Genomic DNA, 57671 nt, shown 5'->3' with positions numbered 1-57671 from the left:
AAGATGAGGTACTCATGGGCATAGGGCATAGGCCTCCGTGGGCATAGGCCTCCGTGGGCATAGGGCATACCTCACTTTTTTGAGAACCGCTATAAGTAGTCAGGGTTCTTCCGTACATAATGGGCTAAAATGTTACAATAATGTCAAATTTTAGCCGACTAAGTACGGAAGAACCATAAACATTAACTGAAACTATTCCATAATGCCATTCAAGATTTTAAGTTCAGCCGTGCTCCGGCAAGGGGAACTTCAATTTCCGTTTAAAACTTGAACAATTGAATCAGTAAGTTCGTGAAAGCTTGCCCTCCCCAGCCGCCCGACAGCAGCAAGGGCTAGGTTCTCTTCTATATGTTTTGGCGTTTTCATCCCTACAAGGGCACTCAGGAGGCCAGGGGCGCTCCGGGTATATTGGAGCGCCCGCTGGCAGTCTGTTCGCAAGCTTTTGCCAAAGGCAGAAGCAATTTTTTCTGGAATCTGACCGATAACCTGCGCTTGACACAGCGACATACTGGCGATCGCTCAAATGCCTAAGCGATCGGCAGCTTCCAATACTGAAACTTGTTCTCCTTCGATTGTTTGAGTTGGAGTTAGCACCGCTTCCGGCATCCCCATATTCAAAGGAAGCTGGATAAACCGAAACCCATCCTCTTTGTTCCCAGCTACTTCCCGAGCAATTGACTTCGCACGCGCCAGATCGATATGGTACCTTTCAGTTGGAGGTACGCGAAAAGCATTCCAAGTTGCCACACCGTAATTAGCAATTTTTCCAGCTAAAACCGCACCTTCAAGTACCTCAAAAACCTCTCGCAACCGATTATAAAAAGTATCGGGTTCAACTTGAGAAAGTAGCTTTTCTGGATTGTGAAGATAGTAGACATCGATTGTCTCAATGCCGAGGTTGGCGAGGCTCCAATTAAGCTGATCTCGAATGTATTCTGGGTGCATGCAGTAACGCTCCTGGGCCAAATCTGCCATGCTGATAGTAGAGTTGTTTGGCTCGACGTACTGCTGATAAAACCACTCTACATGGTTGGGAGTTGGATGCGGAACAACGCCGCCTTTCGTGCAGATAATTAGTTCATCTCTTGAAGCCTCTCCCGATTCCAGGAGACGCCGGATACCCTTTCCGACACTCCGCTCTCCGTACTGGTAGCGGTAGTTGATTGCTGAGTCAATTACGTTGGCACCCCGCTGAACCGATTCAACTACAGCGGACGCCACAAGAGTGTCAGTATACTCATCTGGTTCGCCAAGGTAAGTGCCAATTCCAATCGAGCTGGCAACGAACGAACCTGTTTCTCGGAAGTGATCGGCTGCACAATTTTTGTTGTGCCGTTCCCTGTAACGCCGCGTTCCTTCTGCGGTAGCTCTGCCTGCGATCGCGATCGCATTACTACTTCCTAACATAAAAATCTTTTGCCTTCTCTTAAATAAACTAATCAGGACTTCCGCAAGTCTAAGTGATGCTTGATTTAAAGTTCTCCTCAAAGTGAGCAAGGTAGAAACGCGATCGCTCGCGCCTCTACATTTTTAGACCAGATGTTTGGGAGCCTCTATTAACTGGCGATCGACGAGATAGGAAAAATAAGTCCGAAACAAACTCGCATCCGCTTGCGGGCAGATAATGTCCGTTCCAGAAAGTCCCTTCAACGCATTCTGGCAATCGAATTGAAGCGTGGCAGATTGAGGCATTTCTGCGTCCGAAACTTTTTCGGAAAAAAGACCGACAAGCGGATACAACGCATTTTCAGGAGAATATCCAGCGCGATTGATTATTTCTGCTTGCCAAGCCTCAGAAGAAACTCGTTTGATTGGATAACCCATTGAGCAAATCCAGCCAAGCAATTCACTCATCTGAAAAGACTGAGGGTTGACTAAATGAAAAGTCTTTCCGAGCAATTCTTTTTGCCTCGAAAGATGAACGATCGCTCGGCTCACATAGTCAACAGGCGCTACATTCATCAGCTTATCACCATCGGGCGCACATCCAAGTTGCACGCAACCAGCGATTAACCTGTACAGTAAATCGCTGGGATTGCAGGCCCCTGTTTTGCTGTCCCCAGAAATGCGACCTGGCCTGTAAATGCTAACAGGAATTCCGCGATCGCGCGCGACCTCTACTAACTTTTCTGCCACCCATTTAGTCTGAGTGTAAGCGCCTTTTAGACCCTCTCCCGGAGTGAGTTCGTCATCCTCTCGCACCACCTTAATCCCAGATTCTCCAATTGCCGAGAAAACGGAAATCGTAGAAATTAAATGCACTGGTTTTAGCTTACTTTGACTCGCCAATCTCAGAACTTCCTGCGTCCCCAAAATGTTAGCGGGTTTGAGAACCGAGTAGGGATAAGTAAACTTGACAAACGCGCCATTGTGGTAAATGACATCAATTTTACTGCCTAAAACTCGGAACTGATCCTCGGAAAGCCCCAAAAGTGGTTGAGACAAATCTCCAGTAATTGGGATAATGCGATCGCTGCTGCTTTCATCCCAAATTAAATAGGATTCGAGGCTGCTTTGAATCCGCTTTTTGCCTGATTCTCCATCGGCAGAACGGACTAGGCAATAAATTTCTGCTTGAGTTTGTTGCAAGAGGTCGCGGAGTAAAAAGGCTCCCAAAAAGCCCGTCGCCCCTGTTAAGAGAATGCAAGCTGGTTCAGTTTTTGGCTCGCTCAATGGAGTTGCAGGGCGAATTGCCGGATCTAAAACAACTTCAGCGTTAATATCGAAACTTGCAGTGCGATCGCCCGCCGAATCCGCCCCATGCTTCACCTCAATATTCTTTGCTAAAGCAGCGATGGTAGGCGCTTCAAAGAAACGGCGCAAGGGCAATTCCTTTTGGAAAGAATCTCTTACCTTTGCTAGCAACTGAGTAATCAGTAATGAATGTCCGCCCAAATCAAAGAAACTGTCATAAATTCCCACTTTTTCCAACCCTAGGAGCTGGGCCCAAATCTCAGCCAGCATTTTCTCAATGGGAGTGCTAGGAGCGACAAAAGTATCTGCTAAATCGGCTCTCGTTGCCTCCGGCGCTGGCAGCGCCCGCCGGTCTATTTTGCCATTAGCCGTGAGGGGCAATGCTTTCAGTACGACAAAAGCAGAAGGAACCATGTAGTCGGGCAGTTTTTCTTTTAAAAATGACCGCAGCTCGTTAATAGCGATCGCTGATTCCCTCGCGGGTACAACATAGGCCACTAAGCGCTGATTCCCCGGTTCATTTTCCAGTAGCAAAACTACTGCTTCGCGCACAGCGGAATGTTGAGATAGCGCTGCTTCTATTTCCCCCAATTCAATGCGGAACCCTCGCAGTTTAACTTGGCTGTCGATCCGCCCTAAAAACTCAATATTTCCGTCCGGCAAATACCGAGCCAAATCTCCGGTTTTATACAGACGCGCTCCTGGTTCGGCGTCGAAGGGGTTGAGGATGAATTTTTCTTCTGTTAAGTGGGGTTGGTTTAGATAGCCGCGAGCTAAAGAAAGACCGCCGATGTATAACTCGCCGGACATGCCAATGGCAACTGGCTGCAAGTGCGAATCAAGTAAATAAATCTGCGCGTTATTGATAGGGCGACCGAGAGGAACTGTCTCAGAAATGCAATTTTCTCGGTCTTCGATCGGATAAGCCAGCACGCCTACGGTTGCTTCTGTTGGCCCGTAATGGTTGAATACTGAACAGTCTGGGGCGTATTTCTGAATAGTTTCGAGCAAATTCCAACTTAAGGCTTCGCCGCCAAGGATTAATCGCTTTTTCGGCAAAACCTGCGCCGGATCGGAAGCAGTTAATAAAGCTTTTAGATGGGAGGGAACGATTTTGAGACAGTCAATGGAATGCTGCTGAAAGTAAGCAGCGATCGCCTCTGGATCGGTGGCGCGTTCCTGGGAAATTATGTGAAGGCTTCCTCCCGTACATAAAGCTGGAAAAATTACTGTATTTCCTAAGTCGGCTGCCAAGGTAGAAACGGTTGCGAAACTGGCACCTGATGGCAGGTTTAGCCGTTCCTGAATGCTGTAGAGGTAATTGACGAGCGATCGGTGTTCAATTGCCACTCCCTTTGGCGTGCCAGTGGAACCGGAAGTGTAAATGACATAAGCTAAATTTTCAGGAGAGAGAGGTGGAGAGGGAGAGGGGGAGACAGAGGGAATTTCTGCGTCTAAGCAAAGGATTTTTGCCTGAGTTTTGGGCAAGTTTTCGATTAGCTGTTGTTGCGTTAATAGCACTGCCACTCCTGCATCCTGCAACATCAAGGCGAGGCGCTCTTTTGGCATGGCCGGATCGAGTGCCAAGTACGCGCCGCCTGCTTTGAGAATGCCGAGCAGTCCGGCGATCGCATCCACAGATCGCTCTGCACAAATTCCCACTAATCCTTCGGATTTAACTCCTAATTGTTGTAGGTAATGAGCGATTTGGTTGGCGCGGTCGTTGAGTTCCCGGTAAGTGAGTTGCTGATTTTCACAGACAACCGCAAGGCGATCTGGTACGCGCTCCACTTGTTGCTCAAATAGCTGGTGAATGCACTTGTCTTTTGGGTAATCTTTCTGTGTTTTGTTGAACTCAAATAAGACTTGGTGGCGGGCGATCTCGCTCAGAATTTCCAACTCGCCGAGAGCGGTTTCTGGGTGATTAGCTGCACTTTTTATTAAGGTGTAGAATTGCTCTGCTAAACATTGGATCGCTGGTTCCCCTATCAAGGTTGGATCGTAGTGAAACTCAGCGATGAGAGCATCCTCTCGGCGCGCGCAGGAGAGTTTAACTTTGAAGCGATCGCCGCAGACATATTGCTGGTAAATTGAAAAATCTACGCCAGCCGCCGCATACTTTTCTAGTTGTTCCTCAAACTCAAAACAAAATGGAAATCCAGGCGACCCGTTTATATCTTCCCGGTTGAAATATTCCTGCCATTTATAAGCCTCGCTTTGGGATTGCTGGATTTCCTGCCATAATTCCTGAAAGGTAAAATTTTCTTGCAGTTGGCTGCGAAGCGGTAAAAACTTGGCAAATAGACCGAGTGCTGGCTCTAATTCTTCATATTTGCGATTGTCGAAGGCGGTGCCAATAATGATTTCTGCCTTTCCCAACCGCCGCCAGAGCAAGGTTTTCCAGCAAGCTAGAAAGAAAGCAGATATTGAGGTCTTGTAGCGGCGGGCGATCGCTTCTATTTCTTCTAGTAAACTCAGTTCTATTTTAACCTCAAAAAATTTCGGTTCAAATGGATCGGACGCGCTGCTATTTTTATTTTCAAAAGGCAATTTTAAACTCGCTAGGGCCGAGTAATCTCGATCGGTCCAATATTTTTTGCCCTCTGCCGCCTCTTCATCCTCAATCAATTCATTCTGCCATTCCGAATATTGGACATATTGCACCACTTCGTCGGCCAGTTCCTCACCTTGCAAGCACGCTGCATAACACTGGCTAATTTCTCGAATTAGATTTTTGATGGTGCGGGAATCGGCGCACAGGGAAGGCAAGCTGACAAGCAAAATGTGCCTGTTTGCTGATAGAGAAATTAAGGATAAGCGCCAAATTGGATTTTGCTCAAAGTTGAAATCTGACCGCTTTTCGTTTTGAAAAATTTCATGGAGTTTAGCCGCTTGTTCTGGCGGGGTCAAGCATTCGAGATTAACACTCTGCCAGGAAATTAAACTGCGATCGCCGATGACTTGAATCGGAAATTTAATCCCAGAACGTCGCTGAAAGCTCGTCCGCAGAATTTCGTGGCGATCGCTGACTTTTTGCAGCGCTTTTTTTAAGGCATTTGCTTGGAGATTGCCCTCGATTAAAATCGCACATTGAGCGCGATAAGCGGGACTATCTTGTTGCAACAGCCACAGATATTTTTGTTGAGGAGAAAGCCGAAATCCATTAATGGTTTGCATTGGTTATATTGCTTTATGTTTTAGGATCGCCAGGGACTTAAGTCCAAAGCTTATAGCTCAAGTCTGTTAAAACTCAGATCTTGTACCATTGTCAAGAACAGGCTTTTCGGCCTGTTCCACAATAAAATTTTTCTCTTGTGGAACAGGCCGAAAAGCCTGTTCCTAAACAAGTAATTGAGAATGGTGCAACATCTCATTTAAAACAGACTATGGGGAAGGCGTTGAAGTGGCGGCTACTGGCAATTATAAATTCATACCAGAGTCAGATTTAGCCGAATTTTCGAGAGAAAAATCAGCTTTTAAATCTCTGCTTCACGGATCATTTCGCCCATCGCTACCACAATTTTGCGCGACCCGACAAATGGATTGCGGCTGTGAGCTGCCAACATATTATCTAACATTAATATGTCGCCAGCTTCCCAAGGAAAACTAACGGTTGCCTGCTGATAGACTGCCTGAATTTCTCCGATTACCGAGTCTTCAATAGGAGTGCCGTCGCCGTAATAGACATTGCGGGGGAGGTTCTCTTCTCCAAAAACAGAGAGCAAGGAAGCGCGGGTTGCCGCATCTAAGCAGGAAATGTGGTGCAAGGGAAGTTGATTGAAAAATACCATCTCTTTGGTTTTTGGGTGCTTGGCAATTGCGGGGCGAATTTTGCGGGTTCTCAAATTATTTCCTGCTTTCCACTCAAATTCCATCCCAGCTTGCCGACAGTATTCCTCAACCAGGGATTTGTCTTCTGTTTGGAAAAAATCTTTCCAGCTTACATCCAGTCCGTCTGTGTAGTTGCGGACGTACATAATTTGCTTTTGGGCAAATTTTTCTCTGAGTTTCGGGTCTAGCAACTGGTAAATTTTACGGCAGTCAACAATCGGCGTTTCTCCGCCTTGTTGCGCTGGCTGAACGCAGAAAAACCAGATTTTCATCGGCCAGCGGTGCAGGTGCGAACTCTCGCTGTGAAATAAGATAGCTTTATCTGCTGGGTAAGGAGTTGAACCGTAAACTTTTCCGCTAACTCCTTCGCGTGGCAAATCCCCGTACTCCCCAAATAATTCCGAACAAATTGAGAGTGCAAACTGCTCGAATGCGGAAACCACAGGGCCGATGAACCCTCGAAAAAGAATCCCTCCATGCTGCAGCAATTTTGCCTCTATAAATTCGCGGTTATTTTTCGCCCAGTCTGCGAGATCGACATCGGCTACTGCGGGTTTTGCCACTAAAGGAAAGAGTTCGTCGGGCTGCAGGTACTCGGTTTTTATCAATTCGCCTTGCGGTAATGCCACTGGCTTCGGCTTGACGCTTTTGAACTTACTAAAATTGCTTTTTTCACGCTTTAATTCTTGCATGGCTTGTTTCTGCTTCTGGGCTTCTGTGAGAATTTCTAAAGTGTTCAAACGACTGTCAGGCTGCGCCACAATGCTGCCGAGGAGGGTTTCAAAGCGATTTGACATTTGAGCGATCGTCTCTCTGTCAAATAGGTCGGAATTATACTTCCAACTGCCGACAATTCCTGTCTCTGTTTCCGACACAAATAGCGCCAAATCAAATTTAGCCGTGCCGCTATCAATTTCAACCGGGATTAAAGTTAAACCCGCCATTTCTAAATTCGGCATAGGCGCATTTTGCATGACGAATAAAACTTGAAAGAGCGGTGTTTGGCTCAGAATGCGATCGGGACGCAGTTCTTCTACCAGTTTGTCGAAGGGCAAATCTTGGTGAGTGTAAGCTTTTAATGTCACCTCGCGGACTCGATCGAGCAATTGACGGAATGTAGGATTGCCGCGCATATCGGTTCGCAAGACGAGGATATTGACAAAGAAACCAATTAAAGCTTCAGTCTCAACTTGTGTGCGGTTTGCCAGGTCAGTACCGACGACAATATCTTCTTGATTTGTGTAGCGATAAAGCAGCGTTTGAAGTGCTGCCAACAAGGTCATAAATAAGGTGACATTTTGTTGCCTACTGAGTGCGTTTAGGGCTTCTGAAACTTGCCGATCGAGCTGGAAATTTTGAATTTCAGCTCGATCGCTAGAAACAGCAGAACGCGGTTGTTTTGCTGGCAATTGCAGCGGGGGCAAAATTTGACCCAACTGCTGCTTCCAGTCAGCGAGTTTTGCTTCCAGAACTTCGCCATGCAGCCAGTTTATTTGCCAAACAGCATAGTCTGCGTACTGTACAGAAAGTTCGGGTAGGGGAGAAGGTTTGCCACTGCTGAAAGCTTCATAAAGCGCCGCCACTTCCCGCACAAGTACCCCCATCGACCAGCCATCAGCTACGATGTGGTGTACTGTCACTAACAGCAGGTATTCTGTCTCGTCAAGATGTAACAATGTGACGCGCAGTAACGGCCATTTTGTTAGGTCAAAAGGCTGTCGCGCTTCTTCAGCGGCAAGTCGCATTGCCTCGGCTTCTCGTTCAGCTTGCGATAACTCTCTTAAGTTTACGATCGGCAATGTGAATTTAAAAGATGAAATAATAACCTGAGCGGGTCGTCCTTCCACCGAATTAAAAGTTGTCCGCAATGCTTCGTGTCGCTTGATAATCTCCTGAAAAGTTTGCTCTAGAACGGCTACATTGAGCGCCCCCTTCAAGCGCACGGCTGCTGGGATATTATAGGCAGGATTCCCCGGCTGCAATTGGTCGAGAAACCACAGTCTTTGTTGTGCAAAAGAAAGGGGTAATTCTTCCTGCCTTGACGCCCGCTTGATGGGGGGTGCTTTCAGTTTTTGCTCGGCGCGATATTGCAAGAGGCTTTCGGTGAAAGTTGCGACGGTAGGCGATTCAAAAAGAGAGCGCAAGGGTACTTCAACTTGAAAAGCTTCTCGCAGGCGAGAAATCGCCTGAGTAGCCAGCAATGAATGCCCTCCCAATTCAAAGAAGTTATCGTGAATTCCCACTCGCTCTAAACCGAGAACTTCAGCCCAAATTTCTGCTATTAATTGCTCGTCGGGAGTTCGAGGCTCGGCATAATTGCTCTCGAATTCCGCTGTGTTTGTGTCAGGTGCTCTTAGCGATCGCCGATCAATTTTTCCGTTAGGCGTTAAAGGCATTGCTTCCAGCAGCACAAACGCTGACGGCATCATGTACTGCGGCAGTTTTTGTTTGAGAAAGACGCGCAAGTGATTAATAAATTCTGAATGCGTAGGATCGGTGTCCCCGTGTCCGCCCCGGAGTTCTGAGTTAGCAACGATATAAGCTACTAAACGCTTGTCGCCCGGATTGTCCTCTCGAACCAGTGCGATCGCTTCTCGCACGGCTGGGTATTGGCTGAGTACCGCTTCAATTTCGCCTAATTCGATGCGAAATCCGCGAACTTTCACCTGGTGGTCGCTGCGCCCCATAAATTCAATGTTTCCATCTGGGAGATAGCGAGCCAAGTCTCCGGTTTTATAGAGGCGTTCTGAAAGAATAAACGATGAAGAATTAAGGATGAATGAAGCATGAATTGGGTCTTCTACAAAGGGGTTAGGAATAAACTTCTCTGCGGTCAGTTCCGGTCGGTTTAGGTAGCCTCTAGATAAGCCGGCACCGCCGATGTGCAGTTCGCCAAATACGCCAACGGGAACCGGCATTAAATAGCGGTCTAATATGAAAATTTGAGTGTTAGCGATCGGGCGACCGATGGAAACTGATTCATCTTTGCGATCGACCTGATAGAGAGTAGACCAGATCGTGGTTTCTGTAGGGCCGTATAAATTCCATACAGAAGCGCCGCGCAAAAGCAACTGATTGGCGAGGTGTCGGGGTAAAGCTTCTCCCCCGCACAGTATTTTTAATTGATTGTTTCCCTGCCATCCTGCTGCTAAAAGCATTTTCCAACTGGCTGGAGTAGCTTGCATAATGGTTGCGCCAGAATTTGTTAATGTTTCTAAAAGCTTTTCGCCGTTAGATGCCACTTCTCGGCTGGCTACAACAACGCGAGAACCTGTTGTAATAGGCAGGAACAGTTCCAGCGCTGCAATGTCAAAAGATAAGGATGTTACTGCTAGCCAAACATCGCCGTCTGCGATCGCCAGTTGTTGGCGCATAGAACTCAAGAAGTTAACGACAGAGGCGTGGGAAATTTGCACTCCTTTGGGTTTACCTGTTGAGCCTGAAGTATAGATGACATAGGCTAAACTGGACGAATTTTGTAAACCCACGACTGGCTCGTCGCAGCTCGATATGCCTTCCCTATCTGCATCCAGAAACACGAGGGAGGCGCTATTTTTGGGTAGGGTTTCTAATAGCTTTTTCTGAGTGAGTAACACTGAAATTTTCGCGTCTTCCAGCATGAATCCTAGGCGCTCTGGTGGATACGCTGGATCGAGGGGAACATAAGCGCCACCAGCCTTGAGAATGCCGAGAAACCCTACCATCATTTCTAGGGAGCGATCGACATAAATTCCCACCAAAACTTCTGGGTTAACACCGATTTTTTGCAAGTAACTTGCGAGGTTATTTGCTTTTTTGTTCAGTTCCCGGTAAGTCAGATATTCATTTTTAAAGACGACAGCGATCGCATCGGGCGTCCGCTCTGCCTGCGCTTCAAATAGTTCATGTATGCACTTATCTTGCGGAAAACTCGATTGAGTATTGTTCCACTCAAACAGCAGTTGCTGCTGTTCAGGTTTCGTCAATATTTGCAAATTTGAAATGCGCTGTTCGGGATTGGCAGCTATACTTTCTAGTAAGGTTAGAAAATGTCCGGCTATCCGTCGTGCAGTGCTAGCGTCAAACAAATCTTCGCTATACTCAAGCGTTCCATTAATACCCTCTAATCCTTCCTCCAGGTCAAGCGCTAAATCTAATCTCGCCGTTTTCTGTTCTATTTCCAAACTGCTCAACGTCACTCCTGGCAATTTTATCTGCGGCGTCCGAACATTTCGCAGAGAAAACAACACCTGAAATAGCGGATTATGACTTAAATCTCGTTCGGGCTGTAGGATTTCTACCAGTTTCTCGAAGGGCAAATCCTGGTGGTTATACGCGCCGAGAGCTACTTCTCGCACGCTCCCCAGTAACTCTTTAAAAGTCGGGTTGCTCGACAGATTGGTGCGGAAAACTAAGGTGTTAGCAAATAAGCCAATTACTTCCTCGATTTCGCGTCGGTTGCGGTTAGCAATGGGGGAGCCTACTAAAATATCTTCTTGCCCGGTGTAGCGATAGAGCAATGTCTTAAACGCTGCCAGTAGGGTCATAAATAAAGTAGCTTTTTCCCGCTGACTTAATTGGGCGATTTCCTCTGCGAGTGCCTTGGGAATGGTGAATTTATGCACCGCACCTCGGAAGGTTTGTACTGCTGAGCGGGGGCGATCGGTTGGCAAATTTAGTACCGGGAGATTGCCTCCAAGCTGTTTTTTCCAGTAAGCAAGCTGCGTCTCTAAAACTTCTCCCTGCAACCACTGGCGCTGCCAACTTGCAAAGTCTGCGTACTGTACCGACAGTTCGGGAAGGGGAGAAGGTTCGCCAGTGCAAAAAACTTGATAAAACGTGGCGAGTTCCTGGATGAATATTCCCATTGACCAGGCATCGGAAATGATGTGGTGCGTACTCAATAGCAGCACCCAGTTTGAATCGCTCAAGTGCAGCAATTGGGCACGCAATAAGGGTGCTTGTGACAGGTCGAAAGCTTGCTCAGCTTCTGCGGCGATTAACCGTTCAACTTCGCGAGATCGTTCAGTTTCAGGAAGACCTCGCAAATCTCTTTCTAAAATTTTCAATTCCAAATTTGAAGCGATCGCCTGAACGGGTTGCCCGTTTATTGTCTTAAAAGCCGTTCGCAAAACTTCATGACGCTTGACAAGTTCGTTGAGACTGCGATCGAGGGCGATCACGTCGAGTGTTCCCGTCAAACGCACGCCGGCGACGATGTGGTAGGTAAAGTTGCCTGGAGTTAGTTGCTCAAAAAACCACAACCGCTGTTGAGCAAACGACAGAGGAAAAGTGTTAGACTCTCGGCTTTGAGGCAGAATTTTTTGTAGCGAAACGTTTTCTTTTTTATGGTTGATCCGCTGCAACAGCAACTCGCGCTTTTGGGGAGAAAGAGCCGCGATGCGTTCGATTAAATCACTCATTTGCTGACTCCTTGTTGGGCGAGAATTTCCTGAATTTCTGCTTCTGACAGTTGATCGAGGTCTGCTAACACCCTCGCTAGCATTTCACTGTCTGTTTGTTCGGCTTGCTTTTGCGCGATCGCTACTGCAAAGTCGGCGACAGTGGCCGACTCAAATAAACGGTGCAAAGGCAACTCGACCTGAAATGCTTGGCGCACTCGGGAAATTACTTGAGTTGCTAATAGGGAATGCCCTCCTAATTCAAAAAAGTTGTCGTAAATGCCGACTTTTTCAATTTTGAGAACTTCTGCCCAGATAGCGGCTAAAACTTCCTCGATATTTGTGCGAGGCGCGACAAAGTTTCCTGTCAACTCTGGTCGCATTGCATCAGGTGCGGGCAGTGCTCGTCGGTCTACTTTTCCGTTAGAAGTTAAAGGAAAACTTTTGAGTATCACAAAAGCAGAAGGCACCATGTACTCCGGCAATTTTGACGTTAAAAAATTGCGAATTTCCTTGTGGGTAGGTGCTTGTTTCTGCTCGGAAATCAAATAAGCCACGAGGCGCTTTTGTGCCATCTCGTCTTCTGGCGCCACAACTACAGCCTGCGCGATATCTGGATGTTGCCCCAGCACCGCCTCAATTTCTCCCAATTCAATGCGGAAACCGCGAATTTTTACTTGGCCGTCAATTCGCCCAATAAATTCGATGTTTCCGTCTGGCAAATAGCGAGCCAAGTCGCCGGTTTTGTACAGTCGCGTCTTTGCTTGCGTGTCAAATGGATTGGGAATAAATTTTTCTGCGGTTAATTCAGGGCGGTTAAGATATCCGCGTGCCAAATTATCACCGCCGATGTACAGTTCACCAGGTACGCCTATCGGCACCGACTGCAAGTAAGAATCCAAGATATAAATCTGAGTGTTGGCAATCGGAACACCGAGTGGAACTGTGTCAAAATCGCACCCAATTTTATCAAATTCGACTTGATAAGTCAGGACACCTACAGTTGTTTCTGTTGGTCCGTAGTGATTGAATACTGAGCAACTGGGAGCAAGATTGCGAAGTGTTTTAATTAAGCTCCAGTTGGCAGATTCACCTCCTAAAATAAGCCGTTTACCAGGCAAAATTGACTGGGGTTGAGAGGAATTTAAAAGGGCGGCTAGGTGAGAGGGAACTATTTTGAGGCAGTCGATGGGATTGCGGCAGAAATATTCACCCAGTGCCTCTGGATCGGTGGCGCGTTCTTGGGAGATAATATGCAGGCAACCGCCGAAACAAAGGGCGGGGAAAATCGCTGTGTTTCCTAAGTCGGCGGCGAAGGTGGAAACGGTAGCAAAACTGGCATCGGCTGGTAGGTTTAATTTTTCCTGAATGCTGTGCAGGTAATTGAGCAGTTGCCGGTGCTCGATCGCGACTCCTTTGGGGATGCCAGTGGAACCGGAAGTATAGATGACGTAAGCTAAATTGTCAGAAGAGGCGCGATCGGTGTAAGATGCAGAAACAGTGGGAATGTCTGTATCGATGCAAACAATATTTGCCTGAGTTTTCGGCAAGCTTTCGATGAGCCGCTGTTGTACGAGCAAAACCTTCACCTGAGCGTCTTCTAGCATTAGCGCTTTGCGCTCTATTGGGGTCGTTGGATCGATGGGTAAATAGGCGCCACCGGCTTTGAGTACGCCCAGCATTCCTACGATTGTTTCTAAGGAGCGATCGAGGCAAATGCCAACAACGACCTCTGGCTCAACTCCCAAGTTTTGCAGGTGATGGGCGAGTTGATTGGCGCGATCGTTGAGTTCTCGGTAGGTGATTTTTTCACTTTCAAAGATGACGGCAATGTTGTCTGGGTTGCGTTCTGCTTGTTCTTCAAAAAGCTGATGAACGCATTTATTTTTCGGGTAATTTTTTTGAGTTTGGTTAAAGTCAATGAGAAATTGCAGCCGATCGCGATCGCTCAGTATATCTACCTGACTGATAGCGACTTCGGGATTTTTGACTATGCTTTCTAAGAGCGCCTGAAAGTGTTCTGACAAGCGCTTTATATCTGCCGCAGCAAATAAAGCGGAATCATAGTGAAATTCAGCGCTTATGGAATTGCACAGGCGAAGGCAGGAGAGCTTGAGTTTGAATGGCTCTAGGCAGGCATCTTGCCGAACAAGGGAAAATGAAACGCCTGAATTATCATAGTTCTTAGGCTCTCCTTGGAACTCAAAGCAGACGGGCCAAAAGCTGCTGCTTTTTTCGTTTTCTAAGATTTCTTCCCAGCTAAAATATTCTTGCCAGTTGTACATCTCGTTGAGATTAAGCTCAACTTGCTGCCTCACTTGTGAGAAATTTAACTCGTCTTGCACTGGGCATCGTAGGGGTAAGTATTTGCACAGCAGCCCCAGAGAGTGTTCTAATTCTTCATATTTTCTGCCGTCAATCGCTACGCCGATTATCGCGTTTGGCTCTCTGGTAAGCCGCCAAATGAGAATTTGCCAGCAAGTCAGCAGGAAGGCAGAAATATCGCTTTTGTGCTTTGGGGCGATCGCTTCCAGGCTGTTCAACAAATCACCACGAATTTCCACCCTTTCTACTAGCGGCTTAAATTCCGCTTCTGAATTCTTCTTTTCCCAAGGAAGCGTTAATAAATCCAAAGATTCAATGTTCAGCTTTCGCCAGTATTCTTTGCCGATTGCCATTTCTTCTGATTCGAGTAACTCATTTTGCCACTCAGCAATATCGGCATATTGCATTGACTCATCAGAGAACTCTTCCCCGCACGCGCAGGCTGAGTAGGAAAGACTGAGTTCGCGGGTAAAATTTTTCAGGGTGACGCTATCTGCAATTAAGGCAGAGAAGTTCGCCAGCAATAGGTGCTTGTTTTGCGCCAGAGTGACTAAAGAGAGATGCCAAAGTGGGCCGCGCTCAAAATCAAAAGGAAGCAGACTTAGTTGCTGAAAAAGCGCTGCGATTTTAGCTTCTTGTTCTTCTGGAGACAAACCCCTCAGATTGTGTTCCGAGATAGGAACTTCACCAGTGCTGGCGATCGCTTGCAGGGGCAGTGTCATCCCAGGCAAGCAGTGAAAGCTAGTACGCAGGATTTCGTGCCGATTTACGACATTTTGCAGCGCCTTTTTAAGCATCTCTTTGTCGAGATTTCCGGTAATTAAAATTGCACCTCGAACGCGATAAGTCTGTTGGCTTTTATTTTGCTGTAACCCCCACAGATGCCGTTGCTGTGGAGAGAGTCTAAACCCTTCGATTGTTTCGTTTTGCATTTCTAAAGTTCCTTTAATAAGCCTAAATATCTTGACAGCTAAACGCTTCTGCCATCCCGACAACAACCCGACGCGAACCAGAAAATGGGGTGCGTCCGTGCGCGGCTAGCATATTATCTAACAGCAAGACATCTCCTTCTTCCCAAGGGAAAACAATCGTTTCTTGCTGATAGCAGCGACGAATTTCGTCTAATATAAAATCTTCAATGGGCGAGCCATCGCCGTAATAAGCATTGCGGGGTAAATCTTCCTGCTTAAAAGAAGTTAAAAGCTGTTTGCGAACGGCGGGTTCGAGATGGGAAATGTGGAAGAGGTGAGCTTGATTAAACCACACCATTTCCTGCGTTTGTGGGTGCTGGGCGACAGCTTGACATATTTGCCGAGTTCTCAAGCGCTCGCCACCTTTCCATTCTAACTCAATTCCCGCTTTTTGGCAATACTCTTCTACCTCAATTTTGCTATCAGTATTGAAGACATTTTGCCAGGGTAAATCTACGCCACCGCCGTAATTTCGCACATACATAACCTTTTTTTGGGCAAACTTTTCTTTAATCTTTGAATCCAGGCTTTCAAACACTTTGCGGCTGTTAGCAATTGGAGTTTCTCCTCCCTGTTCGGCTTTCTTGACGCAGAAAAAAGCGATTTTCAGCGGCCAATTTCGAGAATAAGCCATTTCATTGTGCAGGGGGATGAATTGCTCGGCAGGATACTCGGTGGAAGTGTAAATATTTCCGCTTACCAGGCTGCGCGGAGTCGAGCGAAAAGAATATTCCAACAAGTCGCCAGCAAGAGTTTGAATAAACTGCTCGAAACCATTCACCCCGCCGACTTCAAAGCCTCGAAAAAGTATTCCTCCGTGCTTCCATAACTGCGTTTGAATTGATGAGCGATTGTTCTGTGCCCAACCTGCGAGATTTAATTTTTCTACTGTTGGCTGAACAACTAGAGGTAGAAGGTTTTCGGGCTGGAGGTAGGCGGTTTTGACTAATTCCTCTGAGGACAGGCTGACGGCTTTTCGCCTAGCCGATCCTAACTTTTGGGAATTGAGATTCTTTGTTTCTGTATTTGTCATAGTTTTTGCTTTGGTGAGGATTTTATCCCTTTTTCCCGTAGCACCGGCATAGTAAAATTCAGTCAACAGTCAACAATCACAGATGGTGCAACCGGAATCCATCTAATTCATCTGCGTTAATCTGTGTTAATCTGCCTGTATCTGCGGTCAAAAAAAGAGAACTTCTTCACCGCAGATGACAAGGGATTGACGCTGATTCACGCAGATGTCGAGAAGAGAGATAGGAATAATTCCGATGCTAACAGATTTGATATGAGCCATCATTTTAAACTTTTCATAACTTGGCGTTTAGCCATTTTTAATTTTTGAATTCCCGAAAGATGAATTTGTTTGTGCTGCTCGATTTGGTGCTGCTTTTCTGCTTCAGCAAGAATTTTTGCCAAGTCGTCGATCTTGATATCGGGCTGGATGACTACCTGGTTGAGGAGGGTTTGGAAACCTCTCACCATTCGGGCAATGGTCGCAGCCTCAAATAAGTCTGTTTTGTACTCAAATAAGCCTTGAATCCCTTCTGAAATCTCCCAGAGAGTGAGGCTTAAGTCGTGTCTCGACATACCGACATCGAATTCCAGAATGCTCAAGGTCAAACCAGCTAACTCCAGGGGTGGCATGGGTGCATTCTGGAGTACAAACCACACTTGAAACAGCGGGTTGTAGCTGAGATTTCGCTCCGGCTGCAATTCCTCCACAAGCTTTTCAAAAGGGACATCCGGGTGAGCGTAAGCTCCTAAAGCTGCCTCGCGTGTTCGATCGAGTAGTTCGCGGAAAGTTGGATTGCCTGCGGTGTCAATTCGCAGCACTAAAGTATTGACAAAAAATCCAATCAGTTGCTCTAATTCAATGCGGGTGCGATTGGCAATGGGAGAGCCAATAGCGAGGTTATCCTGCTGAATTTGGCAGGATAGCAAGGATTGAAATGCTGCCAACAACGTCATAAATAGGGTGACATCTTGTTGCTGGGCGAGCGTTTTCAGCCTTTGGGTTAAAAAAGCAGAAATCACAAAAGATTGCTGCGACCCTCGGAAAGTTTGCACGGGAAAGCGCGGCCTATCTGTTGGCAGCACAGCTAAACCGCCTCCCAATTGCTGTTTCCAATAAGCGAGCTGTTTTTCTAATTTCTCTCCGTGGAAATGCTGCCGCTGCCAACTGGCGAAGTCGGCATACTGTACGGCAAGTTCGGGCAGCCCAGAGGGTTTGTCAGTCGAAAAAGCTTCATAAAGTGCGGCTACTTCTCGCACCAACACGCCCATAGACCAACCATCAGAAATAATGTGGTGTATCGTCAGCAGCAACACATATTCTGCCGGACCAAGTTGCAGCAAAGTGCCCCGCAGTAAGGGCGATCGCGTTAAGTCAAAGGGGCGTTGGGTTTCTTCAAGAGTACGCTGCTCAATTTCAGCTTGCTGCTCCGTTTCTGGTAAATGTTGCAAGTTTACCACCGACAAAGCGAAATCCAAGGAAGGAGAAATCAGTTGAACAGGTTCCCCGTCTACTTCTCCAAAAGCAGTCCGTAAAACTTCGTGACGCCTGACAATCTCATTGAGTGTTTGTTGCAGTGCTGACAAATTCAATTGCCCTTGCAAACGCACAGCAGCAGGAAGGTTGTAGGCAGGGTTTTCGGGAGACAATCGATCGAGAAACCACAGCCGTTGCTGGGCAAAAGAAAGGGGAGCAGAATGTTGCTGCGATCGCCTGGGAATGCGCTTAGATTGCTCAGCTTGTACTGCCTCTTTGCCCAATGCTTTGAGGAGGAGCGCTCGCTTCTGGGGCGAGAGGTTTTTCAGTCGTTCTGAACGATTAGTAGACATCATAATTCACCTCCTCGCAGTGGTTGCTGTTTGTGATAGTTAAGGAAAGCTTTGCTGCTATTTTTAGCTGGTCGTTTAAAACAACATTGATATCTGCTTCAGTGGTGAGGGGGTTGGCAAGGACGACTCGAAAAGCAACAATGGGAATGGTTTTGCCATAACAGGTGGTTTGCAGGGTTGTTCGCGATACGAAGGTGTAACCGGCTCGCCGCTGGGCCTCCTGAAGGCGCTCGTTAAATTGATTGATGAAGTGGTTGTCTGCTTCGGTTAGTTGTTTTTTGGCTGCTTTTTCCCTGAAGGTTTCTGGAATGTAGCGGTATAAAAGAATATTAATTTCTGGTTCGAGCAGCAATTCAAATGCTGGATTTTCCCGAATTAAATTGGCCAAGTGCTGGGTTTTATGGATGCCTGCATCTATCAAAAACTCATAGCCTTGATGGCCGATGATATTCAACGCGGCTTGCAAGAACAAACTCGCACCTGGTCGAGAGCCTTCGAGAGAGCGCTTGCCTAGATCGATGGAGTCTTTTCGCACCGTGTAGGGCGCGTGTTTTTCAATAACTTTGGCGGTTTGGGGATTGCGGAATAAAACCAGACCGATTCCCATTGGCAAATACATTTGTTTGTGTCCATCTATGGTGACGGAATCTGCTAGTTCAATGCCTGCGAATTTGTGCCGGTGACGTTCGGAAAAAAGCACGGGGCCACCCCAAGCGGCATCGACGTGAAAGTGAGCGTTTGCTTCTTGCGCGATCGCGGCTATTTCTGGAAGCGGATCGATACTTCCCGAATCGGTGCTGCCTGCAATACCGATAATTGCCAGTATGTGCAGGTTGCGATCGCGACATTCGGCTACAGTTTGGCGCAGCGCTGCCAAATCCATGCGGTGATTGGAATCGGTGGGGACTTTTAGGAGATTGCGATCGCCAATGCCTAATAAACCAGCAGCCTTTTCAAAAGAATAGTGCATCAAATTGGAGCCGATTATCACCATTCCCTTGTAGCCGTAAAACTCTAAAGCTGCGTACAAGCCTTCTTTTTCAATGCCACTAAAGTTATTTTTTTGCCCTAAAGAAGCGTTGCGAGCGCACCACAAAGCTGTGATATTAGCTAGGGTGCCGCCCGTTACCATGATACCGAGCGTGCTCTCATTTTTTTGAATGTGCTGGTTATAAAAATCCTCAGAAAAATCGTAAATTAATCGGTGCATCATTGCCAAAGTCTGGCGCTCGCAGGGGCTTAAAACTTTGGCTGTTTCCATCTTGACTAAATTTTGATTCATCGCGGTTAACAGCTTCGCGATCGGGCGCACAAAATAGGGAAGTGCGCTCGTCATGTGACCGATATATCGGGGGGAAGAGGTGTGAATGGAATGGGCAACGAGGGTTTGGGCCAAATCATCGATATAATTCCCAACATCTGTAGGAAGGGCGGGAATTTTGTTTTCCGTAAACTCCTGAATAATTAACTCTAAGTCAATATCTGTACTAGCGGTTTTTGCGTACAAAAAGTCTTGAACTAGGGCCGAAATTCGCTCCTCCATTGCTTCTTCTGCCAAAAATGACTTTTCTGAGGCACTGAATAGCTCCATTAACTTTTCTTCAAGTGGGGTAACAGAGGCTTTTAATGGCTGCATTACATCTTGAGAATTTTTGGCTTTTACTGTTAGTTTATTCATGCGAATTTATCCTGTTATATCAAATCCGTTAGCATCGAAATTCTTCATCTCTCTCTTCCCTTTCTCTGTATCCTCTGTGTCCTCTGCGGTTTAATCATTCCGATACAACCGGAATGGATATTAAATGGGATTTTTAAATCTCCAATTCCCCACCGAACCCTTAAGGAGCAAAGGGCTTTTTGTGTTTTTTTAGCCACCCGATGTTTACTCAGTCAGCATCACAGTTTGTGCTGACTCTCCCTCACTATTTTCTAATAAATCGAGCAATTTATCTATCTGGTTAGAATCGGCGTTTGTCAGAATTTCTTCCTCGATTAGTTCAGCTAAATTCCGAATGGTGGGAGCGGCAAAAAAATCGCACATCGCTAACTCTACCCCAAAGCACGATCGCACTCGCGATATTAACTGTGTTGCCATCAGAGAGTGACCGCCTAGGTCAAAAAAGTTTTGGTTAATTCCTACTTTTTCTAGCCCTAAAATAGCAGTCCAAATCTCAGCAATTTTCTCCTCTGTAGGCGTTTGTGGCTCAGTGAAGGCTGTTTCATCAGAAACGTAATCGCACCTTTGAGATAAGGCGAGGCGGTCAATTTTTCCGTTGGGCGTTAGTGGCAGCGCTTCTAATAGCACAAAAGCTGAAGGCACCATGTAATCGGGCAGTTTGTGCTTCAAGAATGAGCGCAGTTCGGAAATAAGTTCTGGCTGCTGATTTCTGAACTCTGAGTTAGCAACTAGGTAAGCGACTAGGCGTTGACTGCCCGGTGCATTTTCCTGAAGCAAAACAGCAGCGGTGGATACAGAAGAATGTTGAGAAAGTGCTGCCTCTATTTCTCCGAGTTCGATGCGGAAACCGCGAATTTTTACTTGGCAATCGCCACGGCCCAGAAATTCTATATTACCATCCGGCAGGTAACAACCGATATCGCCTGTTTGGAACAAAACTTTTTGATGAGAATTACCGAGAAAATCTAATTTTTCTTGCCCAAACGGGTTAGAAATGAATTTCTCCGAGGTTAAGTCGGGGCGGTTTAAGTAGCCTTTTGCCAATCCATCGCCGCCGACGTAAATGTCGCCGGGAATTCCTATGGGAACGGGTTGCAAATTGCGATCGAGCAGATAAATTTGCGTGTTGGCGATCGGGCGACCGATTGGCACTTTTTCTACACAGTGAGTTGCATCGTACCACGTCACGTCTGCAGCTACTTCAGAAGAGCCATACAGATTGATTAATACCCGCTGGGGCATCTGCTCTCGAAATTGCTGGCCTAGTTCCACCGGGAGAGTTTCTCCGCTGCAAATCCAATACTTTAATTGAGGCAAACGCCTGTCTAAATCAGGGAAGGAATCTAAGATAGCGCGCAACAAAGAAGGAACCAGCACCAGTCGCGTTACATTTTGCTTGGATAAGGTTTGAAGGAATTGGTTAATATCTTTGACGGACCGATCGGGAACAATTACAGTTGGCAACCCATGCAGCAAAGGAGCAAAGATTTCCCAAACCGAATCGACAAAATTTAAGGACGTTTTTTGACAGAAAATATCTTCTTCGGTAAAAGGGTAGGGGTTCCAAAAACAGCGATTGACTGTGCCTCGGTGGGTGCCGAGTACGCCTTTGGGAGTGCCTGTGGAGCCGGAAGTGTAGAGGACGTAAGCGAGGCGATCGGCTTCCACTTTAACAGCGGGGTTGCGATCGCTCTCGCGGGAAATTTCCTGCCATTCGGCGTCGATACAGACGACTTTAGCGCTGTGTTCGGGGAGGGTTTCTAGGAGGTTTTTTTGAGTCAAAAGCACCGGAACTTTTGCATCGGCCAGCATGAAAGATCGGCGTTCTTGGGGATAAGCAGGATCGAGGGGAACGTAAGCGGCACCGACTTTTAAAATGCCCAAAATGGCCACCAGCATCGACAGCGATCGCTCTAAGCAAATTCCCACCAAAACTTCGGGCTTTACACCGAGAGATTGCAGGTAATGTGCGATTTGGTTGGCTTTGGCATTCAATTCGCGGTAAGTCAATTGTTCATTTTCGCAGATTACAGCCACTGCATCTGGGGTTCGCTCTGTTTGCGCTGCAAATAATTCGTGAATTGAGGAATTTTTGGGGTAATCCGCTTGGGTGTCGTTCCACTGGACAAGTAATTGCTGGCCTTCGGCGGCGCTCAATAGGGGCAATTCTGACAGTTTGCCCTCAGGATTGGCAGTCATTCCCTCCAGTAAAGTTTGCAGGTGTCCGAGCATCCGCGCGATCGCACTGTCCTCAAAGCAGCTACGATCGAAAATAATTTTCAGCGTCAATTCCGCACCCGGCATTGCCATCACCGTTAGAGGATAATTCGTTGTTTCCCTGGAGCGAATATTCTCTACTTTTAAGTTTTGAATCTTCTCCTGCAAAGAAGCATCCGAAGGATAATTTTCAAAAACGACTAAACTCTCAAATAGAGGCAAACTCCGAGGAACTTCGCTCCACCCCTGCACCTCAACGAGGGGGCTGTACTCATACTGCCGCGCCTCAACTTGTTGCGCTTGGAGTTCTTTCAAGCAGGATAAAACAAAATCCTGTGGGTCAATTTTTACGCGCACTGGCAGAGGATTTACGAACAGCCCCACTACCGATTCAGCACCCATTAACTCTGGCGGTCGCCCGGAGACAACCGTACCAAAAACCACATCTTCCTCGCCGCTGTATCGGCTCAAAAGTAGCGCCCAAGCTGCCTGTACGAGGGTATTTAATGTTAGCTGATGCTGCCGCGCGGCAGATTGCAGTGCGGCGGTGGCTGTTGCAGAAAATATCACCTGCTGTTCGCCACTACTTTCTAAACGGTTTCCCGCGAAAATATTGCCCCGGGCGATCGCAGTTGGAGCTGCAAAACCTTTGAGAGTTTGCCGCCAAAATGACTCAGCCGCAGATAAATCTTGCTGGTGCAGCCACGCGATGTAATCCCGATAAGGGCGAGGGCGTTTGAGGTGCAATTCCTCGCCCTGAGAGAAGGCTTGATAAAATGCAAAAACTTCCTCAAGAACGATCGCCAGCGACCACCCATCTAAAACTAAGTGGTGGTGGCTCAAAATAAACTGAAAAGTATCTGTTTCTAACTGCGCCAGTGCAATGCGAATTAAGGGAGCTGATGTCAAGTCAAAGCCCTGCTCTCGATCGGCTTTTAGGAACGTTTCTAGCTGCTGTTGTTGTGCGGAGGCCGAGAGCGATCGCCAGTCCATCTGCTGGCAAGATAATGCAGCCTGCTTACGCACCGCTTGCACGGGTTCCTTCAATTTTTCCCACAGGAAACAAGTCCGCAAAATGGGATGCCTGTCTACCACTTTTTGCCAACTATTTCTAAACGCAGAAACATTGAGATCGCCGCGCAAGACGCACAGCAGTTGCCCGAAATATACGCCCGATTCGGGCTGGTAAAGCGAATGAAAGAGAATGCCCTGCTGCGCTGGGGAGAGGGGATAAAAATCTTCGATATTGCCATTGCTCATATTAAAGCTCTCCCAAAATTGCGGTAATTTTGTCTAAATCGTCCTGGCTCCACTGGCTCCATTTAAACTCTGCAAAGTCAGAAGGAGTGCAGCCGCCGGCGTCGGGGGACTGACAGTATTGAATTAGCGATCGCAGCGATTCTATAAAGCCCGTTGCCAAATTTTCAATGCTTTCTCGTCGGTGAATGCTTTCGCTGTACGTCCAATCTAATTGCAGCTTGTTGCTGGCAATAAATCCGTTAATTTCTAGGAGGTAACACCGATTTCCGCGCGGGCTGCGGATGGATCCACTAGGCTCGGAGGACAGCATCAACAAAGAAGATTTCGGCAGCACTTGGTCAAACTGTCCGAGATAGTTAAAGCTTACCTCAGCGTGCGGCAACTTGTGCAAAGTTTTAGCAGTTTCTGGGTTTAAATATCGTTGAATACCGAAGCCAACACCGCGATTTGGCACTGCGCGTAATTGCTCTTTCACTGATTTGATGGCATCCCCTAGATCGGAAGGTTTTTCTAAATTTAACAGGACGGGGAAAACTGCTGTGAACCAGCCGATTGTGCGCGACAAATCTACTCCTTCAAATAGATCTTCGCGCCCGTGACCTTCTAAGTCAACTAACAGTGAGTTATTGCCTGTCCAGCGTTCAAATGCTTGACCTAAAGCAGTTAGCAATACATCATTAATTTGAGTGCGGTAAGCGGCAGGTACTTCTTGCAGGAGCAGTTTTGTTTCTTCAACACTCAAAGCAACGGATACTGTCTTTTCAGATGCAACTAAATTGGCTGCGTTTGGGAAATCCACCGGCAAGCGAGAAGTTGGTTGGTGAGAAAGGGCGAACCAGTAATCGAACTCTCCCTGCAATTCGGGCGATCGCGCCCACTCATGCAAGCGTTCTGCCCACTGCTTAAATGAGGTTGTTTTGGGCGGCAGTGCGACTGTTTCGCCGCAGCTAATCTGCCCGTAAGCTGTCTGGAAATCCTCAATTAAAATTCGCCACGAAACCCCATCAACCGCTAAGTGATGAATGACCAATAACAAACGATTTGGCTGATGTTTGCCCAAGTCAAATAGGGCAGCGCGAAGTAATGGCCCCTCTGACAAATTCAAACTAACTTGCAACTGAGTGGCGGCGGTTTGGAAAGCGGCTTCTCGTTCCTCTGGAGGTAGCGACGACAAATCAATGCAGGTAAACGGAGCAACCTCGTCGGGATTGGCGAGATTCTGCAGCCAGCCAGATTCTCCTTGCACAAAACGCAGGCGTAGCGCGTCGTGGTGCTTCAGCAATTCTTGCAAAACTGACTCAATTAATGCAGGTTCGAGAGGTTGCTGCAGCTCTAAAAGCACCGCCTGATTCCAGTGGTGCGGATCGGAGAGATTTTGTTCAAAAAACCAGTGCTGAATCGGTGTCAGAGGAACTTCGCCAGTGATTAATCCCTGGTCCGATTGTTGGGTTTGAGCTGTATCGGCGACGGTGGCTAACTGTGCAATGGTTTGGTGTTGAAACAGTTGTTTTGGAGTGAGCTGCAACCCCGCTTGATTGGCTTTAGAAATGACTTGAATGCTGAGGATAGAATCGCCGCCCAATTCAAAGAAATTGTCGTCAATTCCCACTTGTTCTAACCCCAATACTTGCGCCCAAATTTCTGCCAAAATTTTCTCAATAGCAGTGCGAGGCGCGGCGAATGCCTCTTCGAGTTCTGGGCGATCGCGATCGGGTGCAGGTAGTGCTTGGCGATCGACTTTGCCGTTGGGAGTTAGAGGCAGCGATTCTAGCATCACGAAGGCAGCAGGCACCATGTATTCCGGCAGCTTTTCTTGCAGGTAGCCGCGCAGGTTGCTGATGCTTGGAAGTTTGTCTTGGTTAAGCACTACATAAGCGACTAAGCGCTTGTTGCCCGAACCGTCATCGCGGGCGATCGCCACAGCATCCCGCACGGCGGAGTGCTGTCTCAGGGTTTCCTCAATTTCTCCCAATTCGATGCGATAGCCCCGGATTTTCACTTGGCTATCAATTCGCCCCAGGTATTCGATATTTCCATCTGGCAAATAACGCGCCAAGTCGCCAGTTTTGTAAAGGCGTGCGTCGGGTGAGTTGCTAAAAGGATTTGGAATAAATTTCTGGGCCGTTAATTCGGGACGATTCAGATAGCCTCTAGCCAATCCTGCGCCACCGATATGCAGTTCCCCCGGCACTCCAATTGGCAAAGGTTGCAAATAGCGATCTAAGATGTAAAGCTGCGTGTTGGCTATGGGGCGACCGATGGGGACAATTCCAGGATAGCGCTGGCGCGTACAAGCCCAAAAACTTACGTCTACAGCCGCTTCCGTGGGGCCATAAAGATTGTGCAATTCAGCATTCAAACGGTTAAAAAAGCGCTCCTGAAGTTCAAAGGATAGCGCTTCGCCACTGGTGATGACGCGCTTGATGCTGTGACAACAATCGAGTCCAGGTTCTTCGAGGAACAGTTGCAGCATTGAGGGAACGAAATGGAGTGTGGTAATTTGCTGCTCAGCAATGAGTTCCACTAAATAAAAACCCTCGCGATGGCCTTCTGGTCGAGCTATGATTAGACGCGCTCCTGTCAGCAACGGCCAGAATAATTCCCATACTGATACGTCGAAGCTAAAGGGTGTTTTCTGCAAAACACGATCGCTTGCAGTTAATTCGTAGGCATCCTGCATCCACAACAAGCGATTGCAAATGCCTCTATGAGTATTAGCAGCTCCCTTTGGCTTTCCAGTCGATCCTGACGTATAGATGACGTAAGCTAGGTTTTCAGCAGTAACTGCGACGGTGAGATTTTCTTCGCTTTGTCGAGCGATGGCTTGCCAATCGGCATCCAGACAAATCGCGCTCGTTCCCGCGAAGGGCAGCTTTTCTACCAGATGGTTTTGTGTGAGCAGCACAGGCGTTTGAACGTCTTTTAACATGAAAGCCAATCGCTCTGGGGGATAGCCTGGATCGAGCGGAACATAAGCGCCCCCAGCTTTGAGAGTACCGAGAATGCCGATCGCCATCTCAAGCGATCGCTCGACACAAATTCCCACCAAAACTTCTGGCTTGACGCCGAGTTTTTGGAGGTAATGCGCGAGTTGGTTGGCTCGTTCATTCAGCTCGCGGTATGTGAGTTGTTTGTCTTCAAATACGACTGCAATGGCATCGGGAGTTCGCTCGACCTGCGCTTCAAATAATTGATGAATGCAGCGATCGCTCGGATAATCGGCGCGGGTGTCATTCCACTCTACTAATAACTGATGCCGCTCTTTTTTTCCCAGCAACGGCAACTCTTCAATCCGCCGATCTGGGTTGGCAGCTATGCCCTCCAGCAAGGTGAGAAAATGTCCCGCCATCCGCCTAATAGTGACCGCATCAAATAAATCCGTACTGTATTCAAACTGACCGCTAATTTCTTCCTGCTTTTCTTCTAAATACAGCGTTAAGTCAACTTTTGCTGTCTGATTTTCAACATCTAAAAGAGTGAGATTGAGTCCGGCTATTGATTCCGCAGCAACAGGTGGAGTTTGCAAAACAAAAGCAACTTGGAACAGTGGATTGTAGCTCAAATTTCGATCGGGTTGCAACTCTTCAACCAGTTTCTCAAACGGCAAATCCTGGTGAGCGTAAGCTTCTAAACTCACCTCCCGAATGCGAGCGAGCAACTGCCGAAAAGTGAGATCGCCTGACAAATCAGTTCGCAATACCAAAGTATTGACAAAAAACCCGATTAGCCCTTGAATTTCCGCTCGGTTGCGGTTGGCGATCGGAGAGCCAACGGGGATATCTGCCTGTCCTGTATAGCGATAGAGCAACGTTTTAAAGGCTGCTAGCAGCGTCATAAACAGGGTGGCATTTTCCTGGCGGCTGAGCTTTTTGAGGGCTTCCGATAGCGTTCTGGGGATGAGGAATGATTCTTTCGCGCCCCGATAGGTTTGCACCGGGGGACGGGGGCGATCGGCTGGCAATTCCAGCAAGGGGGGAGCGCCACTGAGCTGCTTTTTCCAGTAGTTAAGTTGAGTTTGCAGGCGATCGCCCGCAAGCCATTCCCGCTGCCAAATAGCAAAATCGGCGTACTGGATGGAAAGTTCGGGAAGTGGGGATGGTTTGCCAATCAAAAACGCTTCGTAAAGTGCTGCTAATTCTTGCAGAAAAACTCCGATTGACCAGCCATCAAAAATAATGTGGTGTAGCGTCAGCAGCAAGACATATTCCTCAGCATCTAACTGTAGCAAAATAGCTCGCAACAGCGACCCTTTGGTTAGTTCAAAAGGTTTGCTAGCTTCTTCTGCAGCCAGTTGTTTTACTTTTTCTTCTCGCTCAGTTTCCGCCAATTGTTGCAGGTCTAAAACTTCCAGCCCGAAATTAAATTTCTCACCAACCACCTGCACGGGTTGACCGTCTACAGTGGCAAATGTCGTCCGTAAAGCTTCGTGACGGCGCACAATTTCCTTGAAACTTCGTTCTAGCACTACTACATTTAGCCTGCCTTTTAGTAACACAGCCGCCGGCAGGTTGTAAAAAGGGTTTCCCGGTTCAATTTGGTCAATAAACCACAGTCTTTGCTGGGCAAAAGAGGTGGGAAATGCAAATACTTCTTCTTCCGCAGTATTTGCTGAGTCGTGAGTATCTGTTAGAGTTTTTTCGGAAAAATGCACCGTCATGGGATTTTAGATTTTAGATTTTAGATTTTAGATTTTGGATTGACCCCACGGATCGAGTCTCTTTCTTGAGGATTTTAGATTTTAGATTTTGGATTGATTCCACGGATAAATCAGGGGGCTTGTACCATCAAGAAATTCTCGGTCATGGGATTGGTAACTGATAATTGGGAATTGGCAATTGGGAATATAGCAATCCTAAATCAGTTTCAATAACTGGTTCCCAAGCTCTGCCTGGGAACCGATGTCCAGAGGCTCTGCCTCGGCTGCGACAATGGAGGCAGAGCCTCCGGATCTGCGTTACCAGGAAGAGCCTGGTAACGAGTATAATCATTTAGGATTGCTATAGAGGATTGCAGCCGATAATTGGGGATTACTTATGGGCGATCGGCCGATCGCCCGCGACTCATCACTTATTGCAAAGATGAGAGTGACCTGCGGTACGCCGATCGCGAAACAGGCGCGATCGCGGGTTCTTCAACGGCCGCATTTTTGTTTTTGGCTTCAGAAATCTTTTCTGCAAGTACAGCGAGCGATCGTCCGGCAAAAATATCGCACAAAGGCAATTCTATCTGACAAGATTCTCGTACCTTTGCTGCTAATTGAATTGCCAGCAGCGAATTTCCTCCTAGTTCAAAAAAGTTATCGGTAATGCTTAACTGTTCGATGCCGAGAACCTCACAGCAAATTCTCGCTAACATTGCCTCAATAGGGGTGCGCGGTGCGACAAAAATCTTTGCTTCTGGAATTGCGGCATCCGGTTCAGGCAGAGCCTTGCGGTTAACTTTGCCGTTCGCCGAAAGCGGCAGCGCGTCCAGAATTATAAATGCAGACGGCACCATATAATCTGGCAGTTTTTCACTCAGAAATTGTCGCAATTCTTCAACCGCAGGGGCAGCGTTTTGTTGGGGAACGATATATGCTACTAAGCGCTTTTGACTGTGATTTTCTCCGAATGCGGTGACAATGGATGCTTTGACTGCTGGGTGCTCGTTCAAAGCAGCTTCAATTTCTCCGGCTTCGATGCGGAATCCTCGAATTTTAAGGCGGAAATCTTCTCGTCCTAAAAATTCGATATTGCCGTCAGGGAGGAAGCGCCCTAAATCTCCCGTTCGGTACAAGCGATCGCCCGTGACGGGGTGCGTGAGGCAACTGGCGCGAGTTTTTTCTTCATTCCGCCAGTATCCTTTTGTCAGTCCAACCCCGGCACAGCACATCTCGCCGGCAACCCAGACGGGACAGTCTTCGAGCCTTTCATTCAAAATGTAATAGCGTGTATTGGCGATCGCCTTGCCGTAGGGAATGCTTTTCCAAGAAGGGTCAACAGTTTCTACCGGATACCAGATGTTCCAGAGAGTGGTTTCAGTTGGCCCGCCGACGCTGACAACGCGACATTCTTTGACGATCGCCCTTAACCTCTGGGGCAGCGTTACTGGAATCCAGTCTCCGCCGAGAAACGCCCAGCGCAAGCACTCTGGCAACACTTCAGAACGTCCGGCAGCGTAATCGAGCAGCATTTCCATCATCGGCGGAACCGAGTTCCAAATGGTGACGCGCTCTTTTACCATTAATTGAGTCCAGTGAGCGGGGTCTAGCCGTTGTGCGGCATCTGGAATGACGATCGCTCCCCCGGCTGCTAGGATGCCGAAGATATCATAAACCGACATATCGTGGTGCAGTGCGGTGACTGCGATCGCGCGATCGCACTCGCCCACATTAAATACTTGATTGGTCTGAGCGATCGCATTGACTGCACCGCGGTGCGCGATCGCCACGCCTTTCGGCAAGCCAGTTGAGCCGGAAGTATAAATCACATACGCTAAATCTTCCGCTTCCTGCACTGACTCCAAAGCTTCGCCGCTTTCTGTTGCTAATTCCTCAGTATCAAGACAAATTCGCCGCACATTTTCCGGCCATTCCAAGCGTTGATTTAACTGAGATTGTGTCAAAACAATCTCAACTTCGCCATTTTCCAGCAAATACCAAATCCGCTCTTTTGGCAGCGCCGCATCTACGGGCAAATAAGCGGCTCCAGAGGCTAGAATTCCCAGGACAGCGACGATTTGCTCCCACCCTTTCTCCATGACGACGGCAACCAACTGGTTAGGGCGAGATCCCAGCTTCCGCAATCGGTGAGCGACTTGATTCGATCGCCGGTATAGTTCCTCGTAGGTGAGGGTACGATCGCGCGTAATGACGGCTGGTTCCTGCGATCGCGAGGCGACTTTCTCAGCAAACAATTCGTGCAGCAATCCATCGGGAATCGGTGCCTCAATGGTGTTAGTAAAGGCTTGCTGAAACTGCACCGTTTTATGCCAAGTTTCCTCTTCATTGGCGAGGCTTTGCAATAGGCGGCAATAGGCATCAAACATATCGTCAATCATCCCTGGCGGGAAAAGTTCTTCCACTGCATCCCAGCTAAAAGACAGCCCCTGAGAGGTTTCGGTAAATTGCGCGTCGATCCAAACTTGCGGAGTTTGACCGATAATGTGAACCAGTTCTCCCAATTCTTGAATGAGAGAAAAGATAGAGGAATCTTCCCCAGGCGCGTTTTGCGGATCGATCGTAAACACGACCGGCATCAACGCTGCGGTTGTACCTTGCGCTTGAGCGAGTTCTCGCAAAACGCGCACCCCGCTGACATATTGGTGTTCTAAATCTTGCCAAAGCTGTTCTTGCAATCGCTTGGCTCGTACTTCAAAACTCTCTCGCTTGGAGTTATCTATTTCTAGCAGAGTAAATGAGGCAAATTCTCCGATAATTTCCTCAACTTGAGAATGCAAAGGCAACCGATTAAAGCGCGGCACGTTGAGGGTAAACCGAGGCGTTTTGCTCCACAGAGACAGAACCTCCGCATAGGCTGCCAGCAATAAACCCGTAGGAGTGAGGCTGGCGCGAGCTGTGCGCGTTTTGAGGCGCTGCCAGGTTTGCAAGTCTAAGCGATCGCTCCAGCGTTTAAATCGCGGCTGCGTTAAGGAATTCGGCTGTTTGGCGAGGGGCAATTCCGGCGCTGGTGGCAGGGTTTTGAGGCGAGTTCGCCAGTAATCTAAGGATTGCTGGTAAAATGGGGAGTTTTCTAAGGCGATCGCAGCTAATACGCAATCACGGAAAGATAGTTGCAAGGGCGCGATCGCAGTATGGGGATTGCGGTAAAACTTTACCAAATCGCCAAACAAGATTTGAAAACTCCAGCCGTCTATGCACAAGGCGTCAATGCTGATGTGGAGGCGGATGCGGCGATCGCTTATTTGCGAAGCGCAAATCTCGAACAGCGGCCAGCGATCGAGCGGCAGCACTTGGTGGGAAAGGCGATCGCGAATTGCTTCGAGTTGTTCGCCGGCAACCTCTGGAGCGAGCGATCGCAAATCCAAAACCTCAATTTTATAAGCGGGTACGTTTTCCAGAATTTGCTGCTGTCCATTCGGAAGTACGATCGCCCGCAGCATATCGTGACGCTCTACAACTCGCTGCCACGCGAGGCTAAACCGCTCTAAATCTAACTCGTCGCTCTCAATTTCTACATAGCCGTGAATGGCAACATTGCCCATTTCAAAGAAGCTATTTCTCCCGATCCAATAGGCTTGTTGCATTTCATTGAGCGGAAATGGTTGGTAGCGATTTTGAGGATCGGGGGCGATCGCGGGCAGTGAAATCAGGGGTTCGGGCGACTGCTGGCTCTTAGCTTGTGCGCTCGTCGCTGCTAGACTAGCGACTGTGGGGGATTGAAACAGACAGCGCAGCGATAGCTCGACTTGAAAGCGATCGCGCACCTTGGCAATCAGTTGAGTTGCTAGCAAAGAGTGACCTCCCAACTCAAAGAAATTGTCATTAATTCCCACTTGTTTTAAGCCGAGAATCTCAGCCCAAATCTCCGCTAATACTTGTTCTTCTAAAGTTTCAGGAGCGATAAAATCTGCCTCTGAACTGTTGGTTTCCGGCGCGGCAAAAGCTTTGAAATCTACCTTGCAGTTTGGCGTTAATGGCATCGATTCCAAACACACAAAGCTAGTAGGAACCATATAATCTGGCAGTTGTTCCCGGAGAAAAGAACGCAGATTTTTAATCAGTGCAGAGTTCCCAATGCTGAGTGCTGAGTTTAAAACGAGGTAGGCGACTAAACGCTTTCCGCCTGAATCTTCCTCACGCGCGAGAATTACTGCTTCTTGCACGTCTGGATGTTGGCTGAGTGCGGATTCAATTTCTCCCAACTCAATGCGGAAACCGCGAATTTTCACTTGGCGATCGGTGCGATCGAGAAATTCTAAATTCCCATCGGGGAGATAGCGGACTAAATCGCCTGTTTTGTAAAGGCGATCGCCTTGCACGTTGCTAAAAAGATCGGGAATAAATTTGTCTCGATTCAGATCCGAACGGTTGATATATCCTCTGGCAACCCCCGCACCTCCGATATAAAGTTCGCCGGGAACTCCGATCGGAACGGGTTGCAAGTTAGCATCGAGTACATAGGTGCGGGCATTTGGAATTGGACGACCAATCGGCAAGGTTTTTGGGGAGTTTTTAACCGCAGAGGGCGCAGAGGGCGCAGAGGGGAGAGAAGAAGAGGAGGAAGAGGGGAGAGAGTCGCACCACGTGGCGACAATTGTTGTTTCTGTGGGGCCGTAAGTATTGACAAGTCGTACTTTTTCTGAAACGCACTTTTGCCACTGATTCAGGGATGCTGAAAGTGCGGTTTCTCCGCCAATAATTGTCAAGCGCACTGACGGGGGAAATTCTGCTTTTTCGGCGCTGAGTCTGGCAGTTAATTCGCGCCAGTAAGCGGTTGGTAAATCTAAGACGGTGATTTGCCATTCCCGGCATTTTTGCAGGAAGGAAGAAATGCTGTCTAACATGGAATTTCCGCGCAGTACCAATGTTGCGCCTCGCGTTAAACAGGGATAGATTTCTTCGGCGCTGGCGTCGAAGCTGAGGGAAGCGAATTGGAGAATGCGATCGCCTGGTTCGATGCCATATTCGACACTTGCAGCCTGCGTATAATTCGCCAAAGATTGATGCTGCACCATCACTCCTTTTGGCTTGCCGGTAGACCCGGATGTATATATGATATAAGCTAGGTTTTCTGGCCCAACGGGGCTCTCAGGATTTGACTTATCTTGTTGAGCGATCGTCTGCCATTCTGCATCCAAGCAAATGACAGAAATATTATTTTGGGCTGGGGTTTCTGCTTTTAATTCTGCTTGCGTTAGCAATACCCTAACTCCAGCGTCTTCTAACATGAATGCGAGGCGTTCTTTAGCATAGATGGGGTCGAGGGGCAAATAAGCGCCGCCTGCTTTTAATACGCCTAAAATTCCGACTATCGCATCGAGCGATCGCTCCATATAAACGCCGACTATGGCATCTGGCTTCACGCCGAAAGAGTGCAAGTAATGGGCAAGTTGATTCGCGCGATCGTTGAGTTCTCGATAAGTCAAACTTTGGCATTCAAACCGCACCGCAACAGCATCAGGTGTTTTCGCCACTTGCGCTTCAAACAAACGGTGAACACACTCACATTGGGAGTAATTTACCCCAGTATTATTCCACTCAAATAGAAGTTGCTGGCGTTCTGCTTCTGCAAGCATGGGCAAATCTGACAGTCGTGCGGAAGAATTGGCAACGATGCCTTCTAATAAGTTCTGAAAGTGCCTCGCCATTCGCGCGATTGTAGCAGATTCAAACAAGTCTAAGCTGTATTCAAACCACCCTCTAATACCTGTTGCTGTCGCTTCTAATTCCAGGGTTAAATCGAAATTTGCTGTCCTGCTGTGAATCTGTTGGCAGTTCAGTCTTAAACCAGGCAATTCTAAGGCGAATTCGGAGGCATTTTGAAAGGCAAACATCACCTGAAATAAAGGCGAGTGACTTAAATCTCGATTCGGCTGCAATTCTTCTACCAACTTCTCAAACGGTACATCTTGATGCGCGTAAGCACCTAATGCAACTTCTCGCACTCGATTCAGCAACTCTCGAAAAGTTGGATTTCCATTTAAGTCAGATCGCAGGACTAAAGTATTGACAAAAAATCCAATTAATGATTCGGTTTCCCTGCTGTTGCGGCTGGCAATTGGTGAACCGACGAGGATATCTTCTTGGCCCGTGTAGCGGTAAAGCAGTGTATTGAATGCTGCCAGCAATGTCATAAAGGGAGTAGTTTTTTCGCGGCAACTCAATTGCCTAATTGCCTCGGTTAAGTGTTCTGGTAATTCAAATAATTGCCGACCTCCCTTGTAACTTTGAACAGCGGGACGAGAAAAGTCTGTTGGTAAATTTAGAACCGCTGCGCTGCCACTTAACTGCTGCTTCCAGTAAGTAAGTTGAGTTTCTAATATTTCTCCCTGCATTTGTTGGCGCTGCCAAGTTGCAAAGTCTGCATACTGAATTGGCAGCGGGGGAAGCGAGGCTAAATTCTTATTAGTAAATCCTTGATAAAATGCCGCTATTTCCCGTAAAAACACGCCCAAAGACCAACCATCGAAAATGATATGGTGGGCGGATAAAAGCAGGGTATGTTCTGTTTCAGATAAACGTAGAAATTTGGCACGGAGCAGATTGGGTTGAGTTAAATCAAAGGGCAAGTCGGCTTCTTCCGCCGACAGTTTTTGCGCTTCTTTCTCGCGTTCTGCAGGGGGGAGATGGCTCAAATCTATCAGCGGTAGTGGGAAAGTTTTCGCATCGAAAATAACTTGTATCTGTTCTTTATCCCCACCAGCAAACGCAGTTCTTAAAATCTCGTGTCGCTCGATAATTTTCTCAATACTTTGCCTGAGTGTTTCTGCATTGAGTTGTCCTGTAATCCGAATTGCACCGCAGAGGTTATAGAAAGGGTTTCCTGGTTCCAATTGGTCAAAGAACCATAAGCGCTCTTGAGCAAAAGACAGAGGGATGTTTTGTAGGCGAGAAACTGGCCTTGGGACGACTGCTTGGGTATTTCCTGTCAGTTGCTCTAGAATTTGCACTGCCAGTCGAGCAATGCTCCTATCCTCAAACAAATCGGCAACCGATACAGTAACGCCCAAGTCACTCTCTATTTGATTTTTTAACTCAAAAATTCTTAAAGAATCTAGTCCAAAGCTACTGAGTGGTCGATCGATAATATTTTGCGTTTTCCCCCTGGCACTGAAGTGGATTGAAGATTCGTCTTCAGTCGGCTTTAACTCACATCTTGCACCATTCTCAATTACTTGTTTAGGAACAGGCAAGATGCCTGTTCCACAAGAAAACTCATTCTTTGTGGAACGGGCATCTTGCCCGTTCTTGACAATGGTGCAAGATATCAGTTTTAGCTCACATCTTGCACCATTCTCAATTACTTTTTTAGGAACAGGCATCTTGCCTGTTCCACAAGAAAACTCATTCTTTGTGGAACGGGCATCTTGCCCGTTCTTGACAATGGTGCAAGATATCAGTTTTAGCCGACTTGGGCTATTAGCCGGGGCATTCATTACCCGGCGGTTTACCTGCTGCCAAAGATAAGCTTCAAGCAGCGGCTGCCGTTCTTCTAACTCGGCTTTCAGCAGAATCTCTCGCGTGAGCTGATTGTCTATTTTAACCGAATCAGCTAACTCTAAAACGCTACTGGCGACAACTTCCAAATTGTCAGCTAGAAAGTCAGCATAGGCGGCGCGACGTTGAATTTTACCGCTGGTGGTTTTGGGAATGCTTCCGGGCTTAATCAGCACTACTCCATAAACTTGCACTTCATATTCTTGAGCAATGCTGGAACGGATGGCGCTGATAATTTCCTCGGCATTATCCGGCGCTTTGCGAGATTGTAATTCTTGGACGATAACGAGCTGTTCTTCGCCTGCGACTTCCACCGAGAATGCCGCGATCGCCCCTAGCCGCAAACTGGGATGGCTGCGCTCTGCTGTTCTTTCTATATCTTGGGGGTAAAGATTGCGACCTCGGATGATAATCAAATCTTTGAGTCGCCCTGTAATAAACAGTTCTCCGTCTCGTAAAAAGCCCAAATCTCCTGTTCGCAAAAATGGCCCTTCGCCCGTATCTGAAAGATATGCTTGGAAGGTTTTTTCTGTCTCTTCTGGGCGGTTCCAATAGCCTCGGGCCACTGTGAGGCCAGCTACCCAAATTTCTCCGACTTCCTGCGGCTGGCATTGCGTCAGAGATTCGGGATTGACGATCGCAACTTTAGTGCCAAATTCAGGGAAACCGCAGCCGACTAAAGTTCTCGCGCCACCATCGCCTTCGACAACTTCTACAATGTGATTATTTTCCAGAGCCCCAGCATCAACAGGTAAGAAAGTCGGTGTTGTCCCGCTGCGAACCGTGGCAATTTTTAGCGTAGTTTCTGCCATTCCGTAAGCAGGACAAAAGGCATCCGCGTGAAAACCCCAGGGCTCAAAAGCTTTGGTAAATCTTTCTAGGGTTTCTTTGTGGATGGGTTCTGCGCCGTTATAGGCCACGCGCCAACTACTCAAGTCGAGCATTTTTTGGCCATCGCCCAAAATTTTGCTTATTTTGCTAGCACACAAGTCGTAAGCAAAATTTGGCCCGCCGCTGTGGGTGGCTTTGTAGCGCGAAATCGCTTCCAACCAGCACATCGGGTTTTGAATAAACGCCGCTGGTGGCATGAAGTAAGAGGGAATTCCCAGATACAAAGGTTTGAGCAATCCGTCAATTAACCCCATGTCGTGAAAGGGGGGAAGCCACGTTACTGCAACGCTTTCGGCATCGTGATCAAAGCCTCGGTGAATGTATTCGATGTTGTACAAAACGTTTGCGTGGCTCACCATTACGCCTTTGGGGGTGGAGGTTGAGCCGGAGGTGTACTGAAGATAAGCCACTTCGTCGGGATGGATGGGTGGCTGCTGCCACTTTTGGGCGTCATCGGCAAGCGCTTCTGCACTCAGCCAGTGCATCGCTTTGAGTTCCGGTGCTTGCTCGCATAGCTGCTCTAAATTTTCCAGGTGTCGCGCGGGAGCGATCGCAATTGTTGCTCTTGCATCTTTGGCGATCGCACTAATTTTCGCTAAATTCCGTTTCAGCTTCGGTGGATAGAGGGGAACCGCGATCACTTTGGCGTACAAGCATCCGAAAAAGGCGGCGAGATAGTCCAATCCTGGCGGGAAAAGCAGTAAGGCTCGTTCGCCAGTGACTCCCAATGTCTGAAGTCGCGCGGCGTGCGATCGGGCGATCGCGTCTAACTCTCGATAAGTCAAACTGGCGGTTTCAGTTTTTCCGTCTAACAGAAATGTATATTTCTGCTCTGGTTGGTGTAGCGCTCTGTTTTGTAGGAGTTCTACTAAATTGGTACAACTTTCGGTGAGTTGGTTTCCCTTAATGCTTGCGTCACTCATCGATTCTTTTTACCTAAATAAATCTTGTTTGCAGTACGCCAACCAGTTCCGCCAAATTCTTTCCACATATAGCGGTTCTCAAGCGTGGTGAGGTATGGGGGCGAGTCCGATGCCCGATGCCCGATGCCCGATGCCCGATGCCCTATGAGCACCTCATGTTACTGATAAAGGCTATAGACTTTCTGTGAACAGTTGTTGGGCGTTACGAGTCTCCCATCAGCGCGTTTGAGTCTTCAATCCTGGTATTAGCGCTTGTTTTCACGTTTTGTTGTCGATCGGGCTGTTCGGCTGCAGGCTCCGGGCCGATTTCAGTCTGAGCCAGCTTCGATATCAGCTTCAGGGGCTTTACGGCTATCGACTTTTAGCATAGTAGGCTAGATGATATTTATTGTCAAGAGTAGTTGAGAGAATTTATTGACTCCTATCAGTGCCTATATGACAATCTTTTCTAACTCTTGCCATAGCATTTTAGGTGATCGTTTGTCTAGCCCTGACAAGCAACCATAATATGCAAGTGGTGTCCAACTAGATAGAGGGGTGAGACCCCCTATCTTAAAATGCAATAAGTTTTCATTAGTTAACTCTTGACAGATGCAAGTGCTCTGTTATCTAATTAAGGCACTTTCTCAATAAGCGCCCAGGAACTACTTCCTTTAACCGAGGAAAGAGCTACCCGTGGTCGATCGTCCAGAGCGCCACCGGACTGAAGCTTTCGCCCTCACGCGCCTGCTGTGTTCCCAGACAAATGCCACTAGCGACGGGAGAATCGGATCGAACTGCGCCCGACAAACAGGGCCAGATCTTCCGCAGGTCAGTTTTAGGAGCCAGAGAAGAGCAGCAACGCTCTCACTCACACATTTTGTTGTGCAAGCAACGCAAACCACATATCCGAAGTTCCATTAATTGTTGATTAAAGAGTAATGAAGAGATCACAGAAATTACTAAGCAGCCTTGGGCTGGCAGGAGTCGTGTCGGCGGTAGTCGCTGGGCCAGCGTGCGCTTCCAACATCGCGCAGGTGACGGGCGTTCGCCTCAACCCCACGTCAGAAGGCATTGAAATCATCCTAGACACTGAAGATGGAAGACCCCTGCAAGTCTTCACCACCACCTTTGGCGAAACTTTACAAATTGATGCCATCACCGCTCAACTGCGACTACCGGGGGGAAATGAGTTTCGTCAAGACAAGCCTGCTGCCGGAATTGCTTCTGTCACCGTTACTCCTTTAGATAACAACAGCATCCGAATCAAAGTGATTGGCGAGAGGGGTCAACCAGTGGCACGGGTGATTCCTAATGCTGCGGGTCTGATTCTCAGCTTAAAACCCACCTCGGAGATGACTGCTCGCCCGTCTGCACCGGCTCCTACAACACAGCGGCCGGGGGTACCTGCAGCACCCTTGCCACCCACAGGGCAGCAGGTAGAGATACCTGCAGAACCTTTGCCGCCGACAGCGCAGCCACCTGGGACGCCCGGAGAACCCTTACCGCCTACAGCGCAGCCACCTGGGACGCCCGGAGAACCCTTACCGCCTACAGCGCAGCCACCTGGGACGCCCGGAGAACCCTTGCCGCCTACAGCGCAGCCACCTGGGACACCCGGAGAACCCTTGCCGCCGACAGCGCAGCCACCTGGGACGCCACAGGTGGGGAGAGACCCGATTGAAATCGTCGTCACTGCAACACGAACCGCAGAAAGAGTGACGAACGTGCCGCGCTCTATAACGGTGATAGACTCAGAAGAACTTCAGCAGCAGGTAGGGCAATCGAGAAATGTCGGGGAAGCTCTGGCAAATCAAGTTCCCGGTTTCGCGCCCCCGACTCAACTTACTACAACTTATGGACAAACTTTGCGGGGTAGGGACGTTTCCGTTCTGATTGACGGCGTGCCACAAACGACCAATCTTCAATCGTTTGGCAGAGAATTTAGAAACATCGATCCCAGCGCGATCGAACGCATTGAAGTAGTGCGGGGGTCTACAGCAATCTACGGCGCTCAGGCTACAGGTGGCGTGGTTAATATTATTACTCGTCGGCCAACTGAGGAAAGGCTAAGTGCTGTTACTGAAGTGGGCGTCAGTAGCGGTTTAACAAACACGGATGATGCTCTAAGCTTTAACGCTCAGCAGACGGTTTCTGGCCGATCGGGCAATGTCGATCTGACCGGCACTGTCTCGCTCTCTAGAAGTGGGGCTTTTTACGATGCCAAAGGCGATCGCATTCCCTATTTTGAACTCGGCGGAGATAGCAGCACCCTCTTCAACGTGATGGGCAAAGTCGGGGTAGATTTGGACACCCAACAGCGGCTGCAACTAACTGTCAATCACTATCGGGAAACCCAAGATCCCGATGTGATTCCAGACTTTAGTGTTGACGACCAGGAAGGACGGCAAAAAGCCCGCGCCATCCGAACCGGGGAGTTGGATCTTGACGGGGAAACACCGGGAAATAAAAGTACACAGCTCAACCTAAGTTACACCAACCAAAACCTTTTTGGCAGCAGCCTTCAAAGCCAAATCTACTATCGAACGAATTCCAATGTAGGTGTTCCTTCAGATTACCGCACCTCCGATTTCTTTGGGCCGTTTGTCGGTGTTACTCGTTCGCGAGCCGAGAGCGAACAGATAGGAGGTAGACTGGCGATTACCACTCCTTTATCCCGTGCCGAAAATCTTCGATTAACTTGGGGTTCTGACTATATTACTGAAGATAGCAAACAGCGTTTCGACTTGTACGATCCGGAGAGATTCGACGCAAGTGGTGGCCGGGTGTACCGGAAAATTTCCGAGCGTCCTTTCGTTCCTCCTTACACTTATGACAGCCTTGGCTTTTTCGGTCAATTGGAATGGAATATTGACGATATCGTCATTCTAAGTGGCGGGATACGTCACGAACGCGTCGGGTTAAACGTCAATGATTATACCACTTTTAACGATCGCCAGATCCAAGGAGGCGATCGCAAATTTAACGCCACCCTATTTAATACAGGGGCTGTCTATAAACTTAATGACAACTTCAACATATTTGGCAACTTTTCTCAAGGTTTCTCAGTTCCAGATTTCGGCCGCATCCTCCGCCAACCCCCCGACAATTTTGTCGGAATTGAATCTTCTTTAGAAGTAACTCAACCGCAAAAAGTCAACAACTACGAAATTGGCATTCGAGGAGGGTGGCAATCCGTGCAAATGTCGCTTGCCGCTTTTTACAATACCTCGGATCTAGGAGTCAGTTTTCAACCCGTTGGCAACACAGGCCGCCTGGAACTCATCCGCGCCCCAGAACGCATTTACGGCTTAGAAGGGACTGTGGATTGGCAACCTGGACGAACATGGTCGATCGGCGGTACTGCTACTTATATTCATGGCGAATATGAGGAGGACAACCGTTACATCGCCATCGATAGCAGCCGAATTCCACCGCTCAAGCTCACAGCTTATCTCCAAAACGAAACTTTGCAGGGATGGAACAATCGGTTACAGTTATTATATTCTGGAAATCGCGATCAAGCCTTCAAAGACGGCTCGGATGGCGGCCCGATTAGCAGCTATCTCACAGTGGATTACATCAGCACAATTCAACTGGGAAAAGGGCTGCTACAACTCAAAGTCGAGAATTTATTGAATAATCAATATTTTCCTGTGCTGTCGCAATACTTAGCTGGATTTGGCTCGGACAGCTCTAATTATGCAGGCAGAGGTTTGACTCTCAGTGTTAATTACCGCCTTAACTGGTAATTACAGCAGATTGCAGGTTTATGAAGTAGATTCAATATCCCTCGTAGGGACACTCCAAGAACCCATTGGTGTCAATTTAACGTCAAACCGACAGTCCGGCAGGGGTTTAAACCCCTGCTTCAAAGCTAAAGTCCTCTAAAAGAGGACTGAAGGACTCATACCAAATCCGGGTTCAAAACCCCTTTATTGCTGGAGAGGGGGAGAGGGGGAAAAATTAGCTCGCCAGTTCAAAAAGGGGGTGAGTAACCCGGATTTAGTATCATTAGTCCTCTTGAGAGGACTTTAGCTATTAGACAGGGGTTTCAACCCCTGGCGGACTCGCGGGCCCACTAACGGACTTGAATGAGAACAGTTAACGGCTTTGAGAAAAATTTAGAGATGAAGTTCCGCAAACTCGCATTCAAACTGCACTTGTATTTGGGGTTGGTGGTAGGAATATTTCTAGCAGTAATTGCTTTAACGGGTAGCTTGCTGGTTTTCAGTCCCGAAATCGAGCGGTTCTTCAATCCCCAACTTCTGCAAGTCATTCCTCAAGCCGAACGGATACCGCTGGAAAATGTCCTGCAAATTGTCGAAAAAGCTTATCCGCAAAATCAGGCTATTAGTATCTTGCTGCCGCGATTAGCGAAGGATGTTTGCCAAGTTTCAATGCTGTCAAAGAGTGAAGAAGTAGTTAGCGTTTATGTCAATCCTTACAGTGGAAAAATTACGGGTGCGCGCCTTGGGAAAGAAAGTTTTACAGGTTTGATTTTTACGTTACACGCGGAATTAGCTGGAGGAGAATTAGGTCATCTTGTTGTAGGTATTTGCGGTCTAGTAATGCTATGCCTAACTTTTACTGGATTGGTATTGTGGACTGGTTGGGGAAATTTGGCTCGCGGATTTTCTATTAATTGGAAAGCTCACTGGCAGCGGACTGTATTTGATTTACATAACGTTTCTGGCATTGTATCGGTCGCTTTTCTCATACTCATATCCGCTACAGGGACGGCGATAATTTTTTACACGCCGGTTGAATCGACTTTGTATTGGCTAACGAATGAAAAGCCACAGCCAGCATTGACTTCTCATCCCCTATCTAGCAGTTCAAGGCAAAATATTGACGAAATATTACACCAAGTTAATACCGTTTGGCCGGAAGCTAAAACCACTTTTATTTCTCTGCCTTTGAAGCCTGAAGCAATTTTTAAAGTACGGAAAAAATTTCCCAACGAGGCGCACCCAAACGGGGTTAGCACCATTTATCTCGACCAATACAGTGGCGAAATATTGCAGGCTGACAGCGTAAATTCAGCTTCGGTAGCAAATCGAATTCTCAACTCGCTTTATCCGCTACATATTGGCAGCTATGGCGGAATTTACTTGCGGCTGGCACACGCGATCGCAGGATTAGCAGCGATCGTACTGTTTGTTACGGGTGTAATGATGTGGCGGCAGCGGCATTTGGCGAAATTTTACCGGAAGGAGGCGAGACAGCAATATGAAGAATTATCTCCACTTAGCCAGCAATGGCCTTGGTTTTAATGAGAGCGGCGTGCGGTTTTATGCGGGGGTCAATCGATTTTAGATTTTAGATTTTAGATTTTAGATTGAAGCATTGACCCCACGGATAAATTCGGGGGGCAAGTTTCTCGGATACACGTTTTTTATTTCTGGGTCCTGAGTCTGCGAAGGAATGAATCCGGGGGCTTGTATCCTGAATGCTTTCGGTCATTCTACTGCCTAAAAACCGCTATCCTGTGAATTTTAAATCCTATCAATCGCCTATTTCATGCAAAAATTTATTCAACTCTGGCTCGGACAAGCTGCTTCGATGATTGGCAGCGCTATGTCCGCGTTTGCGCTGACTATTTGGATTTGGGAGTCCACCAGTCAAGCGACGGCTTTGGGTTTGTTGATGTTTTTTATTCAATTGCCGCGCATCTTGCTCGCTCCGGTTGCTGGCATTATCGTCGATCGCTGGAATCGAAAATTTTTGATGGCGATCGGCGATGCGGTTGCAGCTCTGTTAACGGTCGCTATCCTATTACTTTATATTAGCCAAAACCTGCAACTATGGCATATATATGTAGCGGCTGCGGTTAACGGAATTTTTGACCAAATTCAGCAGTTAGCTTACTCAGCAGCGATCGCCACAATGATGCCAGAAAAGCATTACAGCCGCGCTAGCAGTTTAAGTTTTCTGGCAAATTACGGTGCGAGTATTATTGCTCCGACGCTGGCGGGGATTCTCTATTCTGCGATTGGGTTGAGCGGGATTTTTACGATCGACCTGGCAACTTTTACAATCGCGATCGCCACGCTAGTATCTGTCAAAATACCACAGCCCGCGATCGCCTCCAATTCCCCGCCGACTCGCCCCCACCTATTGCAAGAACTCAGCTTCGGATTCCGCTACATCGTCGAGCGTCCCAGCCTGCTTGCCTTGCTTGTGTCCGTTTCGCTATTCTGGTTCGCTCACGACATCGGCGCGGCCCTCTACTCACCGATGATACTGGCACGCACCGGCAACAATGCCAGAATCCTAGGTACTATCCTTTCCGCCGCCGGCGCAGGCGGCGTTTTAGGAGCATCAATCGTCAGTATTTGGGGCGGCCCCAAACGCCGAATCCGGGGCTTTCTGTTCGGCATGGCAGGCGCGGGCTTGAGTAAAATAGTCTTTGCTTTCGGTCAGGCGCTTTCCATCTGGGTTCCCGCTCAATTTTGTTCGTCTTTCAATTTCCCCATCCTCGGCAGTTCCAACGAGGCGATTTGGCTGGCGAAAGTCGCACCAGAAGTACAGGGGCGCGTTTTTGCTACCAGAGCAGTTATCGTGCAATTGGCGTCAGCGATCGGTTTATTGATCGCAGGGCCACTTGCCGATCGCGTTTTTGAACCCGCCATGCAACCGGGAGGTTTTTTAGCAGCTATTTTTGGCCCAATTATCGGGACAGGTGCCGGTGCTGGCATGGCTTTGTTATACGCTATTTCCTCGCTGGGCTTATTGCTCGTTGCAGTCGGTGGGTATGCTTGCCGGCTGCTGCGCGATGGATAATATCGTTTCCGGTTGGATCGGAATGATTTAACCGCAGAGGGCGCAGAGAACGCAGAGGGAGAGAATACAGAGAGGAATAATTCGGATGCTACCGGATTTGATATTAAGGGGAAACGACGCACAGAAGTCTTTTAACTTCTGCCTTCTGCCTTCTGCTATAGTTTTTGGCGCGAACTCAGGTGAGCTTCAATTTCCGATCGCGAGCGCCATACAGGGCGCAATTTCTTGCGAGCAAAGAGCTGCGACTGATCGCCGGTGTGGCGCGAACCAGGTTGAGTGGCGTTGCCGTAACTGTTTAGCGCCATCGCTTTCACCGGATTGGAGAACTCGATCGCAGCGACAAAAGAATCGCCCGCAACCGCTTGAAAGCGATCGTCTTTCCCAGGAGCGAACCAGACTGAGCGAAATACACCCAAAGCACCGTCAGCTCCATTTGCAGGCAGATTCGTCTCTCCAGGCAATCGGAAGACTTCGCCCCATGCGACATCTAACGCGCCATAAGTCGCCTCAACTTTGGTTGCTGTCGCTTCCAGCAGCCGCACCGCCTCCGCAGGATTTGCCAACCCGTCTGGCGTCGTTAGTGGCGCATCTGCGCTCCAAGGTTTAGCGAATAACCGATCGGCATCCATCGCTTGTTTCCAAAAGACAAACAGCACCGCACCGCGACTGTCAGCATCGACTTTCCGATCCCAAGTGGCGAGAACTTCCGCAGCGCGGCGCGCTTTTTCACTGCCTTGCCGTGCGACGGGAATTAAATCATCGAGGAGGCGATCGGCGAGTTCTACCTGAGTAGAATGTTTGTATTGCATCAATTCATCAAAAGAAATTTTTGCATCTTCTAATAGCATTTTTGCCGATCGCTGCGATCGCAAATCCATCGGGCTGCGCGGTGCCATGTAGGCGGGATAATTATCGGGTGCGATCGCACTGGGAAACGTCGTCGTCCAGGGAGGATCGTTGGTATTTTGCAACCAACCGCTGGGCGGATCGACAACGCGCGGCAAATCCGCATAGGGATGATTTTTGCTCCACAAAGTCTCTGACGTATTGCCTGCGATCGTGCCTGACCAGTATTTAAAATCTCCGTTTTTGCGTATGGGGACTTGACCGTTAAACAAGTGCATGATATGCCCCTCACGATCGGCATACATGACGGTAAACATGGGAATTTCCAAGCGCTTTAAAGCGGCTTCAAATTCAGAAAAATTCTTTGAGCGTGCCATATCCCACCACTGCTGAAGGGCTGCTGGTTTATCGAGTCCGACAACGCGCAGGGCGATCGCTTTGCCCTGTTTTTCTGTGAGAATCGGCCCGTGAACAGAACGCCGCACGACTAGAGATTCCGATCGCAAATTCCCATTCTTTTCTTTGACTTTTAAAACCTTCTCTTCCCTGTCAAATTTTCGGACTTCGCCATCGAAGCGATAGCCATTGTTAGCGAGGGGCAATTCGTAGGCATCCCAGCCATCGTGAGTGTTGACAGTATGAGTCCATCCCAAGTTGTCATTAAAGGCGATCGTTAATACAGGAAATCCGACGAGAGTCGCTCCGTAAGCGTTAATTTCTGGGCCAATCAGTTGCGCTTCGTACCATAAATATAAATCCGACCAAGGAAGGTGAGGATTTGCCAATAGCATGGCATTGCCGCTTTCAGAATGGGAAGGAGCGATCGCCCAACCATTAGAGCCTTTGGGGGTGTTATTTTCAGCGATATCTTCAAGGCGCTCTGGATCGACTACAAAAGTAAAATTAATGACCCGTTGCGCGTGTGCCAATACATCTGCCGGTTTGAGGGGCAATGCTACCTTTAATTCTTCGGTGAGCGCCTCTGGATGTTCTTTTGCATAGGCATTCATTCCGCCAACAAAAGCATCGAGATAGTTGCGGAAAATGGGATTTTGTGATTCATACCACGCCTTGGCGCGATTAGGAATTCCCATAGTTTGCACCCAGCGATCGGATTCCAGATAATCTTCGCCCCAAAACTCGGCAGCTTGCCCCCGAGCTTGCCCATAAAGACGCAAAATCAGATTACCGTGACTTTGCATCTGCGCCCACCCGAAAGCGTAGAAAAGGCTTTTACTATTCTCTCCATAAATATGTGGAATTCCATAGGTATCCCAAAGAATTTGATTGCCGATTTCAGGCGAGGATTGAACCCCATTATTGAGGAGCAAAACTAAAATAAAACTCATTAATAACGAGACAATCTGTCGCGATTGTTTTTTTAGTTGTAGAAACACGGTAAATTAATTTGCTAGGGTTAAACTGAGACGCAGACTTTTCAACAAGCGGCACGAACAAAATGCCGAGGGTTTAAAGCCCTTTTATGGAGAGAGAGAAAATTCTACCAAATCCGATGCCCAAAAAGCTAAGGATCGTGAATTAAATAACTTATAATTTTAATTGTAAGTTATTTAATTCGCGCTCCTAATGTCATTGGTGAGGAGGGGGGTAAACAAGTAAGGAGAAATAGGTTATAATATCGTTTCCGGTAGCATCGGAACTATTCATCTCTGTATTCCCTCCCTCTGCGTTCTCTGCGCCCTCTGCGGTTAAATCATTCCGATGCAACCGGAAACGATATAACTGAGATATTGCACCATTCTCAATTAGCCTTTTATGAACAGGCTTTCCGGCCTGTTCCACAAAAGATAAATTTTCTTGTGGAACAGGCATCTTGCCTGTTGCTGAGAATGGTGCAAGATGTGAGTTATAAGCTTATTTTTTAAGCTGCCCCTGTTGCCAATTTCCCTCTACCTTCGTTCCATCTGCATATAGATAAGAACCTTGCCCGTGTTTCTGCCCATTGAGGAATTCACCTTGATAGCGATCGCCATTGGCGTAAATGCAGGTACCTTTGCCATTGAACTGACCCTCGCTAAATTCGCCTTCGCAGCGATCGCCATTCGCAAAAATGAAAACTCCTTTCCCGCTCATCTTACCCTTGACAAAAGTGCCTTTATAGCTATTTCCATTAGCAAACTCACGGACACCTTCACCACTAAATTCTCCATTGTCAAACGGCCCTTGATAACGTCCCCCTTCTTTAAAAGTAAACAACCCCTGACCTTGAATGTTGCCCTTCACAAACTCTCCTTCATAGCGGTTGCCGTTCGGATATTCGCGAACCCCTTTACCGTGAAACTGCCCTTCACTAAATTGCCCCTCATAACGACCTCCTTCAGCAAAGGTATAAATTCCCTGTCCGTGAGGCACATTATTCAGCAACTCTCCTTCGTAGCGGTTCTTATTAGCATATTGACAGACACCTTTGCCGTTAACTTTTCCTTCTTTAATATCTCCTTCGCAACGAGTGCCGTTACTGAACGTAAAAGCCCCGCGACCGCTGGGGGAACCATTGGTAAAAGAGCCTTCGTAACGAATGCCGTTAGTTGAGGTAAAAGTGCCTGTACCGTCGAACTCACCGTCTTTAAAAGTACCTTCGTAGCGGTTGCCGTTAGCAAATTCGCGGACACCTTGACCGTTGAATTCACCCAAGGCAAATTCTCCTTGGTATCGACCTTCTTCTTTAAAGGTATAAATGCCTTGACCGTGAGGTTGGCCGTTGAGAAAAGAGCCTTCGTAGCGATCGCCGTTGGCATATTGACAGATGCCGGGGCCGCTGAGTTTTCCCTCACTCAATTCTCCCTCGCAACGTCCGCCATCGGGTAAAGTAATTACTCCTGCCATTGCGCTGTGAGGGTTGGCAAACAACAAAGCCATTCCCAAATTGGAACCCAGTAATAGAGCGAGTCCAACTCGCTGAAGTTTACTTAATATTGCTGACGACATTCCCACATTCATAATTCACAAAAAATTCAACTTTTAACTTTGCTATTCCTTGGACGGTTCGATAAAATTCCCAGCCAAATTGCTAGAATTTCAAAAAAATCCCTACTTATCGAGCTGGAAGGTAATGGATGCTCTTTCTCCTTTAATGCCACTCTCTGATGAGGCAAGTTTCCATTTTTCTACTGCTTTAATCACTGCGCGATTCAAGTCGTTGTATTTGCTAGGAGTCGAGATCTTGATGTTGAATGGCTTACCGTTGGGGTCAATGTCAAACACGACTTCCACTTCGCCTTGCCGCCCTTCTTCTCTGGCTGCGCTCGGATATTCAGGTCTACCGCAGCTAATGCAAGTGTCGGGAAGTCGGCCGGAAGAGCCCGAAGGACTCCCCCCTCTTCCTGGATTTGTCGGTTTTGGCACTGGCCCGGAACCGCTGCCAAATGGCTGTGACGAACCCCCGCCACCATTTCCACGCCCACCGGGTGATGAGTTCGATGCACTTCCAACCGGGCTACCAGAGGAGGGGAGGTTTCCTACATCTGCGATCGCACTTCCAGAATTGCCGCCACCTCCTGGCCTGGTGGCCGTGACTGGGGAGCCAGCCGCAGGCCTTCGCGGCGATCGCCCCGAACCAGTCGCAAATGGCTCATCAGAAGGTATGTCGCCATTTTTGCTGGCACCGGATGGTGAGTTCGATGCACTTGCTCCGGGGCTATCAGAGGAGGAGGGGTTTGTGAGATCCCCGATCGCATTTCCAGAGTTACTACCGCCTCCTGGCCTAGTAGCTGTGACTGGCGAGCCAGCCCCGGGCGATCGTTGTATGGGGCCGGAAGAAGGATTTAATGGCTCTGAGGAAGGCTCCCCGCTACCCGCCGAAGCAGATGACGAGAGGGGATTATTTTTTTCAGGGCTGTCTGAGGAGTTGGGATTTCCAGCATCTTTTGTCAAGTCTGGGAGACTCCCACCACTCTTGGGGCGGGAGGCGGTAACGGGTGGTTCGCTGGCAGGGGGTTCCTGGCTCGCCGTTGTGCTGGGGCTATCAATTTTTGGAGGATCGGGCGAGGGGGTTTCCGGTTCCGGGGCGATCGGGGTTTGAGGAGTTTTTGGGGAATTGAAATCCTCTTGAGGTGCGGGGGAAGGCTCGATAGGAGTTGGTGGTGGCGTTACCGCAACCGGTGGCTCCTCTGGAATCGGCGGTGGCGTTACCGCTACCGGCTGCTCCTCTGGAATCGGCGGTGGCGTTACCGCAACCGGTGGCTCCTCTGGAATCGGCGGTGGCGTTACCTCAACCGGTTGCTCCTCTGGAATCGGTGGGGGCGTTACCGCTACCGGTGGCTCCTCTGGAATCGGCGGTGGCGTTACCGCTACCGGTGGCTCCTCTGCGGGAGTTGGCTCTGGTGGCGGTTCTGGTTTGAACGTCTCAGGCGGGGGAGATGCCTTTTCTGGAATAGTCGGCTCTGGCTTGGTTTCCTCTACTTTAGGCTCATCAAGCACAACAATTTCAATTGCATCCTCTTCAAATTCAGCAGGTTTGACGAACTTGAGGCTCAACGGCAGCGCGACACCGTGCAGTAAGGTTGAGGCTAACAGACTGATCGCCAGAACTTTTTTGAGAGCTTCTTCTTGTTGTTGTCTTTGCGTCGCCGAAATATTTGAAAAACTCATGCCTTCTCACTCTCCTTTATGGATGGCAACATCCTCGCTGGCTCCCCGACATAACCCGAAACAAGCTACCAACTGCGGGTTGAGCTTGCTATCAATGATGAACTTACCCATCCTATAAGAAGACTGTCACCCTGTTCAAGACTCTTGCAATTAATTTTCATTATTTAATTTTGAGATTGCTGCTAGAGGCTACCAATCAGCATTTTCTTTGGGGGCGTCTACCTTGCTCTTATGGGCGCTGTCAATGTTCTGATTCTGGCAGGGCAAGGTTCCAAAACGCCTTAACGGCAATACTCTAGCCCGTAATTTACCAACAAATTTCCACATTCTCAAGCTTTTCATAAATTTAATTAATTAAGTAAAACTAATTAAATTTGGCATAAATTATAGGCAATTGTTATTTAAAGGTGTAGCTCATGACTTGACAAACCCTGAAGTTTGTGGAAATCTAGTTGAGAATCTTTTAAATTATTGAAGATTATTGTCAAGTCCTAACGCAAATATTTAGCAAAGAAGCACTGGCAGAACAATCTGTCGCGATCTCGATCGGGATCACAGTAGGAGCATTTTGGGTACAGACGAAGATAGTCACATACAGGTAGTGCGATCGCGCTTGTGATCGCGCTTGCGATCGCGCTTGCGATCGCCCTTGAGTGAAACAATTCGCAGCCTGAATCACTTGTGCCGACTTGACGCAGAAACTCTACCAACCTTCGATCGGGCTAATTACAGCATTAGGCAGCTTGCGATCACTCAACCGAGCTAGCGAGAGTACAAATCAATGGATGCTTTCATTTACATTTTTCGCGCCGCAGGCATTGTTGCTTGGCCGCTATTTGCCTCCTCAATCGCAGCAGTCGCGCTGATCATAGAGCGTCTTGCCTTTTGGTTTAGGGTAAATCGGCGGCAGCGGCGAGTCGTGCGAGAAGTGCTACAGCTTTACAGTCAAAACCCCGATTCCGCCATCAAAAAGTTACAAGTAAACAGCGATTTGCCTCTAGCCCGGATTTTTTTAGAAGCTTTAGAATTAGACTCGCCCAACATCGAAGAATTTCGTTTGGCCTTAGAGAGTGGTGCTCAGGCAGAAATCCCCATCCTGAAGCGATTCAATACAATATTTGACACCATTATCAGCCTTTCCCCACTATTTGGGTTGCTCGGAACAGTTTTGGGGTTAATTACCACCTTTAGTTCTCTCAAACTGGGGAATGCCACGGGCACCAATGCCGCAGGCGTTACTTCTGGGATTAGCGAAGCCCTCGTTTCTACGGCAATAGGGTTAGTTGTGGCAATCTTTACACTCTTATTTGCCAATATGTTTCGCGGGTTTTACTTACAGCAGATAGCTTTTATTCAGGAAGCTGGAGGCCAGCTAGAGTTAATGTACCGTCACCGCTACGAAAAACTACCAAGAGAATCTAATTATGCGCCTACCCGATGAACCTGAGACTATTGCCCAGATTAACATCGTGCCAATGATTGATGTGGTCTTCGCCATATTAACGTTTTTAATTGTTTCCTCTCTGTCTTTATCCAAATCTGAGGGTCTACCCGTAAATTTACCGAAAGCATCAACCTCTCAAGTTCAGGACTCACCTGCTAAAATTACCGTCACCATTGATGCTAATGGAAAATTAATGGTTGATAAAAAGTTAGTCAACTTAGACCAGATTGAGAGTACAGTGCGACAGGTAATGGGGTCAAATCAGAACTCCTTAATTGTGTTGAATGCAGATAAAAGCGTCAATCACGGAAATGTTGTGGAAGTTATGGATCGATTACGCCGAATTAATGGAGCTAAGTTAGGGATTGCTACCGCAAAGTAGAGATATCCTATAATTACTAATTTTTAATTTCCTCGCACCCTTAAACAGGAATTACCCCGTGAAAATTTACTAAAAAAGCCTGTAAGCCTGATTAAAAGGTAGTCTTGGATAGTCTGTATGATTCAGGACTTTATTTGATAAAACAGTTAAAAATTAAAGTCCTTACTGCCAAAAAACAGCAAGGACTTTAATGATTTATTCCTGAGTTTTAAGGACGAACATCCTTACTACACAGGTTAAATAGTTGCCATCACTTCACGCGCTGCAGCCAAAGTTCGATCGATATCTTCGTCAGTATGAGCCAAAGAAGTAAATCCCGCCTCAAACTGCGAAGGAGCAAGATAAATACCGTGCTCCAACATTCCCCGGTGAAAGCGGCTGAACTTCGTCAAATCCGACTTCTTCGCATCCTCATAATTGTGAACCGGGCCAGCCGCAAAAAACAAGCCAAACATCCCGCTAATTTGCCCGCCCCAAACCGCGTGTCCCGCTTCCTTAGCAATTTTTAGCAATCCGTCAGACAGTTTTTTAGTAATCTTATCCAACTGTTCGTAAGTGCCGGGTTTTTGTAGCAATTCCAAAGTCTTAATTCCAGCAGTCATCGCCAAAGGATTTCCCGAAAGCGTACCCGCTTGATACATCGGCCCAGCAGGAGCCACCATCCCCATAATATCCCGCCTTCCCCCGTAAGCTCCCACCGGCAAACCGCCACCGATAACTTTACCCAAAGTAGTCAAATCCGGCGTGACACCGAATCTTTCCTGAGCTCCGCCGTAGGCGATGCGGAAACCGGTCATTACTTCATCAAAAACCAACAAAGCACCGTTATCTTTAGTAATTTCCCGCAAACCTTCGAGAAAACCTGCATCCGGGGTAATAAAACCGGCATTCCCCACCACTGGTTCGAGAATTACGCCTGCTATCTCGCCGGGATTTTCGGCAAATAAAGCTTTGACTGCTTCTAAGTCATTGTAGGGAGCGTTGAGGGTATTGGCAGTAGTGGATTTCGGGACGCCCGGAGAGTCGGGAAGGCCCAGAGTTGCAACGCCGGAACCGGCTTTTACCAAGAACATATCGGCGTGCCCGTGATAGCAGCCTTCAAATTTAATCAGTTTATCGCGTCCGGTGAAAGCTCGCATCAGCCGCAAAACGGCCATACAGGCTTCGGTGCCAGAGTTGACAAATCGCACCATTTCAATGCTGGGAACGGCATCGATGACCATTTCGGCGAGTACGTTTTCCAACAGCGATGGTGCGCCGAAACTCGTACCTTTTTCTAAAGATTCGTGCAAGGCTTTGATGACTTCCGGGTGGGCGTGACCACAGATGGCTGGGCCCCAAGTGCCTACATAGTCAATGTATTGGTTTTCGTCAACATCCCAAATGTAGGCTCCTTTTACCCTGTCAAAGACGATGGGCTGTCCGCCTACGGATTTGAAGGCGCGGACGGGGGAACTGACGCCACCTGGCATCAACTTCTGGGCAGCAGCGAAAATTTCTTCTGATTTGGTCGTTTTCAAGGTTGTGGAAACCAATGTTTTCTCCTTAGTGAACGTCTGTTGTTGGTAGAATAATTTTAGAGCCAGTTCAGCATAAAGGTTATGTCTATTCAAGGAAACTATTCTAGTAGATTTTAGGGTACAAACCAATCAGTAGCAATACTAGCTTGGGTTTTTTAGGCTTTGTCGCACTAGCACCGTGAAGCGAAGCTATCCCGTAGGGAATCGCCCTAAAATGTAATTTTTTGTAAAATAGTTCTTGACAATTTAGCCATCACTTGGTTAATCTTCTCTCTTCCTCTGCCTCCTCTGCGTTCTCTGCGGTTAATAAAAAAACAATCTCCGACAGGAAAGCGTTAATCTAGATTACCAAGTTGAAATAAAATTATGTCTACTACTGATTTATCGAGTTTGAGCCGATCGATCCCAATTGAAAAGATTCGTTACGACGATCGCGGTTTAGTGCCTGCGATCGTCCAAGATTATTTGGACGGTACGGTGTTAATGATGGCCTGGATGAATCGGGAGTCGCTGCAAAAAACGCTCTCTACCGGGCAAACGTGGTTCTGGAGTCGTTCTCGTTCCGAATTGTGGCCCAAAGGCGCGACTTCGGGACACATTCAAAATGTCAAAGGGCTGCGTTACGACTGCGATAGCGATGCTTTGCTGGTGACTGTCGAACAAGTCGGAGATATTGCTTGTCACACAGGAGAAAGAAGTTGTTTTCACCAAGTTGATGGGGAAATTTCACCGCCGCCAGGGGATATGTTATCTCAATTATTTGCGGTAATTTGCGATCGGCGCGACAATCCTAACGAAAGTTCCTATACTTGCAAGTTGTTCGAGGGCGGCGACAACAAGATTCTCAAGAAAATTGGCGAAGAGTCGGCGGAAGTTGTGATGGCTTGCAAAGATGACGACAAAGAGGGGATTGCTGGGGAAGTTGCGGATTTATTTTATCACGCTTTGGTTGCTTTGGCTCACCATCAAGTTGATTTGAGAGCAGTTTACCGCAAATTGGGCGATCGACGAAAATAAATTAGTTATTGGTTATTGGGCATTGGGCATTGGGCATTGGGCATTGGTAGCAGCAACAAATGACTAATGACTAATAACTAATAACTAATAACTAATGACTGCTATTTTTCAACATTCGATCGAGCTTTTGCAAAATAAAAATAGCCGCGCCAACACTCAAAGCCAAACCCAACCAAAAATTATCCGCCGTCCATTTACCTCTATCCAAAGCCAAACCGCCCAGGGGCGGCCCGATTAAATAGCCGATCGCCCAACACTGAGAACTAACCGCCAAATAGACGCCCCGCAAAGACTCCGGCGCTAAATCCACCACCAAAGCAGAAGCAAAAGGCGTATAAGCAACAGTCGCCACCGACAAAAAGCTCAAGCCTAAAACAGCTAACAATAGATTGCCAGTTGCAGCCATTCCCGTCAAGCCGATCGCGATAAATCCCATTCCCCATAGCAGCGCAGAAATCATCAAAGCTTTCGGATGGGAAAACCGCTTCAAAGCTTTAACAACCGGCAGTTGCAAAGCCACAGTTAAAAACGTGCTAAAAGCAAACAAAACCGTAATTGTACCTGTTGAAAAGCCTTTTCCCGATGTCCCCACCGCGACAAACTTGCTAAAGTACAGCGGCATTGTGGTTTGGATTTGGGAAATATATAATGTGAACAGAGTATTTACTAAAGCATAAACTAAAAGACTGCGATCGCTCAGCGCCACCATCCAACCATTTTTTAGACTTTTTTTGCCTATATCGGCTGAATTAGCTGGTTTGTAGGTTTCGGCGATCGCGATCGCCACCACCGCAAACAGCACTAAAAACGAGATACCATCAATAATAAAGAGCGATCGATAATTCCCCGTTACCTCAATCAACAAACCACCCAAAATAATCCCAACTTGCAAACCCAAATTATCAGCTAGCCGCGTCAAAGCAAAAGCCTCCTGTCGCTGTTCGCCCTCAGTTAAATCCGCCACCATCGTCTCGGTTGGAGGCCAATACAAACCCACACCAAAACCCATCAGTAAATTGCCCGCAATTAAGCCGGGGAAATCATTAGTCCCCGCCAGTATGAAAGAAGCGGCAGCCGAAATAATTGTCGCCAGCAATAAAGTTCGGCGCCTTCCCCAAAATTTAGAATCGCAAAAAGAACCGCCCAAAATTCTGCCGAATATTCCCGAAACTGAACCGCTACCCAAACCAATCCCAACAGCAGTAGCAGATAAACCGACGCGATCGACAAAAAATATCGGCGCGTAAAATAAAGTAAAACCGGTGCCACTTTGGGAGAGGAATCTGCCGGCGGCAAGAATCCAGACTTGAGGGGGGAGACGGGGCAACCAAGAGGATAATTGAAGTTTAGGCATATACAGTTAAATTAGGAGTTATTTCTGGACGCTGAAACCTGGTTTTTTATAAAAAATACGTTACGGTGTTTAATCAGGATCAATCGATTTTCGATTTTCGATTTTCGATTTTCGATTTTAGAGGCGACCCCACGGATAAATGCTCTTTCTTGAGGATTTTCGATTTTCGATTTTGGATTGATTCCACGGATAAATCACGTGGCGGGTACCATCAAGAAATTCTTGGTTAAAAACCGATGTCTTTGGTCGCAGTGCATAAGTTTTGTGAGTAATTATTAATTTATTCCGTACTTTTTCGGAATTAGTATTAATTAACCGAGGTGAGGACAAACATAAGGGAGCTTAACAATTCTTCAGCGTCTGTTACAGAAAAGTTACCATTAATTTAAAAATACTTAACACGATTTTATAAAAAAGTTAGTTAAACTCTAGAAAAGGCAGAAGAAAATTTTAGAGGGTCTAATTATATGACAGCTATTACAACATCAAGAGTGGAATCAATCAAACCCCGCTGGCAAGCAATTGTCATGGTTGCCCTAATTTTCTGGCTCAGCGTTAGCCTGATTTTGGATCTAGTAATTATGCCCAGTCTCTACGTATCTGGCATGACGACATCACCGGAGTTTGCAACAGCCGGCAATTTAATGTTCTGGGGATTCAACCGCGTTGAGTTAATCTGTTCGGGCGTGGTGGCAACGGGTTTGATGGTTTTGAGCAATTTAGTCGGTGACTTCGGCAAGCGCAGTCGCACAGCAATCTTATTATCATTGGTACTTCTGACGATCGCCCTGATTGACACCTACGCCCTGACACCCCAAATGAGCGGCTTGGGAATGCAGCTAAATCTGTTCGATGCCGCAGCAGAAGTCCCCGCCGGGATGAATCTACTGCACCAAGGCTATTTTGCATTGGAAGCGCTGAAGTTGGCTGTCGCCGGTACGCTGCTGGGCTGGTGCTACCAAAACCAAGTTTAATCGACACAATGCTCAGATGTTGAGTGGAGAAAAAAGACTCAACCGGCAGCGGGGGGCGTGAATTCACGCCCCCCGCTAATTTTTTAAATTTTAACGCGATCGTAAACACCGGATTTGATATTCATCGGCGTTAATCTGTGTTTATCTGCCCTCATCTGCGGTTAAAAAAAGAGAATTTCTTGGGCCGCAGATGACAATGGATTGACGCTGATTCACGCAGATGAAGATCAGAGAGATATGAATAATCTCCGATGCTAACTGATTTGATACAACTATACGGTCAAGTTTCCTGAACCAGCGCAAAAACGGATACTTGCGAACTCCTCCCGTGGAGAAAGCAAAATTTTAGACTCTTGTTTAAACTCCCAGATTCATCTGTAGAGTAAATCTAAAATCTAAAATCTAAAATCTAAAATCGACTGCCCTACTCGGATGCTTCCGGTAAATCTGCTTTTGGCCACAGCAAGCGCAAGCCCATCACCGCAAATCCGATCGCCGCGAGCCCCTTTACCAGTCGTTCCGGCAACACCTCTGCCGTGCTGAAGCCGATCGCCACGCCGATAAAACTGGCCAACAGCAGCGCCGACGCCGTACCAAAAAATACAGCCCGCGGCGAGTTACAACTGCTGCCCAGGGCGATCGCAGCTAATTGACTTTTGTCTCCCAATTCTGACAAAAACACTGTAATAAAACTGATTCCCAAAAGTTGCCAGTCCATGTTTTTTTAGTTCTTAGTTAGCTATTGTAGAAATCTAGGACTTACCGACAAGGCAGACAATTAACCCAACACTTCCCACAGCAGAACCGCCGAAATCGCCAGTAAAATCACTCCGGCTGCTCTCTCCAAAGTTCTCGGAGCAATCCGACTAGCCAGCCACCTTCCCAGCAACACCCCCAGCAAACTGGTTGCTATCAAAGCCGAACCCGCACCCGCAAACACGATCCAAGGATTTCGAGATTCAGCCGTCATCAGCAAAATCGCGATCTGAGTTTTGTCTCCAATTTCAGCTAAAAAAATAGTTGCAAAAGTCGAAGCAAAAATTGCCCAGTGCTTGGGCTTCAGTTTCTTTTGTTCGTGACAAATATCGGGATTGACAGTCACTGAGAGTTCAGCGGGCTCCGGGGTTAAAGCAGCACAAATCTCAGTAACCTCTTTTATTTGTAGTTGTACCTGTTGTGGCAAATCATAATTGAGGTTTACTGAGTCAGAAGCAGACAAGCTTGGCGGAACAGAATCAAGTTTCACGGGCAATGAGTGCTAAACGCTATTTATTTTTGACTTGTACTTTTGATTCTAACTCTCTCGGTGCTTGCTTTTACCAAACCAGGGTCATCTTTTTTCCCGGAGATTTCAGCCACTGATTCCTGGAAGCACTCACCGCACCCACAAAGGCATACAAGCCCCCAGATTTATCTGTCGAGTCAATTTAAAATCTAAAATCTAAAATCTAAAATTGACTGACTGACTTGCTTCATGTGCCGTAAGTTCGATCGCCAACCCATTCCTGGAACCACTCACCGCACCCACAAAGGCATACAAGCCCCCAGATTTATCTGTCGAGTCAATTTAAAATCTAAAATCTAAAATC

The 57671-nt window shown here is 47.7% G+C and carries 26 protein-coding genes; 8 read left to right on the top strand and 18 right to left on the bottom strand.

Going from position 1 to position 57671, the window contains the following annotated elements:
• The first annotated feature begins 348 nt into the window (after nucleotides 1–348).
• Complete coding sequence (locus QUA83_RS00945) at nucleotides 349–531, top strand: hypothetical protein (protein WP_333290926.1); 183 nt, start codon at nucleotides 349–351, stop codon at nucleotides 529–531.
• On the opposite strand, the gene QUA83_RS00940 is transcribed toward QUA83_RS00945, so the two are convergent.
• The 10 genes from QUA83_RS00940 to QUA83_RS00895 form a co-directional block, all read right to left on the bottom strand.
• Complete coding sequence (locus QUA83_RS00940; RefSeq protein WP_333290925.1) at nucleotides 520–1407, bottom strand: aldo/keto reductase; 888 nt, start codon at nucleotides 1405–1407, stop codon at nucleotides 520–522. The two genes, QUA83_RS00945 and QUA83_RS00940, sit on opposite strands and share 12 nt — an antisense overlap.
• A gap of 123 nt (nucleotides 1408–1530) precedes the next feature.
• Nucleotides 1531–5871: an amino acid adenylation domain-containing protein gene (locus QUA83_RS00935; protein ID WP_333290924.1), complete on the bottom strand. Its 4341-nt coding sequence runs from the start codon at nucleotides 5869–5871 to the stop codon at nucleotides 1531–1533.
• A gap of 299 nt (nucleotides 5872–6170) precedes the next feature.
• The gene (locus QUA83_RS00930; RefSeq protein ID WP_333290923.1) at nucleotides 6171–11927 is read right to left on the bottom strand and encodes an amino acid adenylation domain-containing protein; all 5757 of its coding nucleotides are present in this window, start codon (nucleotides 11925–11927) and stop codon (nucleotides 6171–6173) included.
• A complete protein-coding gene (locus tag QUA83_RS00925) occupies nucleotides 11924–15163 on the bottom strand; it encodes an amino acid adenylation domain-containing protein (protein ID WP_333290922.1) in 3240 nt (1079 codons plus the stop codon). The genes QUA83_RS00930 and QUA83_RS00925 overlap by 4 nt, the downstream gene beginning before the upstream one ends.
• Nucleotides 15164–15185: 22 nt before the next feature.
• Complete coding sequence (locus QUA83_RS00920) at nucleotides 15186–16235, bottom strand: TauD/TfdA family dioxygenase (RefSeq protein WP_333290921.1); 1050 nt, start codon at nucleotides 16233–16235, stop codon at nucleotides 15186–15188.
• 260 nt (nucleotides 16236–16495) lie between these two features.
• Entirely contained in the window at nucleotides 16496–18046 is a 1551-nt protein-coding gene (locus QUA83_RS00915; RefSeq protein WP_333290920.1) for a condensation domain-containing protein, read from the bottom strand.
• Nucleotides 18033–19721, bottom strand: a complete 1689-nt coding sequence (panP, locus tag QUA83_RS00910; protein WP_333290919.1) for a pyridoxal-dependent aspartate 1-decarboxylase PanP — start codon at nucleotides 19719–19721, stop codon at nucleotides 18033–18035. Before panP ends, QUA83_RS00915 begins: the two co-directional genes overlap by 14 nt.
• A 204-nt stretch (nucleotides 19722–19925) precedes the next feature.
• The gene (locus QUA83_RS00905) at nucleotides 19926–23198 is read right to left on the bottom strand and encodes an amino acid adenylation domain-containing protein (protein WP_333290918.1); all 3273 of its coding nucleotides are present in this window, start codon (nucleotides 23196–23198) and stop codon (nucleotides 19926–19928) included.
• Nucleotide 23199: 1 nt separating this feature from the next.
• Nucleotides 23200–27855, bottom strand: coding sequence for an amino acid adenylation domain-containing protein (locus QUA83_RS00900; protein WP_333290917.1), 4656 nt, complete (start codon nucleotides 27853–27855; stop codon nucleotides 23200–23202).
• 410 nt (nucleotides 27856–28265) lie between these two features.
• Nucleotides 28266–37169, bottom strand: coding sequence for an amino acid adenylation domain-containing protein (locus tag QUA83_RS00895; RefSeq protein WP_333290916.1), 8904 nt, complete (start codon nucleotides 37167–37169; stop codon nucleotides 28266–28268).
• Between the two features lie 920 nt (nucleotides 37170–38089).
• On the opposite strand from QUA83_RS00895, the gene QUA83_RS00890 reads away from it, so the two are divergent.
• The 3 genes from QUA83_RS00890 to QUA83_RS00880 all read left to right on the top strand — a co-directional run bounded on the left by QUA83_RS00890 (nucleotide 38090) and on the right by QUA83_RS00880 (nucleotide 43934).
• Nucleotides 38090–40900, top strand: coding sequence for a TonB-dependent receptor domain-containing protein (locus QUA83_RS00890; protein ID WP_333290915.1), 2811 nt, complete (start codon nucleotides 38090–38092; stop codon nucleotides 40898–40900).
• A gap of 342 nt (nucleotides 40901–41242) precedes the next feature.
• Nucleotides 41243–42424 carry a PepSY-associated TM helix domain-containing protein gene (locus tag QUA83_RS00885; RefSeq protein WP_333290914.1) on the top strand — a complete coding sequence of 394 codons (1182 nt, stop codon included), beginning with the start codon at nucleotides 41243–41245 and terminating at the stop codon, nucleotides 42422–42424.
• A 247-nt stretch (nucleotides 42425–42671) separates the two neighbouring features.
• Nucleotides 42672–43934, top strand: a complete 1263-nt coding sequence (locus QUA83_RS00880; RefSeq protein WP_333290913.1) for an MFS transporter — start codon at nucleotides 42672–42674, stop codon at nucleotides 43932–43934.
• Nucleotides 43935–44089: 155 nt separating this feature from the next.
• On the opposite strand, the gene QUA83_RS00875 is transcribed toward QUA83_RS00880, so the two are convergent.
• The 4 genes from QUA83_RS00875 to QUA83_RS00860 form a co-directional block, all read right to left on the bottom strand.
• Nucleotides 44090–46129 carry an acylase gene (locus QUA83_RS00875; RefSeq protein ID WP_333290912.1) on the bottom strand — a complete coding sequence of 680 codons (2040 nt, stop codon included), beginning with the start codon at nucleotides 46127–46129 and terminating at the stop codon, nucleotides 44090–44092.
• A gap of 526 nt (nucleotides 46130–46655) precedes the next feature.
• Nucleotides 46656–47729, bottom strand: a complete 1074-nt coding sequence (locus tag QUA83_RS00870) for a hypothetical protein (RefSeq protein ID WP_333290911.1) — start codon at nucleotides 47727–47729, stop codon at nucleotides 46656–46658.
• A 102-nt stretch (nucleotides 47730–47831) separates the two neighbouring features.
• Entirely contained in the window at nucleotides 47832–49391 is a 1560-nt protein-coding gene (locus QUA83_RS00865) for a TonB family protein (protein WP_333290910.1), read from the bottom strand.
• Nucleotides 49392–49875: 484 nt separating this feature from the next.
• A complete protein-coding gene (locus QUA83_RS00860) occupies nucleotides 49876–50070 on the bottom strand; it encodes a hypothetical protein (protein ID WP_333290909.1) in 195 nt (64 codons plus the stop codon).
• Between the two features lie 102 nt (nucleotides 50071–50172).
• Here QUA83_RS00860 and QUA83_RS00855 point away from each other — a divergent pair, with 102 nt between their 5' ends.
• Both QUA83_RS00855 and QUA83_RS00850 read left to right on the top strand, forming a co-directional pair.
• Nucleotides 50173–50832 carry a MotA/TolQ/ExbB proton channel family protein gene (locus tag QUA83_RS00855; protein ID WP_333058279.1) on the top strand — a complete coding sequence of 220 codons (660 nt, stop codon included), beginning with the start codon at nucleotides 50173–50175 and terminating at the stop codon, nucleotides 50830–50832.
• The gene (locus QUA83_RS00850) at nucleotides 50816–51217 is read left to right on the top strand and encodes a biopolymer transporter ExbD (RefSeq protein WP_333290908.1); all 402 of its coding nucleotides are present in this window, start codon (nucleotides 50816–50818) and stop codon (nucleotides 51215–51217) included. Before QUA83_RS00855 ends, QUA83_RS00850 begins: the two co-directional genes overlap by 17 nt.
• 236 nt (nucleotides 51218–51453) lie before the next feature.
• On the opposite strand, the gene hemL is transcribed toward QUA83_RS00850, so the two are convergent.
• Nucleotides 51454–52752: a glutamate-1-semialdehyde 2,1-aminomutase gene (gene hemL, locus QUA83_RS00845; RefSeq protein WP_333290907.1), complete on the bottom strand. Its 1299-nt coding sequence runs from the start codon at nucleotides 52750–52752 to the stop codon at nucleotides 51454–51456.
• A 351-nt stretch (nucleotides 52753–53103) separates the two neighbouring features.
• On the opposite strand from hemL, the gene hisIE reads away from it, so the two are divergent.
• A complete protein-coding gene (hisIE, locus tag QUA83_RS00840; RefSeq protein WP_333202715.1) occupies nucleotides 53104–53754 on the top strand; it encodes a bifunctional phosphoribosyl-AMP cyclohydrolase/phosphoribosyl-ATP diphosphatase HisIE in 651 nt (216 codons plus the stop codon).
• Between the two features lie 91 nt (nucleotides 53755–53845).
• Here the strand turns inward: hisIE and QUA83_RS00835 are convergent, their stop codons facing one another.
• On the bottom strand, nucleotides 53846–55108 hold the full coding sequence (locus tag QUA83_RS00835) for an MFS transporter (RefSeq protein WP_333290906.1): 1263 nt from the start codon (nucleotides 55106–55108) through the stop codon (nucleotides 53846–53848).
• A gap of 467 nt (nucleotides 55109–55575) precedes the next feature.
• Here QUA83_RS00835 and QUA83_RS00830 point away from each other — a divergent pair, with 467 nt between their 5' ends.
• Nucleotides 55576–56082: a hypothetical protein gene (locus QUA83_RS00830; protein ID WP_333290905.1), complete on the top strand. Its 507-nt coding sequence runs from the start codon at nucleotides 55576–55578 to the stop codon at nucleotides 56080–56082.
• Nucleotides 56083–56506: 424 nt separating this feature from the next.
• On the opposite strand, the gene QUA83_RS00825 is transcribed toward QUA83_RS00830, so the two are convergent.
• Together QUA83_RS00825 and QUA83_RS00820 are read right to left on the bottom strand one after the other, a co-directional pair.
• A complete protein-coding gene (locus tag QUA83_RS00825; RefSeq protein WP_333058285.1) occupies nucleotides 56507–56800 on the bottom strand; it encodes a TMEM165/GDT1 family protein in 294 nt (97 codons plus the stop codon).
• Nucleotides 56801–56860: 60 nt separating this feature from the next.
• Nucleotides 56861–57328 carry a TMEM165/GDT1 family protein gene (locus QUA83_RS00820; protein WP_333290904.1) on the bottom strand — a complete coding sequence of 156 codons (468 nt, stop codon included), beginning with the start codon at nucleotides 57326–57328 and terminating at the stop codon, nucleotides 56861–56863.
• Between the last annotated feature and the right edge of the window lie 343 nt (nucleotides 57329–57671).

It is taken from the genome of Microcoleus sp. K1-B1, from assembly GCF_036704705.1.
Classification (GTDB): domain Bacteria; phylum Cyanobacteriota; class Cyanobacteriia; order Cyanobacteriales; family Microcoleaceae; genus Microcoleus.
The sequence above is the reverse complement of the archived record's forward strand: the minus strand, read 5'-3'. Positions and strand labels throughout refer to the sequence as shown.

Bases quoted from the DNA above. Each gene is read 5' to 3' on its own strand.
- QUA83_RS00945 (WP_333290926.1), top strand. From the start codon at position 349: ATGTTTTGGCGTTTTCATCCCTACAAGGGCACTCAGGAGGCCAGGGGC.
- QUA83_RS00940 (WP_333290925.1), bottom strand. From the start codon at position 1,407: ATGTTAGGAAGTAGTAATGCGATCGCGATCGCAGGCAGAGCTACCGCA.
- QUA83_RS00935 (WP_333290924.1), bottom strand. From the start codon at position 5,871: ATGCAAACCATTAATGGATTTCGGCTTTCTCCTCAACAAAAATATCTG.
- QUA83_RS00930 (WP_333290923.1), bottom strand. From the start codon at position 11,927: ATGAGTGATTTAATCGAACGCATCGCGGCTCTTTCTCCCCAAAAGCGC.
- QUA83_RS00925 (WP_333290922.1), bottom strand. From the start codon at position 15,163: ATGCAAAACGAAACAATCGAAGGGTTTAGACTCTCTCCACAGCAACGG.
- QUA83_RS00920 (WP_333290921.1), bottom strand. From the start codon at position 16,235: ATGACAAATACAGAAACAAAGAATCTCAATTCCCAAAAGTTAGGATCG.
- QUA83_RS00915 (WP_333290920.1), bottom strand. From the start codon at position 18,046: ATGATGTCTACTAATCGTTCAGAACGACTGAAAAACCTCTCGCCCCAG.
- panP (WP_333290919.1), bottom strand. From the start codon at position 19,721: ATGAATAAACTAACAGTAAAAGCCAAAAATTCTCAAGATGTAATGCAG.
- QUA83_RS00905 (WP_333290918.1), bottom strand. From the start codon at position 23,198: ATGAGCAATGGCAATATCGAAGATTTTTATCCCCTCTCCCCAGCGCAG.
- QUA83_RS00900 (WP_333290917.1), bottom strand. From the start codon at position 27,855: ATGACGGTGCATTTTTCCGAAAAAACTCTAACAGATACTCACGACTCA.
- QUA83_RS00895 (WP_333290916.1), bottom strand. From the start codon at position 37,169: ATGAGTGACGCAAGCATTAAGGGAAACCAACTCACCGAAAGTTGTACC.
- QUA83_RS00890 (WP_333290915.1), top strand. From the start codon at position 38,090: ATGAAGAGATCACAGAAATTACTAAGCAGCCTTGGGCTGGCAGGAGTC.
- QUA83_RS00885 (WP_333290914.1), top strand. From the start codon at position 41,243: ATGAGAACAGTTAACGGCTTTGAGAAAAATTTAGAGATGAAGTTCCGC.
- QUA83_RS00880 (WP_333290913.1), top strand. From the start codon at position 42,672: ATGCAAAAATTTATTCAACTCTGGCTCGGACAAGCTGCTTCGATGATT.
- QUA83_RS00875 (WP_333290912.1), bottom strand. From the start codon at position 46,129: ATGAGTTTTATTTTAGTTTTGCTCCTCAATAATGGGGTTCAATCCTCG.
- QUA83_RS00870 (WP_333290911.1), bottom strand. From the start codon at position 47,729: ATGTCGTCAGCAATATTAAGTAAACTTCAGCGAGTTGGACTCGCTCTA.
- QUA83_RS00865 (WP_333290910.1), bottom strand. From the start codon at position 49,391: ATGAGTTTTTCAAATATTTCGGCGACGCAAAGACAACAACAAGAAGAA.
- QUA83_RS00855 (WP_333058279.1), top strand. From the start codon at position 50,173: ATGGATGCTTTCATTTACATTTTTCGCGCCGCAGGCATTGTTGCTTGG.
- QUA83_RS00850 (WP_333290908.1), top strand. From the start codon at position 50,816: ATGCGCCTACCCGATGAACCTGAGACTATTGCCCAGATTAACATCGTG.
- hisIE (WP_333202715.1), top strand. From the start codon at position 53,104: ATGTCTACTACTGATTTATCGAGTTTGAGCCGATCGATCCCAATTGAA.
- QUA83_RS00835 (WP_333290906.1), bottom strand. From the start codon at position 55,108: ATGCCTAAACTTCAATTATCCTCTTGGTTGCCCCGTCTCCCCCCTCAA.
- QUA83_RS00830 (WP_333290905.1), top strand. From the start codon at position 55,576: ATGACAGCTATTACAACATCAAGAGTGGAATCAATCAAACCCCGCTGG.
- QUA83_RS00825 (WP_333058285.1), bottom strand. From the start codon at position 56,800: ATGGACTGGCAACTTTTGGGAATCAGTTTTATTACAGTGTTTTTGTCA.